General features: G+C 48.1%; 58 protein-coding genes, 1 tRNA gene and 1 pseudogene (2 of these 60 only partly in view). 45 read left to right on the top strand and 15 right to left on the bottom strand.

The genetic code is table 11. The features are described 5' to 3' along the window. The 6 genes from rsmG to BJP58_RS19765 all read left to right on the top strand — a co-directional run. Positions 1–94, top strand: the final stretch of a protein-coding gene (gene rsmG / locus BJP58_RS19790; protein WP_194540274.1) for a 16S rRNA (guanine(527)-N(7))-methyltransferase RsmG. It extends 629 nt beyond the left edge of the window; 94 of the gene's 723 nt are visible here — the last part of the coding sequence; its start codon lies beyond the left edge, outside the window; the stop codon is at positions 92–94. 1,469 nt (positions 95–1,563) lie between these two features. Continuing rightward, positions 1,564–2,382 (top strand): nucleoid occlusion protein, encoded by an 819-nt coding sequence (gene noc / locus BJP58_RS19785; protein WP_194540273.1) that lies wholly within the window; start codon positions 1,564–1,566, stop codon positions 2,380–2,382. A 266-nt stretch (positions 2,383–2,648) separates the two neighbouring features. Next, complete coding sequence (locus tag BJP58_RS19780) at positions 2,649–3,410, top strand: ParA family protein (RefSeq protein ID WP_071219313.1); 762 nt, start codon at positions 2,649–2,651, stop codon at positions 3,408–3,410. Further along, a complete protein-coding gene (locus tag BJP58_RS19775) occupies positions 3,403–4,242 on the top strand; it encodes a ParB/RepB/Spo0J family partition protein (protein ID WP_113058531.1) in 840 nt (279 codons plus the stop codon). Before BJP58_RS19780 ends, BJP58_RS19775 begins: the two co-directional genes overlap by 8 nt. A 235-nt stretch (positions 4,243–4,477) precedes the next feature. After that, positions 4,478–5,626 (top strand): aminotransferase class V-fold PLP-dependent enzyme, encoded by a 1,149-nt coding sequence (locus BJP58_RS19770; protein WP_194545001.1) that lies wholly within the window; start codon positions 4,478–4,480, stop codon positions 5,624–5,626. A gap of 38 nt (positions 5,627–5,664) precedes the next feature. Then, the gene (locus tag BJP58_RS19765; protein WP_194540272.1) at positions 5,665–6,165 is read left to right on the top strand and encodes a DUF4446 family protein; all 501 of its coding nucleotides are present in this window, start codon (positions 5,665–5,667) and stop codon (positions 6,163–6,165) included. Here BJP58_RS19765 and yyaC read toward each other — a convergent pair. After that, positions 6,140–6,745, bottom strand: coding sequence for a spore protease YyaC (gene yyaC / locus BJP58_RS19760; RefSeq protein ID WP_194540271.1), 606 nt, complete (start codon positions 6,743–6,745; stop codon positions 6,140–6,142). The genes BJP58_RS19765 and yyaC overlap by 26 nt on opposite strands. Before the next feature lie 239 nt (positions 6,746–6,984). On the opposite strand from yyaC, the gene BJP58_RS19755 reads away from it, so the two are divergent. The 4 genes from BJP58_RS19755 (at position 6,985) to BJP58_RS19740 (ending at position 8,652) form a co-directional block, all read left to right on the top strand. After that, a complete protein-coding gene (locus BJP58_RS19755; RefSeq protein ID WP_397376655.1) occupies positions 6,985–7,260 on the top strand; it encodes a putative Se/S carrier protein in 276 nt (91 codons plus the stop codon). A gap of 16 nt (positions 7,261–7,276) precedes the next feature. After that, positions 7,277–8,164: a mechanosensitive ion channel family protein gene (locus tag BJP58_RS19750; protein WP_194540270.1), complete on the top strand. Its 888-nt coding sequence runs from the start codon at positions 7,277–7,279 to the stop codon at positions 8,162–8,164. Between the two features lie 69 nt (positions 8,165–8,233). Beyond that, complete coding sequence (locus BJP58_RS19745; RefSeq protein WP_071219319.1) at positions 8,234–8,455, top strand: DUF951 domain-containing protein; 222 nt, start codon at positions 8,234–8,236, stop codon at positions 8,453–8,455. 106 nt (positions 8,456–8,561) lie between these two features. Beyond that, positions 8,562–8,652, top strand: a tRNA-Ser gene (locus BJP58_RS19740). A 572-nt stretch (positions 8,653–9,224) separates the two neighbouring features. On the opposite strand, the gene BJP58_RS19735 is transcribed toward BJP58_RS19740, so the two are convergent. After that, a complete protein-coding gene (locus tag BJP58_RS19735) occupies positions 9,225–9,419 on the bottom strand; it encodes a YjzC family protein (RefSeq protein WP_071219336.1) in 195 nt (64 codons plus the stop codon). Positions 9,420–9,657: 238 nt separating this feature from the next. On the opposite strand from BJP58_RS19735, the gene rpsF reads away from it, so the two are divergent. The 25 genes from rpsF to BJP58_RS19610 all read left to right on the top strand — a co-directional run bounded on the left by rpsF (position 9,658) and on the right by BJP58_RS19610 (position 37,815). Beyond that, positions 9,658–9,942, top strand: coding sequence for a 30S ribosomal protein S6 (rpsF, locus tag BJP58_RS19730; protein ID WP_009591503.1), 285 nt, complete (start codon positions 9,658–9,660; stop codon positions 9,940–9,942). 48 nt (positions 9,943–9,990) lie between these two features. Beyond that, positions 9,991–10,485: a single-stranded DNA-binding protein gene (ssb, locus tag BJP58_RS19725; protein ID WP_071219337.1), complete on the top strand. Its 495-nt coding sequence runs from the start codon at positions 9,991–9,993 to the stop codon at positions 10,483–10,485. A gap of 21 nt (positions 10,486–10,506) precedes the next feature. Beyond that, on the top strand, positions 10,507–10,779 hold the full coding sequence (gene rpsR, locus BJP58_RS19720; RefSeq protein WP_006207333.1) for a 30S ribosomal protein S18: 273 nt from the start codon (positions 10,507–10,509) through the stop codon (positions 10,777–10,779). An 806-nt stretch (positions 10,780–11,585) separates the two neighbouring features. Further along, the gene (locus BJP58_RS19715; protein WP_194540269.1) at positions 11,586–12,260 is read left to right on the top strand and encodes an SOS response-associated peptidase; all 675 of its coding nucleotides are present in this window, start codon (positions 11,586–11,588) and stop codon (positions 12,258–12,260) included. Between the two features lie 726 nt (positions 12,261–12,986). Further along, entirely contained in the window at positions 12,987–14,750 is a 1,764-nt protein-coding gene (locus BJP58_RS19710; RefSeq protein ID WP_194540268.1) for an ABC transporter substrate-binding protein, read from the top strand. Positions 14,751–14,816: 66 nt separating this feature from the next. Beyond that, positions 14,817–15,779 carry an ABC transporter permease gene (locus BJP58_RS19705; RefSeq protein WP_194540267.1) on the top strand — a complete coding sequence of 321 codons (963 nt, stop codon included), beginning with the start codon at positions 14,817–14,819 and terminating at the stop codon, positions 15,777–15,779. 12 nt (positions 15,780–15,791) lie between these two features. After that, positions 15,792–16,715 carry an oligopeptide ABC transporter permease gene (gene opp4C, locus BJP58_RS19700; protein ID WP_194540266.1) on the top strand — a complete coding sequence of 308 codons (924 nt, stop codon included), beginning with the start codon at positions 15,792–15,794 and terminating at the stop codon, positions 16,713–16,715. Positions 16,716–16,726: 11 nt separating this feature from the next. Then, positions 16,727–17,701: an ABC transporter ATP-binding protein gene (locus BJP58_RS19695; RefSeq protein ID WP_071219342.1), complete on the top strand. Its 975-nt coding sequence runs from the start codon at positions 16,727–16,729 to the stop codon at positions 17,699–17,701. Next, positions 17,701–18,666, top strand: a complete 966-nt coding sequence (locus BJP58_RS19690; protein WP_071219343.1) for an ABC transporter ATP-binding protein — start codon at positions 17,701–17,703, stop codon at positions 18,664–18,666. Before BJP58_RS19695 ends, BJP58_RS19690 begins: the two co-directional genes overlap by 1 nt. 213 nt (positions 18,667–18,879) lie before the next feature. Further along, positions 18,880–19,851 carry a D-alanyl-D-alanine carboxypeptidase family protein gene (locus BJP58_RS19685; RefSeq protein ID WP_194540265.1) on the top strand — a complete coding sequence of 324 codons (972 nt, stop codon included), beginning with the start codon at positions 18,880–18,882 and terminating at the stop codon, positions 19,849–19,851. A 240-nt stretch (positions 19,852–20,091) separates the two neighbouring features. Continuing rightward, entirely contained in the window at positions 20,092–21,078 is a 987-nt protein-coding gene (locus BJP58_RS19680) for an LCP family protein (RefSeq protein ID WP_071219345.1), read from the top strand. A 223-nt stretch (positions 21,079–21,301) separates the two neighbouring features. Continuing rightward, the gene (locus BJP58_RS19675; protein ID WP_071219346.1) at positions 21,302–21,736 is read left to right on the top strand and encodes a CBS domain-containing protein; all 435 of its coding nucleotides are present in this window, start codon (positions 21,302–21,304) and stop codon (positions 21,734–21,736) included. Positions 21,737–21,996: 260 nt separating this feature from the next. Then, on the top strand, positions 21,997–22,299 hold the full coding sequence (locus tag BJP58_RS19670; RefSeq protein ID WP_174819218.1) for a MazG-like family protein: 303 nt from the start codon (positions 21,997–21,999) through the stop codon (positions 22,297–22,299). Positions 22,300–22,304: 5 nt separating this feature from the next. Continuing rightward, on the top strand, positions 22,305–23,222 hold the full coding sequence (locus tag BJP58_RS19665) for a DUF2232 domain-containing protein (RefSeq protein WP_194540264.1): 918 nt from the start codon (positions 22,305–22,307) through the stop codon (positions 23,220–23,222). An 11-nt stretch (positions 23,223–23,233) separates the two neighbouring features. After that, positions 23,234–25,234 carry a DHH family phosphoesterase gene (locus tag BJP58_RS19660; RefSeq protein WP_194540263.1) on the top strand — a complete coding sequence of 667 codons (2,001 nt, stop codon included), beginning with the start codon at positions 23,234–23,236 and terminating at the stop codon, positions 25,232–25,234. Further along, positions 25,231–25,674 (top strand): 50S ribosomal protein L9, encoded by a 444-nt coding sequence (rplI, locus tag BJP58_RS19655; RefSeq protein WP_071219349.1) that lies wholly within the window; start codon positions 25,231–25,233, stop codon positions 25,672–25,674. The genes BJP58_RS19660 and rplI overlap by 4 nt, the downstream gene beginning before the upstream one ends. 1 nt (position 25,675) lies before the next feature. After that, entirely contained in the window at positions 25,676–27,040 is a 1,365-nt protein-coding gene (dnaB, locus tag BJP58_RS19650) for a replicative DNA helicase (protein ID WP_071219350.1), read from the top strand. 406 nt (positions 27,041–27,446) lie between these two features. Continuing rightward, positions 27,447–28,736 (top strand): adenylosuccinate synthase, encoded by a 1,290-nt coding sequence (locus tag BJP58_RS19645; protein ID WP_194540262.1) that lies wholly within the window; start codon positions 27,447–27,449, stop codon positions 28,734–28,736. A gap of 594 nt (positions 28,737–29,330) precedes the next feature. After that, a complete protein-coding gene (locus BJP58_RS19640) occupies positions 29,331–30,017 on the top strand; it encodes a hypothetical protein (RefSeq protein WP_194540261.1) in 687 nt (228 codons plus the stop codon). 272 nt (positions 30,018–30,289) lie between these two features. Next, complete coding sequence (locus BJP58_RS19635) at positions 30,290–31,858, top strand: M23 family metallopeptidase (protein ID WP_194540260.1); 1,569 nt, start codon at positions 30,290–30,292, stop codon at positions 31,856–31,858. Between the two features lie 520 nt (positions 31,859–32,378). Further along, positions 32,379–33,110 carry a response regulator YycF gene (gene yycF / locus BJP58_RS19630; protein ID WP_071219355.1) on the top strand — a complete coding sequence of 244 codons (732 nt, stop codon included), beginning with the start codon at positions 32,379–32,381 and terminating at the stop codon, positions 33,108–33,110. Further along, positions 33,110–34,939 (top strand): cell wall metabolism sensor histidine kinase WalK, encoded by a 1,830-nt coding sequence (walK, locus tag BJP58_RS19625; RefSeq protein ID WP_194540259.1) that lies wholly within the window; start codon positions 33,110–33,112, stop codon positions 34,937–34,939. Before yycF ends, walK begins: the two co-directional genes overlap by 1 nt. Continuing rightward, entirely contained in the window at positions 34,936–36,216 is a 1,281-nt protein-coding gene (locus BJP58_RS19620) for a YycH family regulatory protein (protein ID WP_194540258.1), read from the top strand. The genes walK and BJP58_RS19620 overlap by 4 nt, the downstream gene beginning before the upstream one ends. A gap of 38 nt (positions 36,217–36,254) precedes the next feature. Continuing rightward, on the top strand, positions 36,255–37,004 hold the full coding sequence (yycI, locus tag BJP58_RS19615) for a two-component system regulatory protein YycI (RefSeq protein ID WP_071219358.1): 750 nt from the start codon (positions 36,255–36,257) through the stop codon (positions 37,002–37,004). Between the two features lie 7 nt (positions 37,005–37,011). After that, positions 37,012–37,815 (top strand): MBL fold metallo-hydrolase, encoded by an 804-nt coding sequence (locus BJP58_RS19610; protein WP_071219359.1) that lies wholly within the window; start codon positions 37,012–37,014, stop codon positions 37,813–37,815. A gap of 223 nt (positions 37,816–38,038) precedes the next feature. Here BJP58_RS19610 and BJP58_RS19605 read toward each other — a convergent pair whose 3' ends face one another. Next, the gene (locus BJP58_RS19605) at positions 38,039–38,302 is read right to left on the bottom strand and encodes an alpha/beta-type small acid-soluble spore protein (protein WP_194540257.1); all 264 of its coding nucleotides are present in this window, start codon (positions 38,300–38,302) and stop codon (positions 38,039–38,041) included. A 1,115-nt stretch (positions 38,303–39,417) separates the two neighbouring features. On the opposite strand from BJP58_RS19605, the gene BJP58_RS19600 reads away from it, so the two are divergent. The 3 genes from BJP58_RS19600 (at position 39,418) to BJP58_RS19590 (ending at position 42,672) form a co-directional block, all read left to right on the top strand. Next, positions 39,418–40,785, top strand: coding sequence for a S1C family serine protease (locus BJP58_RS19600; RefSeq protein ID WP_194544999.1), 1,368 nt, complete (start codon positions 39,418–39,420; stop codon positions 40,783–40,785). Positions 40,786–41,200: 415 nt separating this feature from the next. After that, positions 41,201–41,368: a CxxH/CxxC protein gene (locus tag BJP58_RS19595; RefSeq protein ID WP_006207301.1), complete on the top strand. Its 168-nt coding sequence runs from the start codon at positions 41,201–41,203 to the stop codon at positions 41,366–41,368. Positions 41,369–41,637: 269 nt separating this feature from the next. Then, positions 41,638–42,672, top strand: coding sequence for a GTPase (locus BJP58_RS19590; RefSeq protein ID WP_194540256.1), 1,035 nt, complete (start codon positions 41,638–41,640; stop codon positions 42,670–42,672). Between the two features lie 106 nt (positions 42,673–42,778). On the opposite strand, the gene BJP58_RS19585 is transcribed toward BJP58_RS19590, so the two are convergent. The 3 genes from BJP58_RS19585 to BJP58_RS19575 form a co-directional block, all read right to left on the bottom strand. Next, positions 42,779–43,072, bottom strand: coding sequence for a hypothetical protein (locus BJP58_RS19585; protein ID WP_071219362.1), 294 nt, complete (start codon positions 43,070–43,072; stop codon positions 42,779–42,781). A 108-nt stretch (positions 43,073–43,180) separates the two neighbouring features. Continuing rightward, positions 43,181–43,633 carry a HEAT repeat domain-containing protein gene (locus BJP58_RS19580; protein ID WP_194540255.1) on the bottom strand — a complete coding sequence of 151 codons (453 nt, stop codon included), beginning with the start codon at positions 43,631–43,633 and terminating at the stop codon, positions 43,181–43,183. Positions 43,634–43,677: 44 nt separating this feature from the next. Continuing rightward, on the bottom strand, positions 43,678–43,851 hold the full coding sequence (locus BJP58_RS19575; RefSeq protein WP_098749563.1) for a DUF3934 family protein: 174 nt from the start codon (positions 43,849–43,851) through the stop codon (positions 43,678–43,680). A 264-nt stretch (positions 43,852–44,115) separates the two neighbouring features. On the opposite strand from BJP58_RS19575, the gene BJP58_RS19570 reads away from it, so the two are divergent. From BJP58_RS19570 to BJP58_RS19555, 4 genes and pseudogenes are all read left to right on the top strand, one after another. Beyond that, positions 44,116–44,694 (top strand): TetR/AcrR family transcriptional regulator, encoded by a 579-nt coding sequence (locus BJP58_RS19570; protein ID WP_194540254.1) that lies wholly within the window; start codon positions 44,116–44,118, stop codon positions 44,692–44,694. Positions 44,695–44,770: 76 nt separating this feature from the next. Further along, entirely contained in the window at positions 44,771–45,895 is a 1,125-nt protein-coding gene (locus BJP58_RS19565; protein ID WP_233354701.1) for a cytochrome P450, read from the top strand. 268 nt (positions 45,896–46,163) lie between these two features. After that, positions 46,164–46,643 carry a 23S rRNA (pseudouridine(1915)-N(3))-methyltransferase RlmH gene (gene rlmH, locus BJP58_RS19560; protein WP_194544997.1) on the top strand — a complete coding sequence of 160 codons (480 nt, stop codon included), beginning with the start codon at positions 46,164–46,166 and terminating at the stop codon, positions 46,641–46,643. Positions 46,644–46,831: 188 nt separating this feature from the next. Next, positions 46,832–47,104: pseudogene (locus tag BJP58_RS19555) on the top strand (chlorophyllase); the annotation flags it as partial. A gap of 161 nt (positions 47,105–47,265) precedes the next feature. On the opposite strand, the gene BJP58_RS19550 reads toward BJP58_RS19555, so the two are convergent. The 4 genes from BJP58_RS19550 to BJP58_RS19535 all read right to left on the bottom strand — a co-directional run bounded on the left by BJP58_RS19550 (position 47,266) and on the right by BJP58_RS19535 (position 50,662). Further along, a complete protein-coding gene (locus tag BJP58_RS19550; protein WP_194540253.1) occupies positions 47,266–48,177 on the bottom strand; it encodes a DMT family transporter in 912 nt (303 codons plus the stop codon). 45 nt (positions 48,178–48,222) lie between these two features. Further along, positions 48,223–48,603 carry a RidA family protein gene (locus tag BJP58_RS19545; protein WP_036618341.1) on the bottom strand — a complete coding sequence of 127 codons (381 nt, stop codon included), beginning with the start codon at positions 48,601–48,603 and terminating at the stop codon, positions 48,223–48,225. Between the two features lie 121 nt (positions 48,604–48,724). After that, on the bottom strand, positions 48,725–49,723 hold the full coding sequence (locus tag BJP58_RS19540) for an alpha/beta hydrolase (RefSeq protein ID WP_194540252.1): 999 nt from the start codon (positions 49,721–49,723) through the stop codon (positions 48,725–48,727). Between the two features lie 42 nt (positions 49,724–49,765). Next, entirely contained in the window at positions 49,766–50,662 is an 897-nt protein-coding gene (locus BJP58_RS19535; RefSeq protein ID WP_194540251.1) for an MBL fold metallo-hydrolase, read from the bottom strand. Between the two features lie 329 nt (positions 50,663–50,991). Here BJP58_RS19535 and BJP58_RS19530 point away from each other — a divergent pair, with 329 nt between their 5' ends. Beyond that, positions 50,992–51,537 carry a helix-turn-helix domain-containing protein gene (locus BJP58_RS19530; RefSeq protein ID WP_194540250.1) on the top strand — a complete coding sequence of 182 codons (546 nt, stop codon included), beginning with the start codon at positions 50,992–50,994 and terminating at the stop codon, positions 51,535–51,537. A gap of 260 nt (positions 51,538–51,797) precedes the next feature. On the opposite strand, the gene BJP58_RS19525 is transcribed toward BJP58_RS19530, so the two are convergent. The 5 genes from BJP58_RS19525 to BJP58_RS19505 all read right to left on the bottom strand — a co-directional run bounded on the left by BJP58_RS19525 (position 51,798) and on the right by BJP58_RS19505 (position 56,019). Continuing rightward, positions 51,798–52,397 carry an SDR family NAD(P)-dependent oxidoreductase gene (locus BJP58_RS19525; RefSeq protein WP_267907810.1) on the bottom strand — a complete coding sequence of 200 codons (600 nt, stop codon included), beginning with the start codon at positions 52,395–52,397 and terminating at the stop codon, positions 51,798–51,800. A 138-nt stretch (positions 52,398–52,535) separates the two neighbouring features. After that, on the bottom strand, positions 52,536–53,429 hold the full coding sequence (locus BJP58_RS19520) for a CPBP family intramembrane glutamic endopeptidase (protein ID WP_194540249.1): 894 nt from the start codon (positions 53,427–53,429) through the stop codon (positions 52,536–52,538). A gap of 149 nt (positions 53,430–53,578) precedes the next feature. Beyond that, a complete protein-coding gene (locus tag BJP58_RS19515; protein WP_194540248.1) occupies positions 53,579–54,226 on the bottom strand; it encodes a response regulator in 648 nt (215 codons plus the stop codon). Next, entirely contained in the window at positions 54,213–55,391 is a 1,179-nt protein-coding gene (locus BJP58_RS19510) for a sensor histidine kinase (protein ID WP_194540247.1), read from the bottom strand. The genes BJP58_RS19515 and BJP58_RS19510 overlap by 14 nt, the downstream gene beginning before the upstream one ends. A 250-nt stretch (positions 55,392–55,641) precedes the next feature. Continuing rightward, positions 55,642–56,019, bottom strand: a complete 378-nt coding sequence (locus tag BJP58_RS19505) for a VOC family protein (protein ID WP_194540246.1) — start codon at positions 56,017–56,019, stop codon at positions 55,642–55,644. Between the two features lie 207 nt (positions 56,020–56,226). Between BJP58_RS19505 and BJP58_RS19500 the strand changes: the two genes are divergently transcribed. Together BJP58_RS19500 and BJP58_RS19495 are read left to right on the top strand one after the other, a co-directional pair. Further along, positions 56,227–57,114 (top strand): sigma-70 family RNA polymerase sigma factor, encoded by an 888-nt coding sequence (locus BJP58_RS19500; protein ID WP_194540245.1) that lies wholly within the window; start codon positions 56,227–56,229, stop codon positions 57,112–57,114. Between the two features lie 421 nt (positions 57,115–57,535). Continuing rightward, a protein-coding gene (locus BJP58_RS19495) for a VOC family protein (RefSeq protein WP_194540244.1) crosses the window boundary here: on the top strand, positions 57,536–57,671 show its beginning. It continues 269 nt past the right edge of the window; the window shows 136 of its 405 coding nt (coding positions 1–136); the start codon lies at positions 57,536–57,538; its stop codon lies off the right edge, out of view.

The raw sequence follows: 57,671 nt of genomic DNA, 5'->3' as shown, positions 1-57,671 counted from the left end.
AGGTCGGCATATCGTGGTGATCGATAAAAAGGGAGCCACGCCTTCCAAGTACCCCCGTAAGGCGGGTACGGCCAGTAAAACGCCGATCGTGTAAGCATTTTGCCATCGATCTAGATACTGTCAATCACGCCGGTCTCCCTTTCAGAGACAACCTTTGCTAGAAGACATGCAAACCATTCGAGAGAAGGACTCTATGGAGTCCTTCTCTTTTTTATTGACTTTGTAGATTTGCCTTGAGAGGGAAGGGAGGTCGTTAATATTAGTTTTATTTACATATGAAGTATATAGAAATTGATTTGTTGTATTTTCGTTGATTAAGCCCTACTCTTATCGGTTGTCATTATAATTAGAGAGGTGAAACAAGAAAACATACATCACAGTTTACCGACTGAGAGGAAGCCCTTAAGGATCTCATAAGAAGTTTTTTACGACTCGATGGCACGCTCACTTTTACGTTTTTTTATCAAGTGGAACGGAGGTTACCTCTAAAGGGAGCAGGGTGATTAAAGCTGAGCTTTTAAATAAGGATGGACATCCACACTGTGAATGTATCTCATAAACTTTGAATGTTTCACGTGAAACATTTGAAGTTTGCTGTGAGTTATAAGCTAGGCATCTATATGGAAGCATTAAACTCTTTGACAAATTAATTTTAACATCAACTATGTTATTTAATTTGAATAATGAAGATGGAAATCTCAAAAAAGTTTGTCAGCAACTATCCATCGTATTCATGCACTGGACAGGGGAACTTGCAGGGAGCAGTGAACCATGATGTGCATCAATCGAGTGAATCTACTACTAATATAGATTCGTTCTACTTAGACTTTGATGATAATGGTTGTTCAACAGATTTAATCTATTGGCAAATCCTACAATTATTCTGAATCTAGAATCACAAGAAAGGCTGCTGGGTAGATGATGTGGCTCAATAACATGATTTCGACGCCAAAACTTTGGAACTGTGCACAAATCATGTATAAAGCAAACGAGAAATGAAGGAAAAAAGGTGATATTGGAGAATAGAGTTATAGGACAAAAAGTGGTAGAATAGAATCGTAGTATCCATTTGGACAGAAGGGCCGGTTTGCCCGTTCTTTAATAGGATGAAAGAGTATAAATCCTGGTTTGGTCACTTTTCCATCCTTGCTTCGTGCAGTCAACAACTTTGATCGTTGTGGCTGCTGTTTTTTGGAAGGTACCATGCCATCCCATGGGATCATGGCCTTAAGCGAAATAGAAAAACATATATACCACTTGTGAGATATCGATTGATCGTAAGCATCATGATAAAACCTCCTGTTATATCTCTCAAGAAGCAACCGCTTCATGCAGCGGTTTGATCAGAGAAATACGGCAATGATCACCACATGCGTCTTTCTCCGATCAGCATGAAATCTGTTTTTGCAGGGAAATGCCTGGCACCACAGTGGATTCTAGCGCCAATGGATGGTGGTACAATCCGTGTATGACTCCATGTTGTGGTTATCCAATCGTATAACCGATTCCGGGATATTCGGAGGCTTATCCGTGCTATCATGAAATTAGGTGGTAATATACGGAATGAAAGAACAATTTTCGAGATTGTTTGGCTTAGCGGCAGAGCGGAACCAAGGGGATGAAGTGAAACAAATCCCGGTAAACGAGGTTGTCAGCAGCCCATACCAGCCACGGACGATTTTTGATGACGAGAAGATTGATGAATTACTTCAGACAATTAAAACCCATGGAGTCATTCAACCTATTGTCGTTCGTGTCCGAAATGGCATGTATGAGATCATTGCAGGGGAACGCCGCTGGCGTGCGGTTAAGAAGCTGGGTCTGGACACGATTCCGGCCATTGTTCGGGAGTTCAACGATTCACAAGCTGCCTCCATTGCGTTAATCGAGAATCTGCAGCGTGAAGGCCTTACTTCGATTGAAGAGGCAGTGGCTTATCAGAAGTTGATTGATCTTCATCAATTGACACAAGAGAGCTTGGCACAGCGGCTAGGCAAAAGCCAGTCCACGATTGCAAACAAGATTCGTTTGCTGCAGCTGCCGGAAGCAGTCAAGTTGGCATTGATGGAACGCAAGGTGACGGAACGCCATGCGCGTGCGCTGCTCTCATTGGATAATGAAGAAACCCAGCTTAAAGTGCTGGACGAGATCATTACCAAGGAACTGAATGTGAAGCAGACAGAGGCACGAATTGCCTTTTATAAAGAAGTAACAACAATGAAGAAGGCGAAGCGTATATCGTACAGCAAGGATGTTCGCCTGGCTCTGAACACGATCCGCCAATCGATCGATATGGTCTCAGGCTCTGGGATGGCTATTAAAACAACAGAGAATGATCATGAAGATCACTATGAAATCGTTATAAAAATACCTAAACGTTAAGATATGGTGTGAAGCGGTATGCATCGTACCGCTTTTTCTGTTGACCAAGAGATAATGCTCTGCAGCGGTCTATGTTGCTTAACGAAAGGTTTTGGTTTGATGTTGCAGATGAGAAACATGTAATTTATTATTACTCATTTTCATCGCCGCTATATCCTGGGCATCCCGAGATCATCGGGATCGCTCGCTTATTACATATACAGCCTATGCTGTATATCATCTATTGCGACTACTTAGAAGAGTCTTCCTACATTGAGGTGAAATGAGTGTCAAAGATAATTGCCATAGCAAATCAAAAGGGCGGTGTCGGCAAAACGACGACTTCCGTCAATCTGGGAGCTGGATTGGCTTCGCTTGGCAAACGGGTGCTTTTGGTGGATATTGACCCCCAAGGTAACACGACGAGTGGGGTTGGCATTAATAAAGCCGATGTTGCAAATTGCATTTACGATATTATCATCAATGAAGTACACCCGAAGGACGCCATCTGTGGGACTAACATCGAAGGCCTGGACATCATTCCGGCAACCATTCAATTGGCTGGTGCTGAGATTGAGCTTGTTCCTACGATATCGCGTGAAGTACGATTGAAGAAATCACTTCAATTAGTCAAACCCCAGTATGATTATATTTTGATTGATTGTCCTCCATCGCTTGGCATTTTAACGATTAATTCATTGACCGCAGCCGATTCCGTGATCATCCCGATTCAATGTGAATACTACGCACTCGAAGGTCTGAGTCAGCTGCTGAATACGGTTCGCCTTGTTCAGAAACATCTGAATACATCGCTTAAGATTGAAGGTGTATTGTTGACGATGCTGGATGCGCGCACGAACTTGGGCATTCAGGTGATTGAAGAAGTGAAAAAGTACTTTCAGGAAAAAGTGTACAGAACGATTATTCCTAGAAATATTCGTTTGAGTGAAGCACCATCTCATGGACAGTCGATCATTACTTATGATCCTCGATCTAAGGGAGCGGAAGTATACTTGGAGCTGGCAAAGGAAGTGATCTCGTATGAGTAAACGATTGGGAAAAGGGCTGGATGCGCTTATTCCATCTTTGTCTATTCATGATGATGACAAGGTAGTGGAAATTCCGCTTAGTCAATTGCGAGCGAATCCGTATCAGCCGCGCAAGACATTTAACGATGAGGCTATCCAGGAATTGGCGGAATCGATCCGCCAGCATGGAGTTATCCAACCGATTATCGTCCGCAGTGTGCTGAAAGGGTATGAGATTATTGCCGGGGAGCGCAGATTCCGGGCGTCCCAATATTGCGGCAAAGCAACGATACCGGCAGTGGTTCGATCATTTAGCGATCAACAAGTCATGGAAATTGCCCTGATCGAGAACCTGCAGCGGGAGAACCTGAACGCCATGGAGATTGCTGTAGCTTACCAAGGCTTGATGGAACAATTTTCCTTAACACAAGAAGAGCTGTCATTGAAGGTGGGGAAGTCTCGTTCACACATCGCTAACTTTTTGCGATTGCTTTCTCTACCTGAAGAAGTGAAGGACAATGTTTCACGTGGAACATTATCTATGGGACATGCCCGGGCGATCGTTGGAATTAAGGATCCCATTCTTGTTAAACAGTTGGCAAAACAGTGTGTGGAGCAAGAGTGGAGTGTCCGTGAATTAGAGGAAGCGGTTAAGAATCTGGATCGCAAACCAACGGATAAAGCAAAGCCTAAGGTTAAGAATAGAGATCCTTATATCGATCATCTGGAAGAGGATCTAAGAGAACGTTTTAAAACTACGGTAAAAATTAAGCACAATAAGGATAAAGGGAAGATTGAGCTTAATTACTATAGTAAACAGGACCTGGAGCGATTGTTGGAACTTCTTCAATAAAGAGCCGTGGTGCTGTTGAAGAAGAAACTATCATGCGTAATGGGTTGAGTCACAAATGGTTGAACAGCAAATGAGTGCGATTAAAAACCAAAGACATGTCGACGTTCCTGTATGGGAATGAGATATGTCTTTATTTAACTAAACGTGAAGCCATAGCCTTGATACTCCGAACTTGGAGATATTTGGACATATCCTGTTAAGAGACACCAATACGGCGAAAATGAAGGTGAATATCATGGACCCGATCGTTTATCTGGATCATGCAGCCACTTCGTGGCCAAAGCCGCCTCAAGTATTTGAGGCGATGAGAAAGGCGATGGAAGAGGCGGCTGCAAACCCGGGACGTGGGAGTCACCGGATGGCGGTGAAAGCTTCCCGTGTGCTCTATGGAACACGGAGGACGCTCGCAGACTTGTTTGGGGTAAAGAATCCTAACGATATTGCACTGACATCGAATACAACAGAAGCGTTGAACTTAGCGATCAAAGGGTATTTGCGTGAAGGCGATCATGTGATTGCTACCATGATTGAACATAATTCAGTGCGAAGACCGTTAGAGTATTTGAAACGCACCCGAGGGGTACAAGTAGACTATATTCCTGTCGATGAGGAAGGTCAGCTTGATCTGCAACTAATAGAGGGAGCTTTTCGTTCTAATACTAGGCTTGTTGTGTGTAGTCACAGCTCCAACCTTCTTGGTTCCATCATTCCTCTCGTTGAAATCGGAGAACTGGTGAAGAGAAAAGGGGCTGTACTGCTCGTGGATGCTGCCCAGAGTGCCGGTATGCTGGATATTCATGTGGAGGCGATGCATGTAGGTATGTTGGCTTTTCCGGGGCACAAAGGGCTTCTGGGGCCGCAAGGAACAGGCGGGTTGTATATCTCGCCTGATATTGATCTGGAACCATTACTGCACGGAGGCACAGGGAGTCAATCAGAGGCTATTGAACAGCCGACGGTACGTCCGGATCGATATGAGGCAGGGACGCCTAACACGATTGGACATGCGGGACTGCAAGCGGGTGTGAAGAAGGTGCTTGAATGGACACCGCAGCATATTTACCAACACGAATGGGAGCTAACCCAATATATGATTGAGGGTCTGCAAGAGGTAGGAGGCCTTCGAATATTAGGTCCTGCACTTGGTCAAGCGAGGACAGGTATCGTAGCTTTTGTGTCAGAGCGATACAGCGCGTCCGAGTTAGCTTTTCGACTGGACCGGGAATATGGGATTGCCGTGCGTGCTGGTTTTCATTGCACACCGCTTGCTCATATGGCATCAGGCACGGAACAGACAGGTGCAGTCAGAGCGAGTGTGGGGATATCTACTAGCCGTGACGAAGTAGAGCTCATGCGAAAGGCGATTGCGGAAATTCATAGATAATCAAATAGATCAAGATGGAGAAGAGGAAGGAAGAAAGCATGTCTGAATTAAATGAATTGATCATGGAGCAGCTTCATTGGTTTGTCGTCGGAATGGTCATGATCATCTTGATCTTATGGATAACTTTAATTGTTCAAGGGACAAAACTGCGTAAAATGAAGCGTCGTTATGATGCGATGATGGCAGGCAGTGGGGTAGAAGATATTGAATCACTGTTGGTCCAACTGAAAATCCAAATGGATGAGATTGAAGAGGGCCATGCCCATCATCAAAAAATGCTGGATACGATCAGCGGCAGTTTGAAAGGAATGAAGTCCAAGGTTGGTATCGTACGATACAATGCGTTTGGCGAGCGGGGGAACGAAATGAGCTTCTCCCTGGCTATTCTCAGTGAACAAGAGGAAGGGATCGTGCTGACCGGTCTGCATAACCGGGAGAGCTCCTATGTGTACGCTAAACCACTGAAGGATGGGCAGTCCAAATATCCATTGTCTCCGGAAGAAAAAGAGGCCGTCACTCTTGCGCTGCAAGAAGGGTAGAACGGTTCCACTCTTTAATGCCTGCAAATAGGCAGGTTGCAATAATATCGGACAACCGCATGACCAAGCTTAAGCGAGTGTTCTGCAATACGAAGTATTCCATAAAGCCGCCGACATTGACGATGCCCGTTACGTGGATATCGCCGACCGGCGGTAATTCTTTATGTACGCCAGCTCCGGGCTTTAGAGGGCCATCGGATATCTGAATAGAGCCTACACTTGATGATTGCCCCAGACACGCATCAATGCCGATCACAAAAGGGTTGTCGAATTTTTCATATATCGCCGTTAGTGTATCCTTCAGATTCATGGCGTGGACAGGCTCGTCCAGCGTGCCATAGAGATGAAACAGGGGACTGTTGTAGCGTGCAAGCGAGGTGCCGACAAGGGGTCCCAGACAATCGCCGGTAGAACGGTCGGTACCGATGCAGACAATGACAAGCGGACGATGCTGAATACGGGCGTCAGATAGATGGAAGAGCAAGCGATGTATAATAGCAGAATGGATATTAGGGTCCGTGTGTGGTATTTTTAAGCTGGAAGCCTCCGGGCGAGACGTGATTTTAGATAGACGGTTCATAGAATCTTCCTTTCGTCTGCATTTGGTAGTATCAGTATATGGATGAAAGACTGTTTTTATACTTTGGGATTCGCTTAAAATGTGATTTAAATTCAACTCGGACAGAAGAATGTTCTCAGGATAAGGAATGTGCCTGGGCAGAATGAGGTATATGAATATACTTGATCTATGAAAAGGTTTATATAAAACTCTTAATCATTGGGAATGATGATGAGAAGAAATTAGAGAAAATGATAGCCATGATGGAGGGGGACGGGGCAGTGGAAGGCGCGATGTTGATCGCATTTGATTCCACCCAGCAGGCGCTGCGTGCAGAAATGCTGCTGGAGTACGCGGATATCGAAATTGATCTTTTTCCTACACCAAAAGAGATTACGGCTGGCTGTGCATTATCGATTCAATTCCCGCCTGATGCGTTAAATGATGTTCAAGCGATCATCCGACAGGAGCATGTGGAGATCCGGGGTATCTTTGCGTTGGATAACAACGAGAAGTATATCAACATCGAAGAGTAAGGGGAGGACATCAGGGATGAGGGGCTTTAGTTACTTATCTGGGGATGTAAATTTAGAGATATTGGCTGAGGAGGCTGAGGGTTTGAAGGATCAGATATGGAGATGGTTAACGAATGAAGAGATGTGGATGAATATCCTGTCATCCGGCATTCGGGTCATTATCATTTTTATTCTGACGCGTCTCGTGATACGAGTTGTGTATAAGATGATTGATCAGTTTATCCTTAGGCAGGAGAAGAGCCGAATTCAAGTGAACTCAAGACGGTTTGTCACGGTAGGGGAGTTGCTAAAAAATGTAACCTCTGTTGTGTGCAACTTTGTTATGATTTTGATCATTCTCTCAGAGTTCAACTTCAAGTTAGGGCCACTGTTAGCCGGTGCCGGGGTACTTGGCCTTGCCATAGGTTTTGGTGCACAGAGTTTAGTGAGGGATGTTATTACCGGATTCTTCATTATATTCGAGGATCAGTTTGCAGTAGGCGACGTAATCAAGAGTGGTGAGTACCGGGGAACTGTTGAAATGATCGGACTTCGCACATCGCGAGTTAAAGGATTGAATGGAGAGACCTATATTATTCCGAACGGAATGATTACCAGCGTCACGAATTACTCCCTTTCCAATTCATTAGCCATTGTAGATTTGCCCGTAAAGAACGACCAGCAGGTGAAGGATACGATTACGCTAATTCAGTCGGCTCTTACGGGAATCATGGACCGACGCCCAGAGGTCCAGCGGACACCGGATGTATTAGGAATCCAGTCATTGAATACTTCTGAATATGTTGTTCGTATAGTGGCGGAATGCAATCCCAATGCAAGAGAGTATGTGGAGCGCCAGATATTTACGGATATCAAACAGGCTATTGAAGCACGGGATATGGGACAAGAACGCGTTCAGGCTTGATCTAACCGGTTATCCAATGATATATAATAGATAGAAGAAGTAATAGAGAAGTAAAAGGGAGCGATAGCCATGGAGCGCAAGGTATTTCAGTTAGGGGATATCGTTCAGATGAAGAAGCCTCATCCCTGTGGAAATAATGAGATGGAGATTATTCGCATGGGGATGGATATTCGGATCAAATGTACCAAGTGTCAGCATAGCGTGTTGATTCCCCGTGTAAAGTTTGAGAAGAATATGAAGAAGGTTTTGCGTTCGGCTCAGGAGACGGAAGGGGCGGGAGATACACCGTAATATCTCCTCTCCTAAGCGTTCCAAGCGGTCATTGAAATCCAAGGAACAGCGAGATCGACAAGCTATTGACCAGATAACGTTTCCATGATATAATCAATTCTGCTGTGGAAAGGTACCCAAGAGGCCCAAGGGGGCTGACTCGAAATCAGCTAGGCGTCGCAAGGCGTGCGTGGGTTCGAATCCCACCCTTTCCGCCACCAATCGTTGAAAGTTCCGCTGTTATGGATATAAACGATGTTTGATACATAAGTTAGGCGTTAAGCTGTAAAGCGCCCTTGAATAAAACACCCTCATGCAGACGATCTGTGGGGGTGTTTTTCGTTGCTACAAGCATGAGCAAAGGTCCCGAGCTTTGAACGAAAAAAGAAGGGCCCGATTGGGCCCTTCTTTCTGGGTAGGCGGTGCTTGTGAATTGGAATCATTTTATCAGCACTTCTGCGAACCTTGTCAATAGCTTCACTTGTCCAAGCGGTCAAGCATTCGGCTCATTTCCTCAGCTTGCAATCCGTGTGACGATCAGAAACCTCATGCGTCGTTCTGCTGCAACGTTCAACGGAACCACACCTCTCTCATGCACCGCCTGATTATAATGTGCGCATAAAGGTCGGTTTGTATACATGCGAATTTCACTGGATGAAAATCCCAACATTAAATGTTTAGTTTTCATGGATTAGCTGACAGTTTTCAAGCAATGTTCTGACAACTCCCTGTGCACAAGATGCCGTAGACACGATGTGCACAGGCTCCTGAAGCTGATCACTTCGGGCTATTACTTAGGCTGCACTCGGCGTTTGTTTAACCATACACGATCATCATTTTGGGTTTCGGGAAAGGTATCGCCTTTGCTCATTTTAATTTGACGTGGGTTTTCGATCCCCATGATGTGGTCTCTGACGCCCACTTCCATATAAATACCGTTGTTTGGGGCTTTGTCACCCGCACGAAATTCGGACTGTTCTCCCATTGTGAATTTCCTCCTCATTATGATGGATGGACTGCATGTATTATCATGCGCCATTGGACCCTAAATCATTGCAGGGAAAGTGAGAAAGGCGCGGAAATAAAGGGAAGAGCGCAGATTCAGCACCGAAAAGAAACTTGCATCCGATCACCCGTTCTGATATAGTATTATGGTGCGAGTTAGACTCGCTCCTTGCTCTCAACAGAGATTGAGGGCCGAAGTCCATAAGGAGGTGAAACATATGCGCAAATATGAAGTGATGTACATTATTCGTCCTGACATTGAACAAGAAGCTGTTCAAGCTGCAGTCGATAAATTCCAAGGCATCATCTCCAACGGCGGAGAAATTACAAAGCATGACGTAATGGGTAAACGCCGTCTTGCGTATGAGATCAAGAAATTCCGTGATGGCGTCTACGTTCTGGTAAACTTCAACGCAACACCTGAAGTTGTAGCTGAGCTTGAGCGTCTCATGAAGATTTCTGACGAAGTTATTCGTTATCTCATCACGAACGACGTTGCTTAATACGTAAATAAACTTTGTAATTGATTTCGTTCTAAGGAGGGGATTGGATTGTTGAACCGTGTCATTTTGATTGGCCGACTGACTAAGGATCCCGAGCTGCGATATACTCCTTCAGGTGTTGCTGTAACGCAATTTACACTTGCTGTCGATCGTCCGTTTACCGGACAAGGCGGGGAGCGCGAAGCGGATTTCATTCCGGTCGTGACCTGGAGACAGCTTGCGGAGACTTGTGCAAACTATCTGCGTAAAGGCCGTCTGACGGCTGTAGAAGGGCGCATTCAAGTGCGGAATTACGAGAATAACGAAGGTAAGCGTGTATACGTCACCGAAGTCATTGCCGATAATGTTCGCTTCTTGGAGTCAAACCGTGAAACAAGCGGTGGCGGAGGAAATCGTGAGGAATCATCGTTTAGCGGAGGAAGCAACAGCAATAGCAGTGGCGGAAACCGCGGGAACAATAACTACTCGCGAAACAACAATCAGGATCCTTTTTCCGATGAAGGAAAACCGATCGATATTTCGGATGATGATTTGCCATTTTAATACGGAAAGGACTGACAACACATGGCTTTTAAACAAAGAGAAGGCGGAGACAACGACAAAAGACCGGCACGCCGCGGCGGCCGCAACAAGCGTCGTAAAGTATGTTTCTTCACTGTGAACAAAATTACTCACATTGACTATAAAGATACAGACCTGCTCAAGAAATTCATCAGCGAGCGCGGAAAAATCTTGCCTCGTCGTGTAACAGGTACTAGCGCTAAATATCAGCGTGCCCTGACGATTGCGATCAAACGCTCCCGTCAAATCGCATTGCTTCCATACACAACTGAGTAATCATTTGTGTCAAAGCGGACCAGCCTAATCATAGGCTGGTCCGCTTTTTTATTATGGTAGAGCCCAGGGTAGGCTTCGTGAGTAATGTGATGAGAATTGTTAGAGTCAGTCTCACAAGTAAACACTGCGTAAATCACAAGTATAAAAGCTCAGGGCTTTAAAGAAAAATTCATTTCGGCGTGAAACGGAGTTATCCAAATGATGGGACGCATAATGTCTCCACGGAAGAATCGTGTCTCCCCAGAGTGTACACTAAAGAAGAAAAATAGCTGCCGACAAATACAAGCCTGGTGTAAAGCTTTCCAGTTTTAAAGCCCTGAAATGATGTCTTCTTTAAACGGACAGTGTCTATTGTAAGCAATACATTTTTATACATAACGGAGTACTCCATGTAAGAAATAAAAAACCGGTTATGAGGGTGAAAAAGAAGCAATCTGAAAAAATTCCTTCTATTATATATAGGTATGTATCAGCTCATCAAATGAGCGCTGGGGCGATCTCCACTTTGAAAGTAATATACCCTCGAAAAGATACCTAAAAAAAGAGAACGATTTAAGTAGACCCCATGCTTTCATAATTGAGAATGATGTCTATCGTATACAAACATGATAGAAGAACATTGCCACGACAGAGTGGCATAGAAAATTTAATATTGTGATTACATAAAAGTTGCAGAAACCTTTCAATTTTATGATGTCCACTCCAGGGATACAAGCGTACAAGCAGTGGAAGCTCCATGTTGTTAGTCTTATTATGCATATTCCGCCTCCATTATCCAAACGATAAAGGAAAAAGGAGGTAGTTATATGTGTAGACGATTCTCGCTGTCCGCAGGGATCGATGAAGTGAATCAACGCTTTGGCATTAATCGGGTAATGTATTACTACAAGAGCCGGTACAACATTAGCCCTACCCAAACCATGCCGGTCATTATACAAGAACAGGGAGAACGAGTGCTTGATGAGTATCGATGGGGGTTAGTGCCCTATTGGGGTAAAGACGCAGTCAATGCTGATATTACAACCGTTGATCAAAATCCCACTTACCGTAAAGCGATTGACACAAGACGCTGTGTGATCCCTTGTAACGGTTTATATTACTGGCGAACGGTTGGTAAACGGAGTTATGCGGTACGGACCGTAATCGGGGATCATGAAATATTCGGTATGGCTGGTTTATACGAGACATGGCGCGATGCCAGGGGAAATGAAATGAGAACATGCACGGTTCTAATGACAGAGGCCAATGAAGCGATTCGAGAGTTCGAAACACGAATGCCGGCGATTCTGTCAGAGGAAAACATGGAAAAGTGGCTGGATCCGGAGATCCAAGGGAGACATGCGGTGCATCCGCTGCTTCATACGTATCGCGGGCAGATGCGAATGTATCCGGTGACGCCTTTAGTGGCTGACGATACGAATGATCACCAGCAGTGCATTGAAGAGATGGATTTAAAGCTCGCTTGGGTGAAGAATCTGTAGTTCGCAAGTATGAAAGAGCAAGGTTGATTTATCTGACATGGAATTCAACATAAAAGCAATCCGGACCACAGTCCTGGATTGCTTTTTTTAAGCGTTAACGCTGTAGGAGGTAAAACTATGAGAAAGCAGAACCATAAATACACGTCATCTAATACCGAATTGAAGCATATCGTAAGGATAATATATTACATAAAAATGGTTTCTAGTTGTAATCAAGGAAGACAATCGCAGTATGCGTAAAATAATATAACATATACATAACTTAAAGAACTCAACCAATGAAGATGTAGATGAAATTTTAGATATTGTGTAATAAAATATTACATATACACTGTTAAACCACAAGTGATTATAGCTATAAATTGTAAATAAATCTTGATATTACATACATTTTCAGTAAACTAAGGATATACAACGGAGATAAACTTAATTATTAACCTCAAAAACGACGTTAAAAACATGATTTTTGAGAAATATGAAAAAAAGTAATTGACGTTACCTAAATTTACACGTATCATAACATTAATTTTATAGGCAAGAAGATTTTGCTAGAGACTTTGGCACTAATTGACCAATGGTATATTTTCTGTAAAACTTTCAATTTATTTCACATCATGCCATGACATCCTGGAGAACGAGAATTCTGTTCGAAATTATTTAAGGATGATTTCAATATTCGTCCTGATAATTTATAATGCAACAACATTTTTTAAGAGGAGGATTCGCATGAAGAAAAGAATGTCACTTCTGCTTGCAATCATGCTTTTGGCCATCACGGTACTGGCTGCATGTTCGAGCGGAGGAACAGCAGAACAGCCAAGTCAAGGGGAGCAAACGGAGCAAACACCACCAGCTGAAGGCGACAAAGATACTACAGAACCGCCTGCTGAAACTGGAGACGAAAGCCAAGGTTACTTCGAGGCAGAAAATCCATCTGCTAATCCGGCGAATGCGTTGGCACGTAAAGACACACTCGTTGTTGGTATGACAGCGCCTAAAGGGGTATTTAGCCCATTCTACTGGCAAACAGCATATGACAAATATGTTGTAGAAGCAATTTTCGATTCTTTCTTCTCGCTGAACGGTGATGGAACTTATAATAATCGCCTGGCTGAGAGCGTGGAAGTATCCGAAGACAAATTGAAATACACATTCAAATTGAAGCCAGGCGTGACATATTCTGATGGCACTCCGGTTACTGTAAAAGACTATGCTTTCGCTATGAAAGTTTATCATGATTCCAGCTATGACGGCCAATCCGATCTGATGTCCGTTCATATCAAAGGCGGTAAAGAGTACAACGAAGGTAAAGCTAAAGATATCTCCGGTATTAAAGTCATTGACGACCATACTATTGAAATCGAAGTTACCGAAGCAAACGCCATGACCAAAGATAATCTCGGTACGATTCCTTTTGTACCGGAAGCATACTATGGAAAAGGTTACAAGCAAGGCAACCTGGAATATATGAAAGATCTGCATGCTAAACCAATTGGTAGCGGTCAATATGTACTGAAAAGCTTCTCTCCTGGACAAGAGGTTGTATTGGAAGCTAACCCGAACTACTTCTTGGGCGCACCAAAAATTAAGAACGTAATATACAAGACAACTACCGAAGAAACTAGATTGGCTATGTTCCAATCCGGTGAAATCGATATGGATATGGTTACTGTTAACGAAGATAACGTAGAAGCGTTGAAAGAGATGGGCTTCTTGGACATTAACATCTTCCCAACCAATGGTTATGGTTATGTTGCGATGAACCATAAAGATCCTAAGTTCCAAGACCCTAAAGTTCGTCAAGCATTGATTTATGGTTTGAACCGCGCTGAGGTTGTAGAAATTATCTATGGCCAATATGCTAACGTAATCAACATTCCACAGTCCAGCGAATCATGGGCTTTCACGAATGAAGGTATTGAGCCGTATGAGTTTGATATGGAAAAAGCGAAGCAGCTTCTTGATGAAGCAGGATGGGCTCCAGGTGCTGATGGCATCCGCGAGAAAGACGGCAAGAAATTCGAGATTCATTTCTCGGCAACTGCTGACAACCCGGTAATTGATGCTTTGATTCCTGTCATGACACAGAACTACCAAGAGCTGGGCATCAAGTTGACAGCTGAAACTTTGGACTTTAATGCAATCATGGATAAGAAGGATAAAGGCGAGTTCGATATGTTCTTTGCTGCATGGGGCTTGACTCCAGATCCAGACTCCACGGTATATATCACAGATGGACAGCAAAATGACATCGGATATTCCAACCCTGACTATGATGCAGCTATGAAAAAAGGTCTAAACGCCTTTGATCTGGAAGAGCGTAAAGCTGCTTATGCTGAAGCATATCAAGTGCTGAATAAAGACGTTCCGGATCTTCCGATTTACCAAAGACGTGATGCATGGGCAATCAACTCCAGATTGAACGGCATTGACATCACACCGTACAAAGATTTCGCAATTGACCTGTACAAAGCAGAAATTCAACAATAGCATCAAGAAACATATGCTCAGCTCGCAAGAGCTGGGCATATGCACTTATAAGCCGGGAGGAATATTATGAAGCAGTACATTATCCGGAGGCTGCTGCAGATCATCCCGACCATGATCGGGATCTCGATTCTCATATTTGCAATATCATCTTTGGTACCAGGTGATTATATCACTGCAGTGAACAACCCGACGATGACTGCTGAGAAAGCAGCTCAGCTTCGGGAAATTTATGGTTTGGATAAGCCGCCTGTTGAGCGTTATCTTACATGGGTCGGTAATATGTTAAAGGGCAATCTCGGAGATTCCCTTGTGCACAAACAACCTGTCACAACCGTAATGAATAATTACGTATGGAATTCTTTTTTTGTGGCTATTTTCAGTTTAATATTGAGTTGGATAATAGCTGCTTTTGCTGGCGTGTTCTCAGCGAAGTTTCAGTATTCATTGTTTGATAAGATCATAACTTTATTAGTTTTCTTGTGTATGTCACTGCCTTCTTTCTTTCTCGGACTCCTGCTTATCAAGTTTCTTGCCTTGGATTTAGGATGGTTCCCTGTTGGCAGTATGAAGACTTCGGGAATGAACGGAAGCACATGGGATCAACTGATCGATATTGCATGGCATATGTTCTTACCGGTTACCGTGCTTACGATGCTGAGCACAGGTAGTTTGACGCGGTATTTCCGTACAAGCATGCTGGAGGTTATCCGTCAGGATTACATCCGCACAGCCCGTGCAAAGGGATTGAAAGAACGTACGGTTATTTTCAAGCATGCGCTGCGTAATGCCATGCTTCCTGCCATCACTCTCATGGGCTTTGAGCTTCCATCTTTATTTGGTGGAGCCATCATCATGGAGAAAATTTTCATCTGGCCCGGGGTCGGTCAAGTCTATCTGGAATCGATCAATATGCGGGACTATCCGTTCATGCTTGGGTTCACAGTATTCATATCCGTACTGACACTTCTGGGCAACCTATTGTCTGACGTTCTATATGGAGCTGCAGATCCAAGAATTCGCTTAAAGTAGGAGGAGATTCACTTGTCCGCAGAGACTGCACCATTAAAAACGAATCTACCAGTTCCGAAGAAGCGGCCGGATTCCCCATGGCGAATTGCGATTCGCCGTTTTTCCAGAAACCGTCTCGCTGTCATCGGACTTTTCATAATTGTATTTATGTTTTTGCTGTGCTTTTTTGGCCCTTTCTTTTCACCTTATTCCTTATATGATTACAGTGTGGCTGATAAGAATTTGCCCCCAAGCTCGAAGTATTGGCTAGGTACCGATAAGCTTGGGCGAGATATTTTACTGCGTATGATGCTTGCTGGACGAATATCCCTTTTGGTTGGCCTTGTTGCCACAGGCATTTCGGTCATCATCGGAGCAACCTTGGGAGCTTTAGCGGGTTTTTATCGTAAATGGGTGGACACGCTGATTATGCGTGTGGCTGATATTTTTATGGCATTGCCTACGCTGCCGATCCTGATTATTCTGGGGGCGATATTGTCAGACCTGAAGGTGGAGCCAACGGATCGTATCTATTTCTTGATGTTGATTATCGGTGTGTTGGGCTGGAGCAGCATCTCCCGTCTCGTACGTGGTCAAATCTTGGGGCTCCGCGAGCAGGAGTTCATGCAAGCAACAGAAGCTTTAGGTCTTAAAGATCGTCGGAAGATTTTCCGCCATCTGCTTCCTAATACGATTCCTATCATTATTGTATCTGCAACCTTAGGGGTAGCAGGCGCGATTATTTTTGAATCTTCGCTAAGCTTTCTCGGAATTGGGGTTGTTCCACCAACACCATCCTGGGGAAATATGATTTCTGCGGCAAACAACTTGATTGATTTCCGGAAGAGACCATGGCTATGGATTCCGCCAGGTATGTGTATTCTGGTTACCGTAGTTGCAATCAACTTGATCGGTGACGGGCTTCGCGACGCACTTGACCCGAAAATGAAGAAGTAGGAGATGCGAATATGGCAAAAGAATTAGTTGAATTCCGCAATTTAAAAACGCATTTTCAAACCTCCGCAGGCACCGTGAAAGCCGTCGACGATGTAAGCTTCAAAATCCGTGAGGGTGAAACACTGTGCGTGGTGGGTGAGTCGGGCTGTGGTAAAAGCGTAACAGCCATGTCTCTTATGCGTTTAATTGATACACCTCCAGTAGGAGGAGAGATTCTATATGAAGGCAAGGACCTGTTGAAGATGAGCAAGCGCGAAATGAGTTTGATTCGCGGTAACGATATCGCCATGATCTTCCAGGAACCGATGACCTCACTGAACCCGGTATTAACGATCGGGGAACAGATTGTAGAGCCGATTCTGCTGCATCAGCTCGTAAACCGCAAAGAAGCTAAACAACGTGCCATCGACCTCATCAATCTGGTAGGAATACCGCGTGCGGAGAAGATTTTCGACTCCTATCCGCATGAGCTCAGCGGCGGTATGCGCCAACGGATTATGATCGCGATTGCACTTAGCTGTAATCCCAAACTTCTGATTGCTGACGAGCCAACAACAGCGCTTGATGTTACGATTCAGGCCCAGATTTTGGATCTGATGCGCGACATCAAGGGGAAGTTGAATACATCCATTATGCTGATTACGCATGACCTTGGTGTCGTAGCGGAGATGGCGGACTATGTTGTTGTTATGTATGCAGGAAAAGTCATTGAAGAAGCCCCGGTTATTGAGCTCTTCAAACAGCCGAAGCATCCATATACAAAGGGACTTTTGAAAGCTAAGCCCATCATTAATCAGACCCAGGAACGTCTGTATTCGATTCCGGGGCAGGTACCCAATCCGGTAGATCTTGGAGACAACTGTCATTTCCATGATCGCTGTGAATCATGCATGCAGATTTGTAGAGAGAAGACGCCTCCGCTCGGTACGGATCCTAACGGCCATAAGGTCGCTTGCTGGTTGTATGAAGAGGAGGGGAAAGCGTAATGAGTCAAGCACTGATCGAAATCGATGGTTTGAAGAAATACTTTCCCATCACCGGCGGCATATTGCAGCGGACGGTGGGTAATGTAAGAGCAGTTGACGGAGTCAGCTTTTCCATTAACAAAGGTGAATCCTTCGGGCTTGTAGGTGAATCCGGCTGCGGCAAGAGCACCATTGGCCGAACCATTCTCCGTCTGCTGGAGAAAACGGAAGGTAAGGTTATCTTTAATGGTCAGGATATCCATACCTTGTCCAAAGAGAAAATGCGTGCACTGCGTCCGAAGATGCAGATCGTGTTTCAGGATCCTTTCAGCTCCCTGAACCCAAGAATCAAGGTTGGCGAAGCGATCGGCGAAGCACTCATTGACCATGGCTTAGTGAACCGTAAGGATCTTAAGGATCGCGTGATTGAAACACTTGAGATTTGCGGCCTTGCTGCCTATCATTATGATCGTTACCCGCATGAATTCTCCGGTGGACAGCGTCAACGGATCGGGATTGCCCGCGCATTGATTCTGAATCCAGACTTTATTGTAGCGGATGAGCCGGTTTCCGCGCTGGATGTATCGATTCAAGCGCAAATCATCAACTTGCTTAGTGATTTGCAGCGCGATAAACAGTTGACTTACTTGTTCATTTCACATGATCTCAGTGTTGTAGAGCATTTGTGCAACCGAATTGGGGTAATGTATCTGGGATCGATGGTGGAAATGGCCAGCAAGGAAGAATTGTTCCGCAACCCGCTGCATCCCTATACAAAAGCCTTGCTATCGGCTGTGCCAGTACCGGATCCAACGCTGAAGCGCGATCGGATCGTACTGCAGGGAGACATCCCAAGCCCGGCGAACCCGCCTTCCGGCTGCAAGTTCCATACTCGCTGTCCGCTGGCTTCAGACCTGTGCAAGCAGGAGATTCCAGAGTATCGCGATATGGGTAACAATCACTTCGTTGCTTGCCACTACGCTTAATATGACTCTTCGTATCTAAAGTTTCTGACAGCAACCAGAGCGATTATTAGATAAAAATTTCTAGAGGGACTTCCTCCGTCTGCGGACGGGTGGGGGTCTTTTTCATTTCAGAGGACCAACGGACCATTTTACAAAAATTCCTAAATAAAATTTTCGAAAAAAAGCAGACCAAAAGCCCTTTTTATCCGTCTATTATTATGGAGGGCTAATTCTATGAAAAAACGGTGGCTTTGGCTGGTCATGATATTGTTAATAATCGTCCCGATTGGGGCGGTTGTCATAGGAAATATAGAACGAGCGGGATTTAAACCGAAGGTGGACGCGCGAGCGGTTGTCTTGATGGATTTAAACACCGGGCGTATTTTGCTCAGCGAAAATGGCGATGTACCCTTACCGCCTGCAAGCATGTCCAAGTTGATGACCGAGTTGGTTATTCTGGATGATATTAAAACCGGGAACCGATCCTGGGACGATGAAGTCAAGATAAGCGATACCGCAAGTGACGTAAGCGGCGTTAAAATCGCCTTGAAATCCGGCGAAATCGTGACGGTACGCGAATTGTTCCAGAGCATAACGGTTTATTCGGCCAATGATGCGGCCGTAGCGCTTGCCGAGCATTTTGCAGGCTCCGAGGAAGCGTTTGTCCGAAAAATGAATGCCAAGGCAAAAGAGATTGGCTTATCCAGCGCGACACGATTCGTGAATGCGTCGGGAGTCGAGCGAAACACAGCCAACGATCAAGCCTGGTCATCGGATGGAGAAACGGCGATGACCGCAGAGGATACGGCCAAGCTGGCAGCACATTTGATTCGAAGCCACCCGGATATTCTTAGCACCTCCAGCAAGACCCAAACCAAGATCAGCGGACGGAATTTATATTTAAGCAACACCAATTGGATGCTGCCATCGGTAGGAGGTCCTTATTCCTATGAAGGCACTGACGGATTAAAGACAGGGTATACAGCGAACGCAGGATACTGCTTCACGGGTACTGCGGAGAAACAAGGCAGTCGGCTTGTTGCCGTTGTCATGGGTACCGAGTCCAAAGAAGCAAGATTTGAAGAGACGCGAAAGCTATTTGACTACGGATTCGCCAAAACGTTAACATGGAGAGAGCGGCTGGATGACTGGTTTCAATATTCGGGGATCTCAGCCGCTCTTACGCAAGATAAGAGACCTGTTTAGCAGATCGCTGAAGATTTGGTAGATTTATAGAACTGCCGGTGAAGGGTTCACATTTGACAATAATCTGGTTTACAATAGATGATGTGTGAACTGACCTACTGATATGAAGTGAGTCAACGGGAGGAGTTCCCGTTTAATAAGGAGAGGAGGGGGAGCCAAGTAGCTTGGGGTGCAAGCAAGGACCTTTAACGATCTGACTTATCTATTCATTTATTTTATAATAAAGAAGGAATTGAACTCATGAAGAGGAAATCAATATATATTACTCTTGCTTTGGTCATACTGCTTGGCTCAACCGCATTTTTGTTCAGAACGCAGCTAGCGGTTGTTGCATTTGATCTGTTTATGGCAAAGGATGTAGAGGAATCATTACAGAAATCGTATAAACCGCTCCAGAGCGACAAGACACCTGAACCTGTCGTACTTCAGAGCGAGCCGTTCTCGGTTATGCTGCTCGGGAGTGACCAGCGTGAGGATGAACCTGCGCGTTCGGACACGTTGATCTATGCGGTTGTGCGTCCCATGGAGTCCAAAGTGCTCTTAATTTCGGTTCCAAGGGACACGTATGTCGATATTATCGGTAAGGACAAGAAAGATAAGATTAACCACGCGTTTGCATTTGGCGGTCATCAAATGGCCAAAGATACGATGGAGGCATTTTTCGAAGAAGAACTTGATTATTATGCTTCCATTAATTTTCAGGGCTTGAAGGATGTTGTTGATGCCATTGGGGGCGTGGAGCTGCCGATCGGCAAGGATATCGTCAATAAAGGTAGAGACCATGAGAAATTCACGATTGAAGCCAACAAACCGATTTATAACGGTGAAGAAGCATTGAATTACGTCCGTTATCGGGAGGACAGCGACTTTAATCGTGCGAAGAGACAGCAAGTGTTTTTGGACGTAGCGGCCAAGCGGGTGATGAAGCTTGATCAGATCGGCAAGGTGCCTGAATTGATTGAGATCATGGGTGATAATTTCCAGACCGATATGCAGCCTAAGTTCATTATTGACCTGGCGAAACAGATGCTGACCGGTGGCAAAGTGGATATGACCAGCTATACGATCATGGGGGAAGGCATGAAAATTGGCGGCGTCTATTATAACGAGCCCGACATGGAAGACGTGCAGGAAGCCCGGGATCTAATTGACAACTGGATGAACCCCGATACGCCGGCTGATCAACTGCTGCAGCCCAAAGATGCTGAGAAGCAAAAGTTGAAATAAATAAACACCGGTACACCCGGATGATGTCATAGTACGTTGCTTCATCTCAATCAGCAGTCGGATGGCTGCTGATTTTGTGCCCTATATAAGGAATCAGAATGGCGAAGTTAACGTATGTATGAGTATGGATAGGGGAAGGAGTAACCTGCATACCTAGGCTTTAAATCAGGAAGGTTACTTAACATGACTTCAGAGGTTGGAGTCATAAGGAGGATAATTCATTATGAATATCGCTTTTTTTCTGTTACCGAAGCAGGAAGTGATCTGTTTAACACTGGATTCTACGCTCAGGCAGACGCTGGAACGGATGGAGTTTCACCGATATACAGCCGTGCCCGTACTGGATAAGAACGGTCAGTACGCAGGGACTGTAACGGAAGGTGACCTGTTATGGCATATGAAGAATTCGGAAGGCAAAATCACTTTTGAGAACGCTTCGAAATTTTTGTTGAAGGATGTTCCTTTTCGTATGGATATCAAGCCGGTGTCGATTGACGCCCGGATGGAGGATCTGATTAATCTGGCCAAGGTGCAGAACTTTGTACCTGTCGTGGATGATATGAACCGCTTTATCGGAATTGTACGCAGAAGCCTCATCATAGAGTACTGTGAACGAATTGTCTCCAAGGAGACGATGGAGTCCCACGGGGCATCATAATCAAGCAGGCTTGAAAATAACAAGGGCGTGGGACCACGATGACAATCTGGGTAACACGCCCTGTTTTTATCGAAACGAGCTGCAGCGAAAAAGCGGGGAGGAATAACCGGGGCCCGATTGGAGCACAAAGAGAAGGTGGGTTACCGAGTGCGAACTGGGACTAAGGATGGACGGGGGGCATGGGCCTTTGTGTGGGCGGCTTTTTTTTATGCTATAATGGAGAATAAAGCTGTTTTCAGGGAGAGATGGATATGCCAAATATGCCGAAGGACTTGGATGTAGCTAAACGTGCCAAAGTGATTGAATGGCTCAAAACCGAAGTAATTGACAATGTATCCCGCTTATTCAAAGCTCTATGGGAAGGCAGCACTACAAAGGTTGGAGACAGTTTGGTAAGCCTGATGATGAGCTCATACATACTGGGCCGAAGGCTCGGCTTGACCTATCGGGATTTGGACGATCTCTTGTTAGAGAAATTGAAAAAGCATAAGCAGGAAGGACATCAGCTGGAAGATTGGTACCAGGATATTTCCGCGCTCGAAGAACATTTGCGTAAGAGGTGAACATATTGAAACTGCGCTGGACTACGGCGGTATGGAGCGTTATTTATTTGCTTCTGCTGCTATCATTACTCACACCCTTTTCGATCGTAACGGCTTTCTTGTTAGTTCTACCGGTTGCGATTCTGTTTACGGCCTTGAATACAAAATCATTTATCATGCATGTGGTGCCAGTGTGGCTGATCGCGCTTCTGATTCACCCTATTTATGTGTTATTTGCGATCTATTTTGCCGTTCCGGGGATTGTCATGGGGTATTTGTACCGGAAGCGGAAGGCAGCTATGCAGGTATTGAAGTATGGCATGGCAGTCATGCTGGTGGAAATGCTTCTTCTGCTCATGATCAGTACCGCCTTCTTCCAGTTAAATCTGTCGGAGTATGTGGATGAGATTGTGAAGATGACGACGGCTCCGCTCACGGAGATGGGTGTAGAAGGAGGCCTGGGAGGACAGTTCCTTGGCACCGAACTCGATACACAGTTAATAAAAGATCAAACGATGCGCTTGGTTCCATTTGCGATGATTATCAGCTCATTCCTCATGACGGTGGTAACCCATGCTTTGGCTCGTCCTACATTGGGCAGTATGGGCTTGACCGTGCCGCGCCTGAAGCCGGCTAGAGAATGGATGCTGCCGCGTTCCCTGATCTGGTACTACTTGCTCATCTTCTTCATCAACATAGCAACCGTTAATTCGGACAATACCTTCATGAAGATGATCGTGGCAAACGCTACGCCTTTGCTGCAGATCTGCTTCATGATTCAAGCGCTAGGGTTCTTCTACTATCTCACTCACGAACGGAAGTGGCATCCGATTGTACCGCTTTTGACGGCTATACCGATTGTGCTGTTCCCGCCGGCTATGATCATCGGAATCCTGGACCTGGCATTTCCACTTCGTCAGGCGTTTAGTAAAACCAAAAGATAGGGTGATGAGTCATGCCTAAATTTCTGCAGAAGCGCTGGCACGGCTATCATACCGTCTGGGCGTTTGCGCTGGTGCTTCTGCTTGTTATATTTCTGTCGTTCTACAATACCATTCTGGGGCTGGTCGGTCTGCTGCTTGCGGTGGCAGGCGGCTATGCCATGCTAAAGACGGAGATGAAATTCCGCCGCGAGCTGGTCGATTATATTGGGGATCTGTCATTTCGGATTCAGCGGGTCGAAGGCGAAGCGGTCAGCGTGCTGCCATTTGGCATTGTCCTGTACAGCGAGGACAAGACCGTGGAGTGGCATAACCAATTCGTGGTCAATATGTTTCCGCAGCAGTCGTTGGTCGGCGCATCCTTAGAGGAACTGTTTCCCCAGCTGGTTGTCGCGATAAAGGAAGCTGAAGAGAAGAAGGATAACAAGGAGAAGCTGCCGAAAGAAATTCGTCTGGAGATCTCCCACGAGGATAAGTTCTATGGAGCAACGGTCATTCCGGATGAGCGATTAATCTATCTGGATGAGATTACCGAGCTGGCCGTGCTAAGGCAGCGGTATGAGGATGAGCGATTGGCCTTGGGCATTATCATGATGGATAACATCGATGAAGCCTCGCAGGGGATGGATGATCAACAGCGAACGGCACTGATTGCGAAGGTAACCAGTGAGATTACCGATTGGGCGCGTGAATTTAACGTCTATTTGCGGAGACTTTCCTCGGACCGTTATTTGATGATGCTCAACCACAGGTCGCTTGATGCGCTGGAGAACAGCCGCTTTCTCATCTTGGATGAAGTCCGGGAGATGACCGCCGATCTGAAGGTACCGCTGACGCTAAGCGTTGGTCTTGCTTTCGGTTCAGACGACATCACGGAGCTTGGGCAGTTGGCACAATCCAGTTTGGATATGGCACTGGGCCGCGGCGGAGATCAGGCAGCTGTCAAAGCGGGCCAGAGGCTCTCCTTCTATGGCGGTAAATCCAATGCAGTGGAGAAACGGACGCGCGTAAGAGCACGCGTAATCTCCCATGCGCTGCGCGATTTGATGCAGGAGAGCGACAAAGTGATCATCATGGGTCATAAGCTGCCGGATATGGACGTGGTCGGCGCTGCAATCGGCGTGTTGAAAGCAGCTCAGATGTATAAAGTGGAGGCTTATATCGTGATGGAGGGCATGAATCCGTCCATATCGAGGCTGATGGAAGAGGTCCGGAAGGACGAAGCCTTGATGAACCGATTCATCTCCACCGAACAAGCGATGCAGATCATGACAGAGCACACATTGCTCGTTGTGGTTGATACGCATAAAGCCTCCATGACGATGGAGCCGCGGCTGGTTCATCGCGCAAGCCGGGTCGTTGTAATGGATCATCACCGGCGCGGAGAAGAGTTTATTAACGATGCGGTGCTGATCTATCTTGAACCGTATGCCTCATCAACCTGCGAGCTGGTTACGGAGGTGCTGCAGTATATTCACGAACGGGTATCCCTTACGCCGGTTGAGGCAACGGCCTTATTGGCGGGGATCACGGTGGATACGAAGCATTTTGCCCTCCACACGGGATCGAGAACGTTCGAGGCTGCCGGTTTCCTGCGTCGTCACGGAGCCGATACAATGATGATTCAGCGGGTACTCAAGGAAGATCTGACAGAATTTATAGCGAAGGCAGAAATCGTGAAACATGCTAGAATGGTATATGACCATATCGCCATTGCGGTTTCGAAGAGCGGGGAGCCCATGCCGCAGCTATTGATCGCTCAAGTGGCGGATATGCTGCTGAATATGACGGATGTGCAGGCATCGTTTGTCATAAGCGAACGCACAGACGGCAAGATTGGCATTAGCGCCCGCTCCATGGGCAAGATGAATGTTCAGATGATTATGGAACGTCTCGGGGGAGGCGGACATTTAACGAACGCCGCAGTACAACTGGATACGACGCCTGAGAAAGCCGAGGAGAAGTTGATGGAAGTACTGAAGGACATCGAAGCGAAAGAGGGGTTATTTGAATGAAAGTCATTTTCATAAAAGATATGAAGGGTCAAGGCAAGAAAGGTGAAGTGAAGGAAGTTTCGGAAGGATATGCAACAAACTTCCTGATTCCGCGTGGGGTCGCTCGTCCGGCAACCGACGGCAACATGAAAACACTGGAGCAGCAGCAGGCTTCCGAGGAGAAGCGCAAGGCTCAGGAGAAGGAAGAAGCACAGGCGCTCGGCAAAAAGCTGGAAGAGATGACGGTTGTCCTGAAAGCTAAGGCTGGAGAAGGCGGACGACTGTTCGGCGCCATTACCAGCAAACAAATTGCTGAAGCGCTGGCAGGACAGAAGATCAAAATCGACAAACGCAAAATTGAACTTAGCGATCCGATCCGCAGTCTGGGTGTTACCCAGATTCCGGTGAAGCTGCACCCTGACGTCAAGGCGACGCTCAAGGTTCAAATTACGGAGGAGTAATATGGGAGGAGAACTCTATTTCGATCGGGTCCCCCCGCAGAACCTTGAGGCAGAGCAGGCGGTGCTGGGTGCCATTCTGCTGCAAAGTGAAGCGCTGATTACAGCGATGGAGCGGGTGCAGGCCGAGGACTTCTACGACAAAACGCATCAGATGATCTATGAAGTTATGGTGCAGCTCGGGGAAGGCAATCAACCGATCGATCTGGTGACCCTTACATCTCTCCTGCAAGATAAAGGGCAGCTGGAAGAGGTCGGTGGTGTCAGCTATTTAGCAAAGCTGGCCCATGCGGTTCCGACGGCTGCGAACGTGGATTATTACGCCCAGATCATCGAAGAGAAATCGATGCTGCGGCGGTTGATTCGCACCGCAACACAGATTGTCAGTGAAGGATATACCGGAGGAGAAGATGTATCCGGTATGCTCAGCGAGGCGGAGCGGCGCATTCTCGAAATTTCCAATCGACGCACGGGCAGCGGATTTATTGCGATCCGCGACGTGCTGATGGAAGTATTCGAGAAGGTGGAGGTTCTCCATCAAAACCGGGGGAATACAACGGGAATTCCATCCGGTTTTGTGGACTTGGACAAAATGACAAGTGGATTCCAGCGCAACGACTTGATCATCGTAGCTGCCCGTCCTTCCGTAGGTAAAACCGCGTTTGCATTGAATATTGCTCAGAACGTGGCCATTCGTGCCAAAGAAACCGTGGCGATCTTCAGTCTGGAGATGTCAGCGCCGCAGCTCGTACAGCGTATGATCTGTGCGGAGGCTAACCTGGATGCAGGGGTCATGCGTAACGGTGATTTCAAAGGTGATGAGGATTGGTCCAAGCTTACGATGGGCATCGCAGCCCTGTCGGAAGCCGAGATTTACATTGATGATACACCGGGTGTTACGGTTGCCGATATTCGTGCGAAGTGCCGTCGTCTGAAAAAAGAGAAGGGTCTTGGCATGATCCTGATCGATTACCTCCAGCTCATTCATGGACGCGGCAAGGCCGGGGAGAACCGGCAGCAGGAGGTATCCGAGATCTCGCGTACGCTTAAACAAATTGCCCGTGAGCTTGAAGTGCCGGTTATCGCGCTGTCACAGCTCAGCCGGGGCGTGGAGCAGCGTCAGGACAAGCGTCCGATGATGAGTGACCTTCGGGAATCCGGTTCGATCGAGCAGGATGCCGATATCGTTGCGTTCTTGTACCGGGATGATTATTACAATCAGGAAACCGAGAAGAAGAACATCATCGAGATCATCATTGCTAAACAGCGTAACGGTCCTGTAGGTACGGTGGAACTGGTCTTCCTGAAGAACTTTAATAAATTCGTCAATTACGAACGAACGCATGCCGATGCCTTTGCTGCCGGATGACGCGTTACAGGTTAACCGTATAGGCAGACATCTGCCGCTGGTAGTAAGTAAAGGGCATTTCTTAAGATATCAAGTATAATCTTCGAAGCTTGGGCCTTCCTGATATCGCAAGAAAAGCTTCCTCTAACCGCGGTCTGTCTTCTGAGAAAGTACGTCGACAGTCGTTTTTCTTATGGCGGTTCCTCGAATAATGCTGCAATCATTCGATAATCTTGTCCTAATTCCGAACAATCGTACACACTGATGTGCGATTGTTCGTTTTTGTATTTGACTTTAAAAATGGGGACTGTTACACTGGTATTGCTGCTTTAGTGCAGTGAGGTTGAAATTTAATCAGTTTGTAAAGGTTATTTCACAGTGTTTCGCGAAATATTAAGGGTGTAACAGCCCGAGCGGAGGAATGAATATGTCAACGGTAGTCGTTGTGGGAACACAATGGGGAGATGAAGGGAAAGGGAAAATCACGGATTATTTAGCTGAAAGCGCTGACGTGGTAGCCCGTTACCAAGGCGGCAACAATGCCGGCCACACCATTCTGATTGACGGTAAAAAATTCAAGCTTAGCTTGATTCCATCCGGAGTATTCTATAAAGATAAAACCTGTGTGATCGGAAACGGTATGGTCGTTAACCCGGCTGCACTTATTGAAGAGATTAATTATATTCATGATAACGGGTTCAGCACGGATAATCTGGTAATCAGTGATCGTGCTCATGTTATCATGCCTTATCATATGGTATTGGATGCTCTGGAAGAGGACCGCAAGGGTCCGAACAAAATCGGTACAACCCGCAAGGGGATCGGCCCTTGCTATATGGATAAAGCTGCACGTAACGGCATCCGGATCGCAGATCTGATGGATGCTGAAGAGTTCGAACTGAGGCTTCGCCATCTGGTGCAGGAGAAGAATCAAGTCATTACCCAGGTGTATGGCGGGGAAGCACTCGATGTTGAAGAAATTTTAACGCAATACCTGGAATACACCGAAATCATTCGTAAATATGTGCGTGACACTTCCGTCATCCTGAATGATGCGATCGATGAGAATCAAAAAGTATTGTTCGAAGGCGCGCAGGGCGTCATGCTGGACATCGACCAAGGTACGTACCCGTTCGTTACGTCTTCGAATCCTTCTGCCGGTGGTGTATGTATCGGCTCCGGTGTGGGACCATCGAAGATTCAGCAGGTGATCGGTGTGGCTAAATCCTATACGACCCGTGTAGGGGATGGACCTTTCCCAACGGAGCTGGACAATGAAATTGGGGCGTATATTCGGGAAAAAGGACATGAATACGGCACGGTAACCGGACGCGCTCGCCGTGTAGGCTGGTTCGATAGCGTAGTTGTGCGCCATGCCCGCCGCGTGAGCGGAATTACCGGCTTGTCCTTGAACTCGCTGGATGTGCTGAGCGGTCTTGAGACCGTTAAGATCTGTACCGCATATAAATTCCGCGGTGAAGAGATTACGCATTACCCAGCAAGCCTGAAAATGCTTGCAGAGTGCGAAGCGATCTATGAAGAGCTGCCAGGCTGGAGTGAAGACATTACCGGCGCCAAAACGCTGGAGGATCTGCCGGAGAACACCCGCCGCTACGTAGAGCGCGTATCCGAGCTGACCGGCATTCCGATTGCCATCTTCTCTGTAGGCCGCAACCGGGAGCAGACGAATCAAGTGCTTCCGATTTACGAGAAATAATCTAGCGTTGGACCAAGAGTAGAGAGACTAGAAGTTCAACTTCAACGATTAGATAGGTCTATGAACCTGCCGATGATAGTATCGGCGGGTTTTTCTTTTTGGCAAAGAAGGTGGAAACCAGAACGCATCCTGCGATAACATTGATGCCTAAATGTGGAAGAATTTGTCCCTTCATTTGAAGAATATTATCCCTTAGCCAGTTGTCCATCCACCCTATAATGGAGAGAGACATAGAGGACAGCACGCTGATAATTTGGAATTGGGGCTAAAGGCAGCGGGTATATGCAGTCAAATCAATGTAGGGGGGACAGAAGCCATACGAAGTCAATGAGGCGTGTGGCCTTCTTGAGAGCTGGACAAGGCACACGATCCAGCATAATAAAAACCGGATTCATCTACTAGGTTGCTAGGGATGGTTCCGGTTTTTTCATTTGGGAATGGGGCCGAAAACTAACGGAATCATGAAATATATCAAATGGAGGTAGAAAAAATGAGGGAAAGAGGATTGAAGCGATTCCGAGCCGTCAATACTGGAAAAAGAAAGCAATCATCGCCATGTCATTTCAGAGCATGTAGGAGGAAGGAGGAATACGGATGAAGTGGACGAAATGGCTGCTGAAAGTTAGCTTGACCGCCATCCTGGTGAGCACGCTCACGATTGTGACAACAGGCATCGTGGTCAATGCCTATATTCAATCGGTGTTGTCCAGTTTTAACATTCAGTTGGAGACGGAGCCGATGGGGATTGGAGGTATCATGAAGTCGATGCTCGGTATGGGCTCCGGCACCAAGCCGGATGTCGGCAGTGCCAACCCCGCGGAGGATAACAATAGGGCAGAAGATAAGAATGCTACGTCCGATGAACCAACGCCAGGGAGCGGCTTGGATCGTAATGGAGAGGAACAAGAGGATGACGAGGCGAATTCGAACCCGGCGGGAACGACGGGTGAGCCGCCAGCTGATGAAGAGGTACCTGATAATTCCTTGCCAGTAATGGGTACGAACACGACAGAGCAGCCTGACGATTCCTCGCTGGAAGATCAGGAGATTGTGATGACGCCGGGGGAAATTGTGGATCGGAAGGACAGTTTGCCAACAGAAGAGAAGGAAGAGATTTTTACCCTGCTGATGAATAAACTACCCCAATCGGAAATGCAGAAGATCTCTGCGGCGATGGAGGACGGACTGACTGCAGCGGAACTTGCGGACATCGAGCAGGGCATATCCAAATATTTGAATGCCGAGGAATTCGATAAACTGATCACCATGCTTAAAGAATAACGGTATAACGGTTATCAGGCCCGTTCTGTCACTGTTTTGTCACTGACTTGCGGTGGTTATATATTAGGGAAAATCAGGAAACCCGCGCCCAGCGCGGGTTTTTCGCTGTTTTCGTAAACTTGAAATGATTGTAATGGCTATGTTAAAGTATACGAAGATCGAAAAGGTTAAAATTTTGATACCTTTTGACAGGTTGTGTCATAATCAATACTAAGTCAGCGAGTTCAAATGAACAGATTCTTACATATGAACAAGGCTTAAAGGAGAGAGACATGAAAGGTTCTAAGGGGAAACGGTGGATGGACAGCCTCTTGCGCAAGCAAGCAGCCGATCATTCTGCCCACAACAACAACTCGAATCGAGAGCCCTCGGAGCCGTCGAATCCACAAAAACGGGGATGGACTTCACCGCGCAGGTGGATTTGGATATCGGCAGGGGCATTGCTCATAGCAGGATCGATATATACGGGCGGAAAAGCGTATGTGAACGCGAATACGGTTCCGTTCTATCATGTGTACGTAGATGGAAAAGCCATCGGTACCATTCAAGATGATGCCCAGCTTGACCAGCTGCTCAAAGAGAAGCAAAAGGAGTATCAGCAGGAGCACCCTGACGTACTTATGGTGCTTCACACCGACGGCATTACAACGAAGGCTGATCGTTCCTTTAAACCAGAGGTGAACAGCGAGGAGACTCTCCAAAAGCTGGATAACATGCTGAAGGCATATGCCCGCGGCGTGGAACTGAAGGTGAACGGCAAGACAGTTGCCATCGTGAAGGATCAGCAGGCGGCCAAAGCTGCCGTCGAAGCGGCCAAGCTGAAGTTCGCTCCGGCAGCTGCCCAGGAGGAGAAGACTCAGAGGGTCGCTTTCACGAAGACGTCGGCATCGGCATCGAGCAAGAAGAGCGATGACGGAAGCGGGCTCCAGTCCGTGGATATTAAGGAGAAGATCTCGCTTGCCAACACAAAGGCTGACCCGAACAAGGTGCTAGACGTAGAAGAAGCGGTTAAAGTGCTTACGGGCACGAAGGACAAGCCGGTGGTATACACGGTGAAAGAGGGAGATACGATCTCCTCAATTGCGCAGCATTTTGGCATGAAGTCTGCTGACGTCATGGCGCTGAATCCCGGGCTGGAGGAGAAATACGTGCAGATCGGGGCCGAGCTGCAGGTAACGAAACCGGAAGCACCGCTGACGGTAAGAACGGTGGAGGCGGTGTCGGAGAAGCAGCCAAGCAAGCCGGAAACGATTGTCCGCAAGAGCAGCGAGCTTCCACTGGGGAAACGAAAGGTCGTTCGTCCCGGGCGGGATGGCGTCAAAACCGTGGACTACATCGTAACCAAAGAGAACGGCAAGGTCATCTCTAAGCAATGGACAGGCCAACAGGTGATTCAGGAATCCCTGCCGGAAGTGGTGTATAAAGGCACCAAGGTGGCGCCGAAGAAAAAAGCGGCAACGGTGACCCAGAAATCCAGCGGCAGCATGTTCGCATGGCCGGTCAGCGGGGCGCGTATTACGAGCTCCTACGGTCATCGTTGGGGAAGAAGCCACGAAGGTGTCGATATGGTTGGCGGGAGCACGATTATGGCAGCCGCTTCGGGCAGAGTGGTCTTCGCCGGTCAGCAGAGCGGTTACGGCAATGTCGTCATTGTCGATCACGGCAATGGATACCGCACCCTGTATGGACATATGAGCAGGATTTCCGTAAGCAACGGACAATCCGTTGGACAAGGCTCCAAGCTGGGCGTCATGGGCAATACGGGCCGTTCTACTGGAACTCATCTCCATTTCGAAGTGCAAAAAAATGGAGTTGCTCAAAATCCGATGAATTATCTGTAGTTCTGTGTTATACTTGATAAACCAATGCGACATAAGCCATTATTGGTTCATATATCATAATAGTGAAGATGGCCGCTCCTTAACGGGGGCGGCCATCTTTGCGTCTAAAACAGGTGGATGCAATGGGGATGTGGGACAGAACGGGAAATAGCTGCAGTGGGGGCGCAAGCGGTATCCTTCTCCGTCGCTGTTGAATTCGGAAAATAAGAATGTTGCGTAAGCTGAGATTTTCCGAATCCAAAGGCGATCGCTGCCGCTCTCCGAATGACACCGCTCGCTGCTGCCGGAGGTTTTCCCTTATCTGTCGAATCCATCCCCGTGCCTTCCGCTGCGGAAGCGGGTAGGCCGCCCCCTGAATCGGGTAGGCCGTTGGGAGGCGGTGTGGGTGGGACAGAACGGGAGCGGTGGGTGTGTAGCGGCGGCAGGTGTGGTAAAATGAGAAGAAGACCGTTTATGTGTGAGTTCGAAGGGGGACTTTTTGAACATCCTCTTTATGTGAAGGTATGAGGTGAACAGGACAATGCAGGGAACCATTCTGGTGGTGGATGACGAACAACCCATCGCCGATATTTTAAAGTTTAACTTGGAAAAAGAGGGCTATGAGGTCATCTGCGCTTTTGATGGCATTAGCGCGGTGGAGATTGCGCTTACGAAGCGGCCGGATTTAATGCTGCTTGATTTGATGCTGCCCGGAAAAGACGGAATGGATGTGTGCCGCGAGGTACGTGCCGCGAACCTGCAGATCCCGATCATCATGCTGACGGCAAAGGACGGGGAGATTGACAAGGTGCTTGGACTTGAGCTTGGCGCGGATGATTACGTGACGAAGCCGTTCAGCACCAGAGAAATATTGGCACGCGTGAAGGCGCATCTGCGCCGTCAGCAAAAGCCGGACAACTCAGCGGATAACACAGGCGGCACAAGTGCAGGCGGACAAGGCCTGCGGCTGTTTGAGCTGTTCATTGATACCGATATGTACATGGTATATAAAAGCGGGGAAGCGCTCGATCTGACGCACCGCGAATACGAATTGGTGTATTATTTGGCCCGTAATGCCGGTAAAGTGATGACTCGTGAACATTTGCTGCAGGCGGTATGGGGTTTTGAATACTTTGGCGATGTGCGGACCGTGGATGTTACCATTCGCCGACTTCGCGAGAAGATTGAAGAGAATCCGAGCAAGCCGGAATATATCCTGACTCGGCGCGGACTGGGCTACCTGATGCGCAGCGCTAAAAACGGAGGCCTGTAATGAAGTGGCTGTCCTTCTTCCGCACCATTCAGGCGAAGGTCATCATTATATATGTCCTTCTCATACTGATCGCGATGCAGCTGATCGGGGTGTATTTTGTCAGTGCGATGAAGAACTCGCTGACCAGCAATTTCACGAAGGACTTGCAGGAACGCGCAGAGCTGATGTCGGTTCTGGCGGCCAAGACCCTTGGCGGCGAGAATGTTACGGAGGAGGACCCGTATGAGAGCTTGCGCGTCATGGTGAACAATCTGTTCAATCTGAACGGAGCCGAGATTCAGGTACTGGATTCCACCGGACGGGTACTGACAACCTCGCTGCCCTCCCATGCCGATTACGTGAACACGAAGAACACACAGACAGTTGTCAGCCGGGCATTGCAGGGTATACAGGATAATGAAGAGTATATTATCGATGATGATAACATCCGCAAAAAAGTGGTGGCCAAGCCCGTCATGTACAACGAGAAAATCGTCGGCGCCATTTATATCGTAGCCAGCATGAGCGAGCTGTACAGCACGATGCAGCGGATCAACAATATTTTTATATCGGGCATTCTCTTGGCCCTTGGCTTGACGGCGGTGCTTGGCGTCATCCTGTCGCATACGATCACCAACCCGATCAAGGAGCTGACCAAGCATGCCCGGGCCGTCGCGGACGGCCGGTTTACCGAGAAAACGCCGGTGTTCGGCAGCGATGAGATCGGCCAGCTCAGCCAGGCGTTCAACTATATGACCAGCCGTTTGCGCGAAGCCCTCTCGCAGAACGAAGAAGAGAAAGAGAAGCTGGCATCGATTCTAACCAATATGAGTGACGGCGTTATCGCAACCGATGAAGCGGGACGCGTCATTCTGATGAATCGGCGCGCCGGGGAAATGCTGGGCGTGGAGGGAGAAGAGCTGGCAGGACACGATATCGTTTCCCTGCTGGGTCTTGAGGAGTCCGAATCGGAGGCGCTGGCGCGCAGCGAAGGGCATGATTCCAAGCTGCTGGAGATTGTGCCGCGCGAGGGCAGCGAACCGTTCATGATGCGTGTGACCTTTACTCCGATTCATCGGCGGGAAATCGGCATCACCGGTACGATTGCAGTGCTGCAAGACGTTACCGAGCAGGAGAAGCTGGAAGCATCACGGCGAGAGTTCGTGGCGAATGTATCCCATGAGCTGCGCACGCCGCTGACCACCATCAAGAGTTATACCGAAGCGCTGGAAGATGGGGCGCTGGAGGATAAACAGATGGGGCCGCGATTTGTCGGCGTCATCCAGAATGAGACCGGCCGGATGATCCGGCTGGTAACGGACCTGCTGCATCTGTCACGGCTTGATTCCAAGGAGGCTGCCCTGCATAAGGAACCAACGGACATTGTGGAGATGCTGGAGGACGTTGAGGATCGGTTCTCTTTTCAAATGAAGCAAAAGCGTATCCGTACCATTATTGAGGTGAAACCGGGCGTATCGACAGCTATGCTGGACCGGGATGGCATTGATCAGGTTCTCGATAACCTGATATCCAATGCCCTTAAATATACGCCAGACGGAGGCACTATCACCATGGATGCAAGCATAACGGAGGATGGCATGCTGTCCTTATCGGTAAAGGATACCGGGATCGGCATTCCGAAGAAGGATCTGGATCGGATCTTCGAGCGCTTCTACCGGGTGGATAAGGCCCGAACGCGCAATTTAGGCGGGACAGGCCTCGGATTATCCATTGCCCGGGAAATTGTCAGGGCACATGGAGGCTTTATTACGCTTCAATCCGAGCTGGAGAAAGGCACCACGGTGACCTTCACCTTGCCCCTGGATAACGAGGGGAGGGCATTAACGTGAAGGAGCGATTAAAGACCATTCTGTTGGTTGTGCTGGTCGTGGGCAGTTTGCTGCAGAGTTACGTTTTGATTTTCCGCTTTCCGGGCAGTGATTCGGTTGTGCAATCCAAGAACGCCTATATCCGAACCGAGGAAATGGGCCCGGAGGAAAAGGCCGAGAATCTGCTCTTCCCCGACAAGATGATCATTCATCTGGGCGAAGACCAACATACGGTGTTCTATCCGAACGATACATTCTACAATCTCGTATATAACAGGCTTAAAGGACGGACCTTTGATAATTTCCAGCGGCGGATGGTCAGCAACATCGACTGGGCCAAGGTTCGCTCCGAGAATCGGGGCATTGAGCTGAGCTTTGATTCGGGCATTCCGGTTACGCTGCTCCAAAGAGTGATGCAGATCGTCCCGGACACCCTGTTTGAAGGGGAAAGCATCAATAAAATATGGCTGTACAGCGTGGAAGGCGAAGCGAAGATCCATGTCATGTTTTTCAGCATGGAGGGCGATGTGGTCTATGAAGCCGCCCAGGCGGATTTGACCGTCCAGGATGTGGATCAGCTGGTGGACTTCGGGCTGAGCTGGACGCCGTATAAGATGGTGGATGGCCGGTATTATACCCCGGCGAAGGAACTGAATATGGTCAGCATTGAACTGCCCATTGGCGAATATACGGTAGAGCAGATGCAGCGCAGCCTGTTCTTTGACCCTAGCATCACGCGCAATATCCGGGAAAAAGACGGCTCCGAGATTTATACGGACAGTAAGCGGAGCCTGCAGGTGGATCAGGGGCAAAAATGGATCAGTTATACCGATCCGGCTGCGCCGCCATCCGGTGAGAGCAGCCCCGGTAAGGATGTGCTGTCGGCCATCGATTTCGTGAATCAGCACGGGGGCTGGAATGGCACGTACAGGCTGGCTAAGGCGGGGGAATCCGAGGATCGTACGCTGGTGAAATTCCAGCAGTACTATGGCGGATTCCCGATCCTGGATACACCGGGCTTCCAGTATGGCGTCATGGAATTGGATCTACAGCAGGGAACGGTAACCTCGTATGAGCGCTCGCTGTTATATCTTGAGTCTGCTGCCTTGAAGAAACAGATGGTGAAACTGACAGGGGGCGAGGCCCTGGAAGCGAAGCTGAAGCCTTATATGGAGGGAAAGAATGTGGTTATAGGTCTGGATCCCGCCTATTTACCGGTCCTAACGGGAGAAGGACTGCTGCTAAAGCCAGTATGGGCCTTGGAGCTCCAGAACGGGTCAGTTATCACACTCGAATAATGATAGAGATCGTTATTGTATTATAAGGAGGGGACATCATGGATTGGGGCCGTGCCAAAAATGTATTGATTTACGCGTTTTTGCTGCTGAATCTGGTGCTGGGCTATCAGCTCTGGATGGATTACCGCGAGCAGGTCGGCTCCAATCTGGATTTCACCTCGCTTTCCGAGAGCACGCAGCAGGTGATTGAGGAGAATAGGATTCAATTGCTGAGTCCGATTCCGACGGAAACGCCGCAGCTTCCCAAGATTAATTATATCTACAGCGCGGAAGCGCAGGGAGGGCCGGTAGGGCTGGAGCAGCCCATTGACACGGAGCTGATTTATGCCGATGAGAAGGAATTGCGGAATGCGCTGGAGGGCAAGATCAAGGATCTCGGGAATTATCGCCACGATCCGCAGTCGGATAAAGAGAATATCATCGTCTTCCGGCCGCTAGTGCAGAAGGAATGGCCGCTGTTCAATGTGGAGCTGGAGTTCATTTACGAATCCCAGAAGATCCATGCGTACCGGGAGCCGGTGTTTGAGATTATGCCAACCGACGATATGGAGGAACAAAAGGTTCTGCCCGCATCCAAGGCTTTGGAAACGCTCATTGAACGTAACTTCATCCCGCCTGATTCGGCGGTAAGGGACATTCAGCTGGGCTATTATGGACAGTTGTTTAATACGGAGGATCAGCTAGCAGCGCCAACCTGGCGGTTTACATTGGATCATGGCGAGATGATCTATGTACAAGGCATCAGTGGGGACGTGCTGACGCCAAAAAGCGATACGACAAAGGAGTAACAAGACTATGGGGATTTCATTTTCCGTGCTGTCGAGCGGCTCAACGGGCAATGCGACCATTGTCCGCAATGAGGATACGACACTGTTGATTGATGCGGGCTTAAGTGCACGGCGCATCGATGAGTTGTTGAAGGAACGCGAAATGATGGGGGAAGAAATCGACGGGATCCTGGTCACGCATGAGCATTCGGATCATATCCGGGGGCTTGGCGCGGTGGCGCGCAAATACAATCTGCCGATCTACGCGAATGAGAAAACATGGGAAGCGATGAGCAAGTCGCTGGGCAAGATTGCGGAAGAGAACCGGATTGTGCTGGAGAGTCATGAGGTCAAGGATTTTGGCACACTGCGGGTGGAGCCTTTTGAAATATCCCATGACGCTGCGGCACCGGTCGGTTATTGCTTCTATGACGGCGACGAGAAGCTGGGCGTCGCGACGGACCTCGGTTATGTCAGCGATAAGGTGAAGAAAGCGCTGGATGGATCGGATGTCCTAGTGCTGGAAGCCAATCACGATATCGAGATGCTTCGGATGGGACGCTATCCGTGGAATACCAAACGCCGGATTCTCGGCGATATGGGACATTTGTCGAATAATTCGGCAGGCGATGCCTTAAGCGAGCTGCTGACGGGGGATACCAAACGAACGTATCTGGCCCATCTCAGCCTGGATCACAACATGATGGAGCTGGCGAGAATGACCGTCCGCGATACGATGGAGGACCGCGGCTGCTTCTTCAAGGATAGCGAGTTTAAATTGTGTGATACGTATTATGACCGCCCGACCCCTTGGGATAAGGTCGGCGAATAGACATAGGGTCGACAGCCATCCAAGGCATGCCCTGGACATACACCGTACGCACAGGGAGTTTAGATAACGATATTTTTACCAATGAAGCATTCCTTCTTGAGCAATTTTATATTAGTTATCAATATATAGGCATAACTAAAACAGCCCCACGATCATAGGGAACTATGACGTGAGGCTGTTTTGCTGTTTAAGGGATACTGAGTTCCGAGAGACGAGGCTCGTTCTAACGCTTGCTGAGACTCTCTTGTGCCATGCGCACCATCTCCCGAACCATGGAACCGCCAATCGCACCGCCGACTTTACCGGCCTGCTCGGTGGTCAGGTCTCTGTTGTCGCCCGGTTTAAGGGGGACGCCGAGTGACTTGGCCACCTCATATTTGACGTCCTGCTGTCTCTGCGGATCCACTTGATAGCCTTCGTTCCGCATGACGTCGGTCATGAACTGCTGCATTTCGGGACTCCGGCGCCGTCTTGATCTTCTTGCCATCCCATAACCCTCCTTGCAATAGTTTCCCCTTCGTAACATTCCCTGCGGGGCACCGACAGATGAATGGATAACCTAACCAGTTCAATATGAGGGAGAGTTGAAGAGAATGGAACCGAGGCATTCGAGTAGTCGAGACGGGATAGGCCGATCTTGTCTGTAGGAGCGAATCGTAAGGAGGCTGGAAGTATTTTTTCAATGGATGGTGTAGGAAGAATAAGTTGCGGGGAATCCAAATAGGAATGATGTGTGGGTTGCCGGAGATCCCTTAAACGTTGCGGTTCAAACGGGATCGACTTCGTCATGAAAGACCGACGGCTTTGCCATTTTCTTTACACAATTGTCCGGTAGTATGTTAAGGGGGAATGCGCGAACGAGGGTAGCAGGCGGTTAGGGATAGCAGATATGCCGGAAGAGAAGAAGTTGGACCATTGAAGAAAATCCCTTCATAATGGAACCGTTTGGTCGTCTGTTACGTATACAAGGTTAATATGTTCATCCGGGTTATTCGTTGTTATGGATTGAAGAATCTGTCATTGTACCGACCCTTAAAATGGCCTTCAATTTGGCATTTGTTTTTATCAAATAAAGCTGACGTGAACCTCTGTTCGTGTGGTACAATAGGGACATTAGAAGGTCTGAATGCTTCTGTTAAGCACTTGCATCGAACAAGGCACTAGGCATTTTGTATTTTAAAATACGGATGGCCCAAGTTTTCCCATCTTTTTTTAGAAAAAACAGATGTTTCGCGCTTAAGTCGCCCTGTTTGTGGTAATAGAAGAATACAGGGTTTTTTTTGAACTGTCGGGTGGGAATACATACCTTTTATGGGACCAAATTTCAGGCAATGGATTGAAATATTCGTGGTAGAGCGAATTTTCGATAAAAGTTTAATTAGAATGCTCAAAAATGCAACTTTTTGGGCCGCTGAATAGTCTTTACAGTAGAGAGATATATAACAGGTGGCACGCTGCCGATTTCATAGGAAGCTAGATACACTGGGTACAGGGCAGGTTGTTATGACGACAAGATGATTTCATAGGTCAGTCGGTAATGGCGGAGGGTCTGAAGCTTAAAGTATCTTGACGCGTAGCAACCAAGGGGAGAGAGGGATCGCAATGGGATTATTTGACGATGATTTCTATTCAACTAAAATTTCCAGACGGAGCAAAAATACCAGCGAGGACCGACCTGAGCGAACGAAGTGGCGGACGACCCGCCGTAAAAAGGGTTTATCCACATTCCAGATTTCCGCGATCAGTTCTGTGTGCAGTGCTCTGATTGCGGTGATGCTGTTTAGCTTCATAACAGGCCATCCTGCGACCTCTTCACCGGTTACCTTGATTAATGGCAGCCATCAGCTGTCCAAGTCCGATGGGGATCCCTATGAACGGATTGTTAGCGTTGCTCAGAAGGTGCGACCGGTTGTTGTCAGTGTGCTGACACATAAAGAGACCGCGATGCCAGAAGAGGAAGGCCTTGAGGGAGAAGGGTTGGAAGAGGATTTCGGTACCCTGCCAGAGGAAGAAGGGGATTTTGAGCTTCCGGAGGGATTCGACTTCGGTGAGGATTTTGATTTTGGAGATGATTTCGGCGGCTCACAGGAAGACACCTTGGGCTCTGGTGTTATCTTTAAGAAACTCGAGGGCAAAGCCTTTGTGATTACGAATAACCATGTCGTTGATGGTGCCGTTTCCCTAGAAGTTGTGCTGGTAGGCGGCGAGAAGAAGAAGGCGACCTTGGTCGGCACAGACAAAGTTAGTGATATTGCCGTTCTGTCGATTGATAGTAAGGGCATCGGAGAGGTTGCAGAGTTTGGGGATTCCTCCAAGCTTCGCCTCGGCGAAACCGTCATCGCCATCGGCAACCCGCTGGGCTTGGGCGACACGCTCACATCCGGGATTGTCAGCTACACGAACCGCGTAATACCGGTATCCCTGAACCAGGATGGCATCTATGATTGGGAGCAGGAGGTCATTCAGACCGACGCCGCCATTAACGAGGGGAATAGCGGGGGCGCTCTAGTGGATTTGAACGGTAAAGTTATCGGCATCAACACGATGAAAATCGCGGACACCGGCGTAGAAGGGCTTGGGTTTGCGATTCCGGTCAATGAAATTACGGAGATTGTAACCGAGCTGATGCTGAAGGGGCATATTGCACGCCCTTATCTCGGCGTATATACCGTAGACTTAGGTAATCCGTATGCTCCGCTGAGCAAGAAAGAGAAAGAGGACCTCAAGCTGCCGAAGACGGTAACCGAAGGCGTGGTCGTGCTGGATGCGCTTGGACCTGCGCTGGATGCGGGTCTGCAGCTGAATGACGTGATTGTCAAGCTGGATGGCAAGCCGATTACGACGACGCTGGAGCTGCGCAAGCACCTTTACTATAACACGAAGGTAGGCAAAGACATGGACGTGACCTTCTATCGTGACGGCAAGCTGCAGTCGCTGAAGGTGAAGCTGGAAGAAAAGCCTGGAGAATAAGGCAGGCTGGATCGGCTGACGTGGTTGGCTGAATCACTGCGGATTTTTTAGAGTGAACGTGCTTGTCCATTGTTTCGTGCAGCATTTCATGGGTATATATAATGGTTAGCGTTGAATAGTATCCAATATAGAGAGATTTGAAAAAGGTTAGATACGAGCCGTGAAACGGCCGCGAAGAAGAGCGTGGATTACGCTCTTTTTTTGCTGTCCGCATAGAAATGATGGTGGGTCATAAGGACTTTTGATGTGAAATCCATGGATAGACAGGAAGCTTTTATGGATAGAAAACCGGCCGGGGTGAGCAAATGGGTTAAAAACATTTCTTTTTCTCGTAGAGTGTGGTAGAACAGAAGAGTGGCTATACTGGTTTGAAGATAAACACAACATGAGGCGAAAGATAGAAAGGATGCATAGAATGTACGTCGTATGCAAGGAACATGTGGAACTAGCGATCGAAAATTTCGTGGATGAATATGAGGATGCCCCGGATATTGTTGATCTGAAGGAGACCGAGTTTTCGGACTGGGACCCACCGGTGAAGTGCGCGGAGTGCGAGAAGCATGCTGAGTTTTTAGTTGTGTAACGTGAACATGTTAATTAAATAAATAATGCGAATGAGAAAGCGTGATGATTTCACGCTTTTTTTGTTTAGACTTTCTTGAGTCGCGGCTTCGTTCATCAACAGCCTTTTCATGGAATGGGCGAAGAGGTAAATAATAAGTACGGCCAAACATTCCGATCATTGTCTCTGGAATGAGCAACCGGCTTCGTTGTACAGACCTTCATAGTGTATGATGGATGTATAGATTACAACGAGGCGCGATAACCTATCGTGAATGGAGACGATCAGTAATGGGTGACTACAGTAGATCATGGGAAGACGAGATCAGCCGGGCAGCTGATGCGGCCTATGAGAAGGAAATGGATGAAATCAACCGTCAGCTGAAGCAGGAAATTCTCATCGTTCTGATTGGTGATGTGAACACAGGCAAGTCCTCCACCATGAACCGGATCGTGGGTGAAGAGGTTGCTGGCGTCGGGGCAGAGCCTGGAGAAACGACGGAAATTAAACCGCATAAGTACAAGGAGCATATTTACTTCATGGATACACCCGGGTTGAATGATGTGAACACCGCGAACTCGGAGATAACCTTGAAATACTATAAACAAGCGGATATCGTTCTATTCTTCCTGAACGCTGCGGGCACTGTCTTCTCCGAGGCGGAGAAGAAGTCCTTCGAGATGATTCAGGCCGTGAACACGAACATCTTGATCGTGCTGAATAAAATTGATGCCGCAGATGAAATCGACCGTCTGGTGGCGCGGATCAAGAAGGAGACCGGGGGGCGCTATGAGGTTGCGCCGGTATCCTCGCGGACGGGTGAGAATATCGACCAGCTGCGGAGCAGCATTCTGGAGATGCTTAAAAAAAAGTCTAAAGACATTCTCTTTGCCAAAAGTATCAAGGAAAAGTCGGCAACTGCCAATGGATGGATTATCGGAGCCTCGATCTCGGCAGGAGCGGTAGGCGCATCACCTATTCCGGGATCGGATATTATTCCGATTACCGGCATTCAGGTGAGCCTGCTTACCAGACTTGCGGTGTTGTACAATAGGCCGATCAGCAAGGAGACGGCAAAGGAACTGGTCATCGCTACGATATTCGGCAATATCGGCAAGAGCATTTTTCGGCAGATCGTGAAGGTGTTCCCTGGAGCGGGATCGGTCGCCGGAGCGACGGTGGCGGGTGCTACCACCTTGGCGCTGGGATATGCAGTGAAATATGCTTACGAGCACAACATCGAGATCAATACGACGAATATTACGAAGCTCTATAAGAAGTTTAGGGATAAGGCGGAGACGGAATCGGAATCCAAGTCCGAGTGAGCGTGGGGAATCATGTCATATGCCAGCACGGATGGCGGATGGAATAGAAAAAGGGGCCTTGGGGCCCCTGATCATAGCTGCGTTATTGCAGCGACTTTATCATGATTTACTTAATGGCAGCCGCGTAATCGGCTTTTGCCTGCTCCAGCATCGATTTCCAATCCGGGAAATCGGTTTCTCTTGAAACATGACGGTCAAACAGTTCATCCGGAATGTTATCGATATCTTCGTGCGTTTCCACTTGGAAGTTACCTTTTACGACAAAATCCCCAAAACTGCTGTGGGATGAATGTTTACGCATAAACGATTCATTGAACAGCTTTTCCAGAGAGATGTTATCCGGATCCTCCTGTACCGATTTTTGGCCTTGTAATTCCTTCAACAGATCATCAAACGACATGGGCTTTTGCTTTCTCAGAGTACCACTCCTATAACTAATATTTGTGTTCAGTATAACATAACCGGATTTCTCATATACATAGTCAGCTCCGGAAGGCTTGACGCGCTGTTATCGTCTTAATAATGAAGACCAGGTTTGTTCCAGCCAGCGATCAAAGTCAGCGCCTTTGTCACCTTCGTACGTATCGTAGATGTCGACCCTCATCTTTTTTAATTTCTCTTTGAAGTCTTCATACGTGTGGTCACGAGGAAGGCTTTTTTTGATGCGCAGCAGCACCTTTGAAACGTCCTTCATCAGCTCGCCTTTGGGTCTTTCCGGCATCTGCACGTCCTCACCAAAGGCCAGGAGTTTACGATAGGCTGCCTCTCGCACCTGATAAACCGCATCCGTATTCAGTCTATGCAGCAAAATATCAATGGATTTCTGATTATTCCAATTTCCTAACGCTTCCACCGCATCTAAACGTTCTCTCCAATTGGCGTTCCGGTTGGCGGAGCTTTTGAGCTCCTCATAATTCTCGGGCATATCCGTTATCAATTCTTGATTGTCCAATCCGTTCATCTCCTTTAATATGATGTATCAGGTCGATCTGTACCATATGTTCATTATGGGGTACCTTTATGATTCTCGGCTTCCGATGTACCGTCTGCCTGCTTGGCCCCTTTACTGGTATAAGGTTTGGGTTTACTCTTCGCTCTTCTCGCACTTGCATCCCAGCGGCTCCAGCCCTTCTTGCCCGTGCCTCTGCCTGTTCCGCCCTTGCCCTTGGATTTACTCAATCAATCACTCCGTTACGGTATATTCTTGTCCCTATATGCTGATTGTTTACCAGCACTGTTGAAATATACACTGTATTGGGCCATATGTATAGGATACCACGGAAATCAGCATAAGAATCGAAATATATGAGCAAGAATTCCGGTAATGGTAAGGCATGTCCCTCGGTTGACTAATTATTCCCAGCGTGGTATCTTATTTTTGAACTGACCAGTCAGAACAAGTACGATGAACTGAAATATAGATGTGAAAGGGCAGATCCAATTGTGAGCAAAGATAAAATTATTCAAGCAGCCATTGAAGTATTCTCCGAGAACGGATATCACCGCGCAAGCATGGACGAGATTGCCGCCCGCGCACAGGTCGCGAAAGGGACTCTGTACTATAACTTCCCGGGTAAATCCCAGCTCTTCAAGACGGTGGTGAAGCAGGGCTTCGAAGATATCATGCAGCGGACAGAGGCAGATCTGAATTCCTCCCTGCCGATGAAGGAGAAGATGCAACGCACCATTCGCCATCATCTGGATCTGTTTCTCGAATCCCGCCATTTCTCGCACATCGTGTTTAATGAGATCTCGAACGGCATCGAGCAGGATGTCCTGGATGAGTTAAAGGAGCTAAAAAGGAATTATTTAAACTTTCTCGCAAGGATGATTGAGGAAGGTCAGTGTGAGGAGAACTTGTGCCGTGCCGTTGATCCCGACTTGGCCGCTGCCAGCATTGTCGGTACGCTGGAGAGTACCTGCAATTATTACCTGAATCATCAAGATCGGTATTCGCGAGAGGATCTGGAGCGGTTTGCCTTTACGATGATTACCCAAGGCCTGTTTATATCGCTTGAATAAGCAAGGCCTTCTTTTTTAATTATGTATAACTGACCAGTCAGTTCAAATCTTGCGATGGAAAGCGAAGGTGTTAAGCATGGAATGGAATAAGAACGGTTTACTCCCGCTGGAATGGTTCCGCCAGATGAGAACGGAATCTCCGGTAACGACAATGGATGGTCATGGGGCCTGGAATGTTTTTAAATACGAGGATGTCAAAGCCGTCTTTACGAATTACGAAGTGTTCTCTTCCCAAGGGGGCTCTTCTTCCGATGATCCCATTGAATCCAGTGTTCTTCGGCAGGACCCTCCGAAGCACCGTCAGCTGCGTAAGCTGGTATCCCATGCTTTTACGCCTCGCATGATCGAATCGCTTGCCCCTAAGATCCAGGAGATTACGACATCCCTGCTGGACGAAGCGGAGAAGAAGGGGAAGATGGATATCGTGGCCGATCTCGCAAGCCCGCTGCCGATCACGGTGATCGCGGAGATGCTCGGCGTTTCGATGGAAGATCGGGAACGGTTCAAGGCCTGGTCGGACGCGTTGGTGGGTGACAATGGGGAGGATTATTATCAGTGTCAGCGGGAGATGAGCGAATACTTCTCGGAGATCGCCGAGGACCGCCGTCGCCATCCGCAGGAGGATCTAATCACGAAGCTGGTGGAGGCGCGTATCGACAATGAACACCTCACCGAACTGGAGATTATCGGGTTCTGTATTCTCCTCCTCGTAGCGGGTAATGAAACGACAACCAATCTGATCTCATCGGCCGCGCTAGCCTTCGACAGTCTGCCTGAGGTCCGTGCAGAGGTGCTTGGAGACTCAGCACTGCTTCCAGGGGCAATCGAAGAAGTTTTCCGTTACTTCTCGCCTGTTCAAGTGATGTTCCGCAGCGTGAAGCAGGACACGGTGCTGCGGGGGCAGGAGCTGAAGCAAGGGCAGTACGTTTATATCTGGATGGCCTCGGCCAACCATGACGAGGATGTGTTCGATCAGCCGGATGTATTCAACATCCACCGCAACCCGAACCCGCATCTGGGCTTGGGAAGCGGCATTCATTACTGCATGGGCTCCCAGCTGGCCCGTATGGAGTCCCGGATTGCCCTTCAGACTTTGCTGGACCGTTATCCCGAATTTCGTCGTGATCGCTCGGTAGAACTGGCACGGATGGATAGCACGATGATGTTCGCGCTGAAAGAGCTGCCGATCATTTTAAAATAGATAGGAAGAGAAGAGCCACTCTTAGGTAGAGTGGCTTTTTTCAATAATCGATGTAAGTTGGTCAAACTCGGTCGAGCAAGCTTAGAAGTTAATGAGTTGGCGATTCTCAAAACTCTAATGCTCTGCTGGATTGATTTTGTATTGAAAAGGAAATGTGGGAGCTTGCTGTAGGAAGGCAGGTCGGGGTCTGTGTATGTCCTTTAATTGGTGGCGGTACAATGTTAGAATGAACGACATAACAGCAGAGTTTAAGGAGCGAAAAAACGCCGTGAATATACAGATGGTATGCGTAGGCAAGTTGAAGGAGAAGTACCTGGTGCAGGGCATTGCCGAATACAGTAAGCGTCTTGCGCCTTACGTGCGCCTGTCCGTGCACGAGGTGCCGGATGAGAAAGCGCCAGAGAACATGAGCGAAGCGGAAATGCGCCAAGTGCAGGAGAAGGAGGGTGTGGGCATTCTCAGCCATATCAAGCCAGACGCCCATGTCATCGCCCTGGCGATCGGCGGCCAGCTGTGGTCCAGCGAGGACCTGGCGGCCCATATGGACAAGCTGGGCACGTACGGGACCAGCAACGTGGCTTTTGTCATCGGCGGCTCTAACGGCCTCTCCGAGGACGTCCTGAAGCGCGCCCAGACGAAGCTCAGCTTCGGGCGGATGACCCTGCCGCACCAACTGATGCGGCTGGTGCTGGTGGAGCAGATTTACCGGGCGGTGAAGATTAACCGGGGGGAGCCGTATCATAAATAAGGGCAAGTTTATTGGAGATACCCGAGTTCTTGGAAGGGCACTTTTCCAGGCATGAGTTTGGGATGAATCTTACTCGGAGGAAAAGTCGGTATAAACGGGCAGCTGCTTGCTTTTGGAGTACAGAACGATGGGGTACCTAGAGGGGACTGTTGCTTGCTGAAGCAAAATCCCCCTCCGTTATTTGGTGGAAGGGGCCGGACTGGTTCACAGACCCCTACTTCCTGAGCCCGGGCAGTAAAAGCCTGCTCACCCTCTTCGGTGCAGAACATATACTTGGCGGAATCTCCGGGTACAACGTCGCGGAGACGACGGACGAGAACCCCGAACGAGATGCTTTGCTCCAGCAGCTCACGTGGTCTTACCTTCGCGATGCGCTCAATCTCGACGATTCAAGCTGGTTGGCAGCCCGGAAAGATCTGGAGGAGGGTGCCAATCCATTAGGTCGCATCGAATCTAAGTAAGAATCTAAAAGGCGTGATCAAGCGAATCAAAGAAAGGGCCATCCCGCAAAAGGATGGCCCTAAACCTAAAGCCAAAGGGAGCCATGATATAAGGCGCTCCCTTTGGCTTGTCGTAAGACCTCCATCTTTTTCTAGTGAGCCTCGATTACAGCGCAGGCTTTTTACCTCTTGGCAGAAGATATTTTCAGTGTATCGCCTTCTGTTTTCCTTGTTCTCTGTCCCTGCATAGTGGCTAGAACTACGCCGGAAATAATGAGAACAGATCCTGCCACTTGCGTTAAGGAAATCGGGGTGCCGAGCGTGATATAACCTAAAATCATGGCGACAAACGGTTGTAAATTCAGAAACAGGGAGGCTTTAGCCGCCCCTACCTTGCGAATCTGCGCATTCCAGATTACGGCGCATAAGCCCTGAATAAGCAGCGCCGAACCGACCAAGAGAACCCACCACCAAAAGTGAGGCTGTAATTGTACGTTAGGCTCGCTCCAGACCGCCACCGGGTATACCGAGATGCAGCCGAGTACGGTGGTATACACCGTTGCGACAAACGCATCCATACGTTCCGTCAGCTTTTTCATGAGGATCATAGATCCCGACAATGCCAACATACAGATAAACATGATCCAGACGCCTTCGGTAATGGCTGTGCTCATCCTTCCGCCAGTTCCAACCACGAAGAAGACACCGGTGAGGGCGACAATCGAGCCTGCAACCATGCGTTTCGTTAACGGCTCTTTCAAAAATAAGCGGGCAAATAGCGCCGTAAAAATTGGAGCTAACGATAAGATGAGCGAAGCTGTGGTTGCGTCCGTTGTCCGGAGACCTGTAAAGAAAGAAACTTGGTGAAGCAGCATCCCGATTAGAACGAAGGGGACCAAATAAACGAAGTCGCGGAACGTAATCTTCGCCAAGCCACGAGTTGCAACCAAATAAATAAGCAGGAACGCCGATGAAACCAGAAGCCGGTATGCCGACAGATGCAAGGCGGGGAATGCTTCCAGCAGCAGCGAGCCTAAGACGAAGTTGCTCCCGTAAAGGGCTGCGCAAAACAAGAGAAGCAAATAAGTTCGCAAGCAGATGCGCCTTCTTTCACAGAAATAAAGGATAATGGAGCGGATTTAATTGCGTTTGACTGCGATAAGCTCTATTTCAATCTTGGCGTCTCTTGGAAGTTTAGACACTTCTACGGTTGTTCTGGCAGGGTGATGATCGCTGAAATATTGGCTGTACACTTCATTCATCTGCTGAAAATGCTCTAAATCCGTCATGAAAACGGATGTCTTTACAACGTCTGCTAAAGATAATCCAGCTTCAGCTAAAACGGCTTGCAGGTTCTTTACTATTTGATGGGTTTGGTCAACGATGCCTTCTTTCAGATTTCCTTCGGCATCAATCGGAAGCATGCCCGACGTATAGACGGCATTTCCTAAAGCGATGGCCTGCGAATAAGGGCCGATAGCTGCGGGTGCTTGTGTTGTTGTAATAGCGATATGGCTCATCGTATTTAATTCCTCTTTCGTCTCTTTGATAAATGGGTGAAGAAAAAGGCCCGAGGCGACAGCCCGGGCCCCTCATTAGGCAAGCAATATAATCTTAGAGTCCGACTGTGCAGCGGCAGCTTTACTTCGCCGGCGCGTATGCTTCATCCAAGAAACCGCGAATGGCTTGAAAAGCCTGAAGTCTGTTTTTCTCCAGCAATACCATGTGCGTCCCTTCACCGATTTCCACCCAGCGGCGGTAGGCGGCTCCTGTCAGGGAAGTGAAGAAACTCTGCGCCAATTCAAGAGGGACATCGATATCCCACTCGGCATGGACAAGAAGGACGGGAACCGTGATATCCTTAGGATCATAGAAAGCTTTGCCAACCGTCCAGTATTCGCGGATATCCAGGATAGGGCCGTTGGTCGCCCGGATATGCTCGGGATGATCGGTTAAGCTCCCCGGATCCGAAGCAAGAGTGGCTTCGACCCATTGTTCAAACCAGCCGTCCGGAATCAGTTCACCGCGTTTATGCTCTGGCGCCGCGCTAAGCCAGCGTTCCTTCGTGTTGCCGGCAGCAACAAGGCGATACGAACCGAGCGGGCCTCCGGTATCGATCGGAACCGGTTTGGAGCTTAGCCATTGCGGTGCAACAAGCGTAAGCTTGTTTACTTTCTCGTTGTTTTGGCTGGTATAAGCTCCCGCAACGGTTCCCCCCCAAGACATTCCCAGTATGTTGACCTTCGTCAAATTCCGGCGTTTCAGAACGTAGTCCACGGCTGTACCAAAATCCCGGACACCTGTCTCCGTGCGGACAAGCGGCGGATTAAGGTCGGCAGACTGCTCCATCTCAGGCGGTCTTGTCGAGCCGCCGTAGCCGCGAACGTCCACGGCGTATACGTCATAGCCATGGCTGGCAAGGTAGTCCAGAAAAGTGAAGCCGTCCAGCTCCACATCGTACAGACTGCCAATTGAATAGGTAGCGCCATGAACCATTACGATTGTTTTTTCGTTAGAGAAGGTATTCATGGAAGCGGGACGTTTATTTCGTACATAAAGCTCGATTCCCGGCGTATCGCTCGGGATATGCAGGTCTTCGGTCACGATAAGGTTATTTTTAAGAAAATCATGGGTTGTCATAAGCTCAGCGCCTTCCGTATTGGATTTTGTTATCAGGCTGTATTAAATAAAGTTCCACTTATACTTGCCCCCGCTGCGAGTCACGTACCCCGCCGCACTTCCGGGGAAATGCGTACTGAAATAAATGACCGGGCGATCCGCGATGAGCTCCAGCACCCGGAGCCGTGAAACACGCGCTTGATCGGAAAATTCGCAGTACATTGAATTCCATTCCGGATTATAGACCTGAAACGGATGATGCATCACATCGGCGCCGAATAAAGCTTCTTCTTCGCCGGATTTAAGACGGATAGACATTTGGCCGATGCTGTGGCCGGGTGTCGGAATGAATGTGAATAGATCAAGGAATTCCCCGCCCTCAGGGCCAATGGTCTGCGTTAAGCCGGCTTCAACAACAGGCAATACGCTTTCTTCGTAAACGTTAAAGTTTGCTTCGTTTGCCTCGTTGTGGCTGGCCTCGCTGGAGTAATATTGCTGCTCTGCGAGGGGAAATACGTATTTGGCATTGGGGAAGGTCGGTACCCATTTTCCATCCACAAGCTTTGTATTCCAGCCAACATGGTCCACATGCAGATGCGTCAGCAGAACGTAGTCCACTTCCTCCGGTGTAACCCCAGCCTGCTTCAGCCGCTCGAGATAGGGGAGCTGGAGATTGGCGAGATCGGGATTTAAAGGCAAGTTTTTATCGTTTCCTGTAGCCGTATCGATAAGGATCGTATGCTTCGGGGTTTTCACCACCCACGTTCCAATGCTGACGATAAGCTGAGAATTGCCATCGATCAGGCCAGCTGGAAGAGAGTTCCGATTCTCCTCCAGGAACAGGGGGTTCCACGATCCCGGAAAATATACTTCTGGCGGAATACCGTCAAGCATCATCTCCGTGACACGCGTCACGGTAACATCACCGACTCGATAGACCTTGGGAATTTTAGCGGTCATTCTTTTAACTCCTTTCGTCCTTCGGGCATATCTCTTTGAACTCAATAACAAGGAAGCCGTTGCATCAATGTGATTCGTTTCTTATTATCCATAAAAATTTCGCTGTAAATGAAAATGATTCTGTTGAAATGAACGATGCTCAGATACCCGGGTAAGATTCGTTCGCCAACCTTGATTAAATGTTAGTCCAATAATGGCGCCAAATCAACGTTTTTACACCGTAATTTCGCACTAGTGAAAGGGCTTGATATTGCTCATGTTTACGCCTATTATAAAGTTATAAATTTCGCCGACAGCGAAATCACATCGAAAATTTAGGAGACTTGCATATGAATTCGATCGGCGAAGCCATTCGAAGCACGCGAAAAAAACATAAATTAACGCTCAAGAAGGTAGCTCAAGCAGCCTCTGTATCCTTATCTTTTCTTAGTGAAATTGAACGCGATAAGGCGAATCCGTCCATCAGTGTTCTGAAGCGCATAGCGAATGCATTAAACGTGAATTTTACCGATTTGTTTGGCGAGGAGAAACGAAGCATTGTCGTTAGGAAAAACGAGCGCAAACCTTTGGTGCATTCCGAAGGTTCCCGTATTACCTGGTACGCGCTCAGTCAAGGAAGCAGCAACCGAATGGGACCGATATGGGGAGTGTTGGAAGAAGGAGCGGCTTACGGCGACATTGGTGTCGGCCATAGCGATGGAGAGGAATTTCTATTTGTCCACTCCGGGCGTTTGGAGTTTATGCTGGGCAATGAACGTTACACGCTCGAAGAAGGGGACAGTATCTATTATGATGCCAGAATCCCCCATAGTTATAAGAATATCTGGGAAGGCGAAACGCTGCTAATAGCGGTTGCTACTCCGCCTACTTTTTGACGGAACGGAATTGGAGGTACATCCGTACGAACCGCTGATGATCTTTTATATGGAACAGCGGAAGGGAACCCCTTTAGTATTTTTCGCCGATAGCCCCGTTAAGCTGAACCATATCATAAGTGACGGCAAGTTTTCAGCTTGCGTTTTATTAGTCCTCAGAACTGGAGAAATAGAATGGGGAATAGGGATAAGCTTGAAATGATAAACAGAACTCAGCTTCATTTATTACGGAAGTCAGCAATTTGACTGTTCATGTCCCCTCAGTGTGCTTTGGGGCGCGAAATGCGTTCCATGATCAAAGCTACTCTGCGTCGGGGAAGAAAACGACCCAACTGTGCCGCCATATAATTGTTGCGCCCGTCGATGATATAACTGCTGCCTCTATCGATTCCAAGAAATCCGGCTTGAACAACGTTCTCCGGGGTGGACATCGCGCTGCCCGCCGCCTTGTCCCGGCTGCCGACAGCCTCGAAAAAACCTGTATCCGTCGCACCCGGGCACAGGGCAAGTACACGGACACCGCGTCCGCGGGTTTCCGCCCATAGCGCTTCGGTGAAAGATAACACGAATGCTTTGGAAGCGCCGTAAACAGCTGAATAGGCGCAAGGCGCAAACGCGGCCATTGAAGCCACGTTTACGACGATGCCATCCTTGCGCCCCAACATGCCGGGCAGAAAGTGATGCGTCAGGTCGACAAGCGCAGCGGTGTTCAACATAATCTCTTCCTGCTCTCGCTCCGGATCCATATCCTCAAAGCGGCAGTATGTGCCGAAGCCTACGTTGTTGATGAGAATATCGACCGTGAGGCCGAGATCGCCCATGGTTTGGGCTAGTTGGCGCGGGGCACCTGCTTTGGACAAATCGCTCGGCAGGGCATATTACATTGAGTATACTCGTTGACGTAAGGTCGAGTACAAGGTAAATGGAAGCATTATGAATTTCTTTTTCATGACAAGGGATCCCGCATAGAATAGCCTTCGAAGAAACTTGTCTGCCGTTTACTTTGATACAGGAAGGTTCCGGGCGTCAACCCTTCGATACCGCGCAGCCCCAATGAGCATAGGAATAGACAACAGAAGACTGCCCACAACCGGAACAATGGAACCTTCAAGTCCAAAATCGCCACCTGTGAGAAGCGAGGCACCGTTCACCTCTACCGTAAATAGACCGGCAGATGAGTGTCCGGAAACAGGAATGCCAAGCAAACCCTCAATAGTATTCCAAGCAAAATGCAGTCCCATGGCAAACCACAAGCTCCGACGCCACAAGAAGGCCGCTCCGAGCAGAACGCCTGCTTCCAGGGCTATGGCGAACGCGCTCCATAATGTTGCCCCTGCATTGCCAAGATGGGCAACTCCAAAGAATAGAGAGGTTATAGCGAGCGCGAGCGGTGTTCCCCCCAGTTTATCAATGGCTTGTAACATAAGTCCGCGAAAGATAAGCTCCTCGACAATGGCTGCTCCTAAAGCTGCTCCAATGGTGGATAGTAGAACAGAACCCGCATTCGCAGAACTTGCCCACTGAAAGGAGTATCCTCCCAGCGCCATAATGATAAAGACGGTCCCTGCGATAAAGATTGTCCCGGTTAGCACGCCCAGCAAGGTTTCGATCCCTGCGCGCTGACCAGCTATCTCCGGAGTGGCACGCCGGGCCAGGTATGTCAGCGTAAGCTTATAAACCAAGATGGCCAGCAACCCCATCACTAGTGTAAGGACAAGGGAAATCACCCCGTCCACTCGCTCTGTCAGCTGCCGGAATAACGTATCTATGACAACAATACCGACAGCCCCCGCAAGCATCCAGACGATTGGAAAACGCCAAAATGTACTCCAAGCGCTTAATTTCCCGCCATTCTGCAGGCTCTCTTTATTTGCGGACACTTTTTTCTTCATGTCTTACATTGCCTCCTCGGTTGGTTGATGCTATGAGTATAGGCTGAAAAAGTCATAGGAGACAGTGCGCTTTTGTCATCATTTAATCTATGGCTATATGCGAAAAAAGCCGGTAACTCTAATGAGTCACCAGCTTTTTGGGGATCGGCTTATGAATGATCCAGCATTCCCGAATCTCGGGCTTTACGGGCGGCCTCCCGCCTTCCTTTTACATTCAGCTTCGAATAAATCGTGGAGATATAATTTTTGACCGTTCCTTCACTAAGATACAGCGCCTCGGCAATGTCTTGATTACGAAGGCCAGAAGCCAGCTTATGCAGCACTTCGATTTCACGGGCAGTGAGCCCGAATTCATTATTTCTCGCAGGGTTGGTATTGTTGATGCTCTTGATCATTTTACTTGCCATTTCCTGCGAGATTAAAGTCCCTCCCGCCTGAACCACCCGTATGCCTGCAGCTAGTTCTTTGGGATGAAGGGCTTTGAGCAGATAACCTTCTGCTCCACAGCTTAACGCCGCTAATACATATTCAACTTCCTTATAGGAGGTCAGCATGATGATTTTGGTTGCAGGTATTCGTTCTTTAATCAGGGTCGTTGCGGCGACGCCGTCCATGACTGGCATATTGATATCCATCAACACAATATCCGGCATAAACTGCTCGCAGCCTTTCAGTGCCTCTTCGCCATTCTTGGCCAAACCGACAATTTCCAAATCTTCTTCCATGGACAACACGATATGTAAACTCTCGAGAATCAATTCTTGATCATCAGCAATCAGCACCTTAATTTTCTCCATGCGGCATCATTCCTTTCAGCGGGATTTCACATCGGACTTCGGTCATTGCTGGAGTTCCCTTCACAGAAAATAGCTGAAGGCGACCACCCAACCGCTCAACCCGCTGTTTCATCGTGGTCAAGCCGAAGCCGTAATTGAGCTTGTCGATCGGGTTCCCGTTATTTCGAACGGACAATTGCAGATCGCTCTCGGAAAATGTAAGCTCCAGATGAAGCTGAGATGCCTTTCCATGCTTTAATGCGTTGGTAAGGGATTCCTGGATGACCCGAAGGACCGCTTGCCGGACTTCAAAACGTATGGAGCGTTCTGTCTCCGGCAGACTCAAAGTCAGGACCGTACCCGTGTGTTCCCGGAAACGGGCCACAAGGGATTCAACCTGTCGAATCAGACTGGATTCCTCTTCTTCTCCCATCTCGTGAACGATGTTTCTCATCTCGTCCAAATTATTCTCAGCCAATGTTCTTAAGCGAGTTAATCGATCTTTGGCCTCGGCAGGCTTGCTATCCATAAGGGCAATAGAGGCATCAAGGCTCAGAATGAGTGAGATAAAGGAATGTCCCAGTGTATCATGAAGCTCCTTGGACATGCGGTTGCGCTCTTCAAGCAGAGTCATTTTCTCGATCTCGGCCGAGTAGTGAGTTAACAGTTTATTTTGACGTTCCACTTCGGCCACCAGTGTATTCTTCTGATTATACGCCTTGGCGACGAAGCTTGCCCACATGCCAATGAAGCAGAATAGCAGATTGTCTGTTCCGATACTTAGGGCTTGCTCCCAAGATAATCTGAGGTAAGATTGAAAGAAAAATGGAATAAAAATAATGACGGGGATGATCCAAAGGGTTTGCTTAGTCAATAAGTACCCCATTGTAAGACTCGGCAGCAAATAGTCAGCTTTTGAAGTCAGATCCGGATCAATCACAGAATGCACATAATAAGAACCGCCTAGTAACAGCTCTAGTATACAAAACCAGAATTTGTTCGTCGTCCGGCGCCCAGGAAACCAGAACAGCAAAGGGACGACAAGGGCTATGCTCAGCCAGATCACGTCTAATAACGTTCGGATCGAAAACTCACTTACCGTCAGAGCCTGGGACAACAGCAAAATGTAATGGTATAAACGAAGAGCGAATATACCCCAATCCATAAAAGATAATATTCTATTCATAACATCATCATACAGGAAATCTATAAACTTGGAACCTCGCATTCCAGCCATCACCCGTTGACAACTATTAGGTGGCCTTCGATTTCGCCCTTTAAATGATAAGGAAGAACCGTACTAAGTAACAGCGAAAAGTAGAACTAGATGAACAAAAGGCGTCCAGTTGGACGCCCATTCATTTTACTTTGCGAGTATGACAAAATAAAAAAATGAAATAATTCTTCAACCAGCAGTCAGTAATCACTCCGAACTTCTACTTTGCAAAAAAGTAAACCAGGTTCCAATTAACTCCGAACTTATCAGTCAATACGGCAAGAAGTGCGCCAAAAAAGGTCTTTTGTAATTCAGAATCAACTTTTCCGCCTGTCTTGAATGCTTCGTATACCGTCTTGATTTCCTCTTCATTATCGAACTGCAGGTAGATTCGATGATTCCCGCCAGGGGTTACCGGATAACCTACTGCCGCGGAGTCAGAAATTTGGATGATAGAATGATCTAACAGAAAATGGGCGAATGTCGCTTTACCATCATTCTTGTTGAGAACCTTTACTTCACCGTTCAATACTTCATGATAGAACTTTAATGCATCTTCACAATGGTCTACGATTACTAATGGGTTTACAGTTTTCATTTTAACTCCTCCAATTAAGAATTTGATTTCTCGGGGCACCGATGAGCACATCACCTGACGACCGGTTTCCCTTGTCACTAACTATGTCGTAAGCGTGCGAAAAAACGTGACCGATTGATCGAAATTTTTTCCTCACATCTCCGTCACATTTACAGAGCTTCTATCGACAAATAAGTAAATAAGAAGTGAAGGGTGGGATTGTGGCGCATGAACGACCACAACTGGCTTGTCGAACAATTTGAGGCGCATCGGAATCATTTGCAGGCGGTGGCTTACCGGATGCTCGGATCTCGGAGCGAAGCGGATGACGCAGTGCAGGAGTCATGGATCCGTCTTATCCGCTCAAATACGAGCAAAGTCGAGAATATGGGGGGATGGCTGACAACCATCATTTCGAGGGTGTGTCTTGATATGCTTCGATCACGTAAGTCGCGGCGGGAAGAGCTTGCGTTGGCTGGTGCACCTGAACCGGTTACAGGTCATCAAGACGGAAGCAATCCCGAGCACGAAGCGGTAATTGCTGATTCCGTCGGTCTTGCGATGCTCGTTGTCCTCGAGAAATTGAATCCCGCTGAACGCATTGCGTTCGTACTTCACGATATATTCGCGGTGTCTTTCTCGGAGATCGCTTTCATTATCGGGTGTAACGAGCCCGCAGCAAGACAGCTTGCGAGCCGTGCACGTCGTCGAGTCCAGGGGACCGAATCGACTTCGGAAACTGCGGAGCTTCAGGGAAAAAGGGAGCTAGTCGATGCATTCCTCGCAGCGTCGCGTAACGGAGACTTTGAGAAACTGCTCTCGATATTGGACCCGAATGTCGTACTTCGAAACGACTCCGCGTTCGCGCCAGTCGCCAATGTGCCGATTGTTCGCGGTTCAGATGACGTGGCAAAGCAGGCTAATCAATTCGCCACTCGTGCCCGTAGTATGGAGCTGGTGCTTGTGAACGAATCGGTAGGTGTCATCGCAGGACAATTGGAACAACCGATATTCATTCTCGAATTCACGGTTGTGGATGGCAAGATCACTGAGATCGGCATGATAGCCGATCAGGTGCGCCTGCGCGGGCTCGACATCGCCGCTTTGAAAGATTGAAAGTAGCGGCAAGTTTCTGTTGTACCGTATTACGTTTCAAGGGAGCAGTCAATGAACAAAACAGATCGTTTGTTGGCCATCGTGCTGGAACTGCAACTCCCGGAGCATTTTGACTTAAGGGGGTATACACCTTTTGATGATCGCCACTAGCGAGTATGCCTTCGATTTAACCATGACATCGCAGATAAGGTGAAGGAATCGAACTATCATTACGTAGAGGATATGAAAGAGCATCAAGATGGATTCCGAAATCAAATTCGTGAGGAAACCCCAAAAATTCTAAAACGCTACTGACATAAGGTTGTCAGTAGCGTTTTTTTATAATTGGACAGGTAAATGTAAAGGAGATAGATAAGGAAAATGTATGTTTACAACGGCTGTGGGACACAGCCAAACCTGTTATTAGGAAGGATGGTATCTTGTGAATTTCGCTTCTGTACGCATTATTACTGACGACGTGGATCGTCTCGTCGAGTTCTATGAGAAAGTCATGGGGGTTTCGGCGGAGCGACCCGCGCCCGTATTTGCCGAACTCGCCTTGCCATCATGCACCCTTG

The sequence above is a fragment of the Paenibacillus sp. JZ16 genome, assembly GCF_015326965.1.
GTDB lineage: Bacteria > Bacillota > Bacilli > Paenibacillales > Paenibacillaceae > Paenibacillus_AQ.
This window is presented reverse-complemented; position numbering and strand designations above follow the sequence as displayed.

Coding starts and splice junctions, on each gene's coding strand:
- noc (WP_194540273.1), top strand. CDS start 1,564: ATGAAAGAACAATTTTCGAGATTGTTTGGCTTAGCGGCAGAGCGGAAC.
- BJP58_RS19775 (WP_113058531.1), top strand. CDS start 3,403: ATGAGTAAACGATTGGGAAAAGGGCTGGATGCGCTTATTCCATCTTTG.
- BJP58_RS19770 (WP_194545001.1), top strand. CDS start 4,478: ATGGACCCGATCGTTTATCTGGATCATGCAGCCACTTCGTGGCCAAAG.
- BJP58_RS19765 (WP_194540272.1), top strand. CDS start 5,665: ATGTCTGAATTAAATGAATTGATCATGGAGCAGCTTCATTGGTTTGTC.
- yyaC (WP_194540271.1), bottom strand. CDS start 6,745: ATGAACCGTCTATCTAAAATCACGTCTCGCCCGGAGGCTTCCAGCTTA.
- BJP58_RS19755 (WP_397376655.1), top strand. CDS start 6,985: ATGATGGAGGGGGACGGGGCAGTGGAAGGCGCGATGTTGATCGCATTT.
- BJP58_RS19750 (WP_194540270.1), top strand. CDS start 7,277: ATGAGGGGCTTTAGTTACTTATCTGGGGATGTAAATTTAGAGATATTG.
- BJP58_RS19745 (WP_071219319.1), top strand. CDS start 8,234: ATGGAGCGCAAGGTATTTCAGTTAGGGGATATCGTTCAGATGAAGAAG.
- BJP58_RS19735 (WP_071219336.1), bottom strand. CDS start 9,419: ATGGGAGAACAGTCCGAATTTCGTGCGGGTGACAAAGCCCCAAACAAC.
- rpsF (WP_009591503.1), top strand. CDS start 9,658: ATGCGCAAATATGAAGTGATGTACATTATTCGTCCTGACATTGAACAA.
- rpsR (WP_006207333.1), top strand. CDS start 10,507: ATGGCTTTTAAACAAAGAGAAGGCGGAGACAACGACAAAAGACCGGCA.
- BJP58_RS19715 (WP_194540269.1), top strand. CDS start 11,586: ATGTGTAGACGATTCTCGCTGTCCGCAGGGATCGATGAAGTGAATCAA.
- BJP58_RS19710 (WP_194540268.1), top strand. CDS start 12,987: ATGAAGAAAAGAATGTCACTTCTGCTTGCAATCATGCTTTTGGCCATC.
- BJP58_RS19705 (WP_194540267.1), top strand. CDS start 14,817: ATGAAGCAGTACATTATCCGGAGGCTGCTGCAGATCATCCCGACCATG.
- BJP58_RS19695 (WP_071219342.1), top strand. CDS start 16,727: ATGGCAAAAGAATTAGTTGAATTCCGCAATTTAAAAACGCATTTTCAA.
- BJP58_RS19690 (WP_071219343.1), top strand. CDS start 17,701: ATGAGTCAAGCACTGATCGAAATCGATGGTTTGAAGAAATACTTTCCC.
- BJP58_RS19685 (WP_194540265.1), top strand. CDS start 18,880: ATGAAAAAACGGTGGCTTTGGCTGGTCATGATATTGTTAATAATCGTC.
- BJP58_RS19680 (WP_071219345.1), top strand. CDS start 20,092: ATGAAGAGGAAATCAATATATATTACTCTTGCTTTGGTCATACTGCTT.
- BJP58_RS19675 (WP_071219346.1), top strand. CDS start 21,302: ATGAATATCGCTTTTTTTCTGTTACCGAAGCAGGAAGTGATCTGTTTA.
- BJP58_RS19670 (WP_174819218.1), top strand. CDS start 21,997: ATGCCGAAGGACTTGGATGTAGCTAAACGTGCCAAAGTGATTGAATGG.
- BJP58_RS19660 (WP_194540263.1), top strand. CDS start 23,234: ATGCCTAAATTTCTGCAGAAGCGCTGGCACGGCTATCATACCGTCTGG.
- rplI (WP_071219349.1), top strand. CDS start 25,231: ATGAAAGTCATTTTCATAAAAGATATGAAGGGTCAAGGCAAGAAAGGT.
- dnaB (WP_071219350.1), top strand. CDS start 25,676: ATGGGAGGAGAACTCTATTTCGATCGGGTCCCCCCGCAGAACCTTGAG.
- BJP58_RS19645 (WP_194540262.1), top strand. CDS start 27,447: ATGTCAACGGTAGTCGTTGTGGGAACACAATGGGGAGATGAAGGGAAA.
- BJP58_RS19640 (WP_194540261.1), top strand. CDS start 29,331: ATGAAGTGGACGAAATGGCTGCTGAAAGTTAGCTTGACCGCCATCCTG.
- BJP58_RS19635 (WP_194540260.1), top strand. CDS start 30,290: ATGAAAGGTTCTAAGGGGAAACGGTGGATGGACAGCCTCTTGCGCAAG.
- yycF (WP_071219355.1), top strand. CDS start 32,379: ATGCAGGGAACCATTCTGGTGGTGGATGACGAACAACCCATCGCCGAT.
- walK (WP_194540259.1), top strand. CDS start 33,110: ATGAAGTGGCTGTCCTTCTTCCGCACCATTCAGGCGAAGGTCATCATT.
- yycI (WP_071219358.1), top strand. CDS start 36,255: ATGGATTGGGGCCGTGCCAAAAATGTATTGATTTACGCGTTTTTGCTG.
- BJP58_RS19610 (WP_071219359.1), top strand. CDS start 37,012: ATGGGGATTTCATTTTCCGTGCTGTCGAGCGGCTCAACGGGCAATGCG.
- BJP58_RS19605 (WP_194540257.1), bottom strand. CDS start 38,302: ATGGCAAGAAGATCAAGACGGCGCCGGAGTCCCGAAATGCAGCAGTTC.
- BJP58_RS19600 (WP_194544999.1), top strand. CDS start 39,418: ATGGGATTATTTGACGATGATTTCTATTCAACTAAAATTTCCAGACGG.
- BJP58_RS19595 (WP_006207301.1), top strand. CDS start 41,201: ATGTACGTCGTATGCAAGGAACATGTGGAACTAGCGATCGAAAATTTC.
- BJP58_RS19590 (WP_194540256.1), top strand. CDS start 41,638: ATGGGTGACTACAGTAGATCATGGGAAGACGAGATCAGCCGGGCAGCT.
- BJP58_RS19585 (WP_071219362.1), bottom strand. CDS start 43,072: ATGTCGTTTGATGATCTGTTGAAGGAATTACAAGGCCAAAAATCGGTA.
- BJP58_RS19580 (WP_194540255.1), bottom strand. CDS start 43,633: ATGAACGGATTGGACAATCAAGAATTGATAACGGATATGCCCGAGAAT.
- BJP58_RS19565 (WP_233354701.1), top strand. CDS start 44,771: ATGGAATGGAATAAGAACGGTTTACTCCCGCTGGAATGGTTCCGCCAG.
- BJP58_RS19545 (WP_036618341.1), bottom strand. CDS start 48,603: ATGAGCCATATCGCTATTACAACAACACAAGCACCCGCAGCTATCGGC.
- BJP58_RS19540 (WP_194540252.1), bottom strand. CDS start 49,723: ATGACAACCCATGATTTTCTTAAAAATAACCTTATCGTGACCGAAGAC.
- BJP58_RS19535 (WP_194540251.1), bottom strand. CDS start 50,662: ATGACCGCTAAAATTCCCAAGGTCTATCGAGTCGGTGATGTTACCGTG.
- BJP58_RS19530 (WP_194540250.1), top strand. CDS start 50,992: ATGAATTCGATCGGCGAAGCCATTCGAAGCACGCGAAAAAAACATAAA.
- BJP58_RS19520 (WP_194540249.1), bottom strand. CDS start 53,429: ATGAAGAAAAAAGTGTCCGCAAATAAAGAGAGCCTGCAGAATGGCGGG.
- BJP58_RS19515 (WP_194540248.1), bottom strand. CDS start 54,226: ATGGAGAAAATTAAGGTGCTGATTGCTGATGATCAAGAATTGATTCTC.
- BJP58_RS19510 (WP_194540247.1), bottom strand. CDS start 55,391: ATGAATAGAATATTATCTTTTATGGATTGGGGTATATTCGCTCTTCGT.
- BJP58_RS19505 (WP_194540246.1), bottom strand. CDS start 56,019: ATGAAAACTGTAAACCCATTAGTAATCGTAGACCATTGTGAAGATGCA.
- BJP58_RS19500 (WP_194540245.1), top strand. CDS start 56,227: ATGAACGACCACAACTGGCTTGTCGAACAATTTGAGGCGCATCGGAAT.